Origin of the sequence: Pseudobutyrivibrio xylanivorans (assembly GCF_010906925.1) — a bacterium.
GTDB lineage: Bacteria > Bacillota > Clostridia > Lachnospirales > Lachnospiraceae > Pseudobutyrivibrio.
In genome coordinates this window covers 518,107-567,816 of record NZ_VTVE01000002.1, presented here as the reverse complement: position 1 = coordinate 567,816, position 49,710 = coordinate 518,107, and the positions used below count along the sequence as shown (strand labels likewise).

The 49,710-nt window shown below is 38.8% G+C and carries 38 protein-coding genes, 2 tRNA genes, 1 rRNA gene and 1 other RNA gene (1 of these 42 only partly in view); 4 read left to right on the top strand and 38 right to left on the bottom strand.

The genetic code is table 11. From position 1 onward, the window contains the following. The 10 genes from F0Q01_RS09470 to tadA form a co-directional block, all read right to left on the bottom strand. Window positions 1-127: ribosomal RNA gene (locus F0Q01_RS09470) — 16S ribosomal RNA — on the bottom strand; the annotation flags it as partial. A 354-nt stretch (window positions 128-481) separates the two neighbouring features. Beyond that, window positions 482-1,006, bottom strand: coding sequence for a CvpA family protein (locus tag F0Q01_RS09465; protein ID WP_330388736.1), 525 nt, complete (start codon window positions 1,004-1,006; stop codon window positions 482-484). Between the two features lie 167 nt (window positions 1,007-1,173). Then, window positions 1,174-2,388: a DUF5711 family protein gene (locus tag F0Q01_RS09460; protein WP_090153356.1), complete on the bottom strand. Its 1,215-nt coding sequence runs from the start codon at window positions 2,386-2,388 to the stop codon at window positions 1,174-1,176. A gap of 48 nt (window positions 2,389-2,436) precedes the next feature. Further along, complete coding sequence (gene glgB, locus F0Q01_RS09455; RefSeq protein ID WP_090488382.1) at window positions 2,437-4,335, bottom strand: 1,4-alpha-glucan branching protein GlgB; 1,899 nt, start codon at window positions 4,333-4,335, stop codon at window positions 2,437-2,439. A gap of 39 nt (window positions 4,336-4,374) precedes the next feature. Beyond that, complete coding sequence (locus tag F0Q01_RS09450) at window positions 4,375-7,323, bottom strand: hypothetical protein (RefSeq protein WP_090488380.1); 2,949 nt, start codon at window positions 7,321-7,323, stop codon at window positions 4,375-4,377. Between the two features lie 156 nt (window positions 7,324-7,479). Beyond that, window positions 7,480-8,793, bottom strand: a complete 1,314-nt coding sequence (locus F0Q01_RS09445; protein WP_090488378.1) for an AI-2E family transporter — start codon at window positions 8,791-8,793, stop codon at window positions 7,480-7,482. A gap of 15 nt (window positions 8,794-8,808) precedes the next feature. Further along, entirely contained in the window at window positions 8,809-11,094 is a 2,286-nt protein-coding gene (locus F0Q01_RS09440; RefSeq protein ID WP_090488376.1) for a hydratase, read from the bottom strand. Between the two features lie 16 nt (window positions 11,095-11,110). After that, a complete protein-coding gene (locus F0Q01_RS09435) occupies window positions 11,111-11,869 on the bottom strand; it encodes a hypothetical protein (protein WP_090488375.1) in 759 nt (252 codons plus the stop codon). Window positions 11,870-11,894: 25 nt separating this feature from the next. Further along, window positions 11,895-12,097, bottom strand: an RNA gene (ffs, locus tag F0Q01_RS09430) — signal recognition particle sRNA large type. Window positions 12,098-12,147: 50 nt separating this feature from the next. Then, the gene (gene tadA, locus F0Q01_RS09425) at window positions 12,148-12,618 is read right to left on the bottom strand and encodes a tRNA adenosine(34) deaminase TadA (RefSeq protein ID WP_090153383.1); all 471 of its coding nucleotides are present in this window, start codon (window positions 12,616-12,618) and stop codon (window positions 12,148-12,150) included. Window positions 12,619-12,728: 110 nt separating this feature from the next. Here tadA and F0Q01_RS09420 point away from each other — a divergent pair, with 110 nt between their 5' ends. From F0Q01_RS09420 to F0Q01_RS09410, 3 genes are read left to right on the top strand one after another with little or no spacing between them, the layout of a single operon-like run. Continuing rightward, a complete protein-coding gene (locus F0Q01_RS09420; protein WP_090488373.1) occupies window positions 12,729-13,424 on the top strand; it encodes an anaerobic ribonucleoside-triphosphate reductase activating protein in 696 nt (231 codons plus the stop codon). Between the two features lie 19 nt (window positions 13,425-13,443). Further along, window positions 13,444-13,992 carry a GNAT family N-acetyltransferase gene (locus tag F0Q01_RS09415; RefSeq protein ID WP_090488371.1) on the top strand — a complete coding sequence of 183 codons (549 nt, stop codon included), beginning with the start codon at window positions 13,444-13,446 and terminating at the stop codon, window positions 13,990-13,992. A 22-nt stretch (window positions 13,993-14,014) separates the two neighbouring features. Next, window positions 14,015-15,304, top strand: a complete 1,290-nt coding sequence (locus tag F0Q01_RS09410) for an alpha-amylase family glycosyl hydrolase (RefSeq protein ID WP_090488369.1) — start codon at window positions 14,015-14,017, stop codon at window positions 15,302-15,304. On the opposite strand, the gene F0Q01_RS09405 is transcribed toward F0Q01_RS09410, so the two are convergent. From F0Q01_RS09405 to F0Q01_RS09335, 15 genes are all read right to left on the bottom strand, one after another. Next, a complete protein-coding gene (locus F0Q01_RS09405) occupies window positions 15,296-17,476 on the bottom strand; it encodes a YhgE/Pip domain-containing protein (protein ID WP_090488367.1) in 2,181 nt (726 codons plus the stop codon). The genes F0Q01_RS09410 and F0Q01_RS09405 overlap by 9 nt on opposite strands. Then, the gene (locus F0Q01_RS09400; protein WP_090488365.1) at window positions 17,473-17,838 is read right to left on the bottom strand and encodes a hypothetical protein; all 366 of its coding nucleotides are present in this window, start codon (window positions 17,836-17,838) and stop codon (window positions 17,473-17,475) included. Before F0Q01_RS09400 ends, F0Q01_RS09405 begins: the two co-directional genes overlap by 4 nt. Window positions 17,839-17,865: 27 nt before the next feature. Continuing rightward, a complete protein-coding gene (locus F0Q01_RS09395) occupies window positions 17,866-20,286 on the bottom strand; it encodes a YhgE/Pip domain-containing protein (RefSeq protein ID WP_090488363.1) in 2,421 nt (806 codons plus the stop codon). Window positions 20,287-20,294: 8 nt separating this feature from the next. Continuing rightward, window positions 20,295-21,914 (bottom strand): GGDEF domain-containing protein, encoded by a 1,620-nt coding sequence (locus F0Q01_RS09390; protein ID WP_090153331.1) that lies wholly within the window; start codon window positions 21,912-21,914, stop codon window positions 20,295-20,297. A gap of 33 nt (window positions 21,915-21,947) precedes the next feature. Next, on the bottom strand, window positions 21,948-22,802 hold the full coding sequence (gene rsmA / locus F0Q01_RS09385; RefSeq protein ID WP_090488361.1) for a 16S rRNA (adenine(1518)-N(6)/adenine(1519)-N(6))-dimethyltransferase RsmA: 855 nt from the start codon (window positions 22,800-22,802) through the stop codon (window positions 21,948-21,950). A gap of 2 nt (window positions 22,803-22,804) precedes the next feature. Next, window positions 22,805-23,590 carry a TatD family hydrolase gene (locus F0Q01_RS09380; protein WP_090488359.1) on the bottom strand — a complete coding sequence of 262 codons (786 nt, stop codon included), beginning with the start codon at window positions 23,588-23,590 and terminating at the stop codon, window positions 22,805-22,807. A gap of 154 nt (window positions 23,591-23,744) precedes the next feature. Then, the gene (gene metG / locus F0Q01_RS09375; RefSeq protein WP_090488357.1) at window positions 23,745-25,718 is read right to left on the bottom strand and encodes a methionine--tRNA ligase; all 1,974 of its coding nucleotides are present in this window, start codon (window positions 25,716-25,718) and stop codon (window positions 23,745-23,747) included. Window positions 25,719-25,728: 10 nt separating this feature from the next. Further along, complete coding sequence (locus tag F0Q01_RS09370; protein WP_090153324.1) at window positions 25,729-26,085, bottom strand: zinc ribbon domain-containing protein; 357 nt, start codon at window positions 26,083-26,085, stop codon at window positions 25,729-25,731. 63 nt (window positions 26,086-26,148) lie between these two features. Continuing rightward, window positions 26,149-27,129 (bottom strand): calcium/sodium antiporter, encoded by a 981-nt coding sequence (locus F0Q01_RS09365; RefSeq protein ID WP_090488355.1) that lies wholly within the window; start codon window positions 27,127-27,129, stop codon window positions 26,149-26,151. A gap of 9 nt (window positions 27,130-27,138) precedes the next feature. After that, window positions 27,139-27,729, bottom strand: coding sequence for a manganese efflux pump MntP family protein (locus F0Q01_RS09360; RefSeq protein ID WP_090488353.1), 591 nt, complete (start codon window positions 27,727-27,729; stop codon window positions 27,139-27,141). Window positions 27,730-27,921: 192 nt separating this feature from the next. Continuing rightward, on the bottom strand, window positions 27,922-28,788 hold the full coding sequence (locus F0Q01_RS09355; protein ID WP_090488352.1) for a carbohydrate ABC transporter permease: 867 nt from the start codon (window positions 28,786-28,788) through the stop codon (window positions 27,922-27,924). Next, window positions 28,788-29,846 (bottom strand): carbohydrate ABC transporter permease, encoded by a 1,059-nt coding sequence (locus F0Q01_RS09350; RefSeq protein ID WP_090488351.1) that lies wholly within the window; start codon window positions 29,844-29,846, stop codon window positions 28,788-28,790. Before F0Q01_RS09350 ends, F0Q01_RS09355 begins: the two co-directional genes overlap by 1 nt. 71 nt (window positions 29,847-29,917) lie before the next feature. Further along, window positions 29,918-31,210: an ABC transporter substrate-binding protein gene (locus F0Q01_RS09345; protein WP_090488350.1), complete on the bottom strand. Its 1,293-nt coding sequence runs from the start codon at window positions 31,208-31,210 to the stop codon at window positions 29,918-29,920. A 54-nt stretch (window positions 31,211-31,264) separates the two neighbouring features. Continuing rightward, a complete protein-coding gene (locus F0Q01_RS09340) occupies window positions 31,265-32,932 on the bottom strand; it encodes a glycoside hydrolase family 13 protein (RefSeq protein ID WP_090488349.1) in 1,668 nt (555 codons plus the stop codon). 127 nt (window positions 32,933-33,059) lie between these two features. Further along, complete coding sequence (locus F0Q01_RS09335; protein ID WP_163927213.1) at window positions 33,060-34,067, bottom strand: LacI family DNA-binding transcriptional regulator; 1,008 nt, start codon at window positions 34,065-34,067, stop codon at window positions 33,060-33,062. 100 nt (window positions 34,068-34,167) lie between these two features. Between F0Q01_RS09335 and F0Q01_RS09330 the strand changes: the two genes are divergently transcribed. After that, window positions 34,168-35,829: an alpha-glucosidase gene (locus tag F0Q01_RS09330; protein ID WP_090488347.1), complete on the top strand. Its 1,662-nt coding sequence runs from the start codon at window positions 34,168-34,170 to the stop codon at window positions 35,827-35,829. Between the two features lie 9 nt (window positions 35,830-35,838). On the opposite strand, the gene F0Q01_RS09325 is transcribed toward F0Q01_RS09330, so the two are convergent. From F0Q01_RS09325 to gyrB, 13 genes are all read right to left on the bottom strand, one after another. Further along, window positions 35,839-36,387 carry a phosphatase PAP2 family protein gene (locus F0Q01_RS09325; protein ID WP_090488346.1) on the bottom strand — a complete coding sequence of 183 codons (549 nt, stop codon included), beginning with the start codon at window positions 36,385-36,387 and terminating at the stop codon, window positions 35,839-35,841. Between the two features lie 91 nt (window positions 36,388-36,478). Then, window positions 36,479-37,699 (bottom strand): tyrosine--tRNA ligase, encoded by a 1,221-nt coding sequence (gene tyrS / locus F0Q01_RS09320; protein WP_090153303.1) that lies wholly within the window; start codon window positions 37,697-37,699, stop codon window positions 36,479-36,481. A 163-nt stretch (window positions 37,700-37,862) separates the two neighbouring features. After that, window positions 37,863-37,933, bottom strand: a tRNA-Cys gene (locus F0Q01_RS09315). Window positions 37,934-37,950: 17 nt separating this feature from the next. Next, a tRNA-Ser gene (locus F0Q01_RS09310) sits at window positions 37,951-38,038 on the bottom strand. A gap of 122 nt (window positions 38,039-38,160) precedes the next feature. Next, window positions 38,161-39,900, bottom strand: coding sequence for a peptide ABC transporter substrate-binding protein (locus tag F0Q01_RS09305; RefSeq protein ID WP_090488345.1), 1,740 nt, complete (start codon window positions 39,898-39,900; stop codon window positions 38,161-38,163). A 56-nt stretch (window positions 39,901-39,956) separates the two neighbouring features. Next, window positions 39,957-40,937 (bottom strand): ABC transporter ATP-binding protein, encoded by a 981-nt coding sequence (locus F0Q01_RS09300; protein WP_090488344.1) that lies wholly within the window; start codon window positions 40,935-40,937, stop codon window positions 39,957-39,959. A 1-nt stretch (window position 40,938) separates the two neighbouring features. Further along, window positions 40,939-41,940: an ABC transporter ATP-binding protein gene (locus tag F0Q01_RS09295; RefSeq protein ID WP_090488343.1), complete on the bottom strand. Its 1,002-nt coding sequence runs from the start codon at window positions 41,938-41,940 to the stop codon at window positions 40,939-40,941. A gap of 13 nt (window positions 41,941-41,953) precedes the next feature. Then, window positions 41,954-43,021, bottom strand: coding sequence for an ABC transporter permease (locus tag F0Q01_RS09290; protein WP_176753724.1), 1,068 nt, complete (start codon window positions 43,019-43,021; stop codon window positions 41,954-41,956). A gap of 28 nt (window positions 43,022-43,049) precedes the next feature. Further along, window positions 43,050-43,961, bottom strand: coding sequence for an ABC transporter permease (locus tag F0Q01_RS09285; protein WP_090488341.1), 912 nt, complete (start codon window positions 43,959-43,961; stop codon window positions 43,050-43,052). A 64-nt stretch (window positions 43,962-44,025) separates the two neighbouring features. Then, window positions 44,026-44,577, bottom strand: coding sequence for a Fe-S-containing hydro-lyase (locus F0Q01_RS09280; protein ID WP_090488338.1), 552 nt, complete (start codon window positions 44,575-44,577; stop codon window positions 44,026-44,028). Next, the gene (locus F0Q01_RS09275) at window positions 44,577-45,419 is read right to left on the bottom strand and encodes a fumarate hydratase (protein ID WP_090153291.1); all 843 of its coding nucleotides are present in this window, start codon (window positions 45,417-45,419) and stop codon (window positions 44,577-44,579) included. The genes F0Q01_RS09280 and F0Q01_RS09275 overlap by 1 nt, the downstream gene beginning before the upstream one ends. A 124-nt stretch (window positions 45,420-45,543) precedes the next feature. Further along, the gene (gyrA, locus tag F0Q01_RS09270) at window positions 45,544-48,078 is read right to left on the bottom strand and encodes a DNA gyrase subunit A (RefSeq protein WP_090153289.1); all 2,535 of its coding nucleotides are present in this window, start codon (window positions 48,076-48,078) and stop codon (window positions 45,544-45,546) included. 53 nt (window positions 48,079-48,131) lie between these two features. Then, window positions 48,132-49,710, bottom strand: the 3' portion of a protein-coding gene (gyrB, locus tag F0Q01_RS09265; RefSeq protein ID WP_090153287.1) for a DNA topoisomerase (ATP-hydrolyzing) subunit B. It continues 350 nt past the right edge of the window; 1,579 of the gene's 1,929 nt are visible here — the last part of the coding sequence; its start codon lies off the right edge, out of view; it ends in the stop codon at window positions 48,132-48,134.

Below are 49,710 nucleotides of genomic sequence, written 5' to 3'. Positions count from 1 at the left end.
CACCCGTCCGCCACTCAGTCAATAATCCGTCACCCCGAAGGGATCGTAGAAAATTGCTTCGTTCGACTTGCATGTGTTAAGCACGCCGCCAGCGTTCATCCTGAGCCAGGATCAAACTCTCATGTTAAAAAGTTTAATTCCGAATCAGTATAAAACTGACTTGTTTACTAATAAAGGTTTTGTTTCGTCTTAGAAACTAAATGAATTTCAAGGATACATGTTTTATACAAAACTGTATTAATTCAAGGTTTGTTTCACTGTTCAGTTATCAATCTTCGCTTTGTTGTTGCCCTCAGCAGCAACTCGTTTATACTATCATGTCGCCAGCTGTTTGTCAACAACTTTTTTGATTTATTTTTCAAAATCTTTTTCTCAGAAAACTCAGTGTTTTCTAAGTGTGTACCGCTCTCAGCGGAACGAATAGTATAATATCATCTGCCAACCTTATAGTCAACACCTTTTTTCAAAAAAATTAATGTCTTTATATTCCGATAATTCTTTCAATTAGGTTATTTGTATAGATATAGTAAAGCATTTGATTTTCCTTGGCGTAAGTTATTATAAATTGGCCAAAAAAGGATGTTGGAAAACAATCAGCTAGATACATTGCAAACCATGTAACTAGCATACCTTCTACTGCTCCAGCAATAATTCCAAGAAGTCTATTCACATCCCTAATGCCAGGAACAAATCCAACAGCTCTTAATAATCTATCTACTATATAGATAATAATTATTCCAACAGCAATAAGAAGAATATTTGATATTCCATTAATAGCTGCATCAGATAGCTCTTTAGCTATTGCTTTTATGATATTGTCGATAGAGTTCTCTATACTAGTCTCTATATCATCTTTTACAAACTCTGGAACAATTGAAAGGACAGCATCTCTACCGGAACCCACTTCCTCTGCTTCAGAACTATCGTATTTGGTGTGCAAATGACCATCTATGGCATTCTCTACACGTGTCGGTATTTCTGTATGGAGCTTTATGTAATCTGCCACATATACTTTTCCATAGTTTACAAAGAGGAGAAGGAAGATCCAAGCAACTAGGCTATATATAATCCTTATCATGCCTCTTTGGGCACCTCGAACTATAAAAAAGACCATCAACATTATAAAAATTACAAGTAAAATATTAATATCCATTATTCTCCCTTTTCTTCGTGCTATTTAATACATATCTGCTCAGTTTTGTTTTCTTCTATTAAATAGTATCTTTTAGAAGTTGAGCCTGGAATGATATTATATACAACCTCATCAAATTTATAGTTGAACTTTGCTATGCCTTGAAGGTTATATATAGTAATTTCATTTTCATTTCTAATGAATATCTCATTATTATCCATTATCTGAACACTTTCATAGCTACCGTCAATTTCCTTTGACATCCATCTAAATCCATAAAGATTATAAACGTTTAATTTATTGACAACCTCACCGTCTTCTTTTGCAGTCTCACTTATATATCCGAAATGGGTATCATTATAGAAGATACTCTTCATTTCTCCATTTACAGATATCTCCTTTGCTACAGTAGCTCTGAGATTGTTATTGAACAAAATAATCTTAGAATCGGAAAAGGCTATAGCTTTATCATTTTTTACATAATCAACCTTAGGAATTATAGAGCCTAAATATGTATAAGAAGCAACAATATTATCCTGCTCTTCTTTTCCCTCCTTTGTAAAATCATAGAACACAAGCTCTGAAGAAAGCTCTCCTGAATTTACATTTACAATAGAAAGTAAAAGTCTTGTGGCATCCGAAGAAAGGGCCATTGACACTGGAAATCCCTTGTTCTCAGGATGGATTTCACCTGAGGCAAGGAGTGTGCCATCCTTACCATACAACTGAATATAACTAACGCTATTCTCCTGTAAAAGGAGAGCCACTGTACCTTGGCTTGCCACCTTGGCCTCAAGAACAGGTGTGGTTGTTGTGATTGACTTTACAAATCCTTTTGAGGAAAAGAGATCTACTTCACTTCCTTTTTTATCGTAGACTACAATGTAGTCCTGGCAAACATCCATATTTGGATTAACCATATCGTAAGTATAGTTCCAAATCAAAGAGCCGTCATAGGTAGTACAAGATACACCATCAGGACTGTATTTCAGTAAGTTACCTTTATAGTCACAGTATGTACTTTCTGCTGACTCATTTCTCTCATAGGTCTTTTCAACTTGATAGTCGCTGTATGTTGTGAATATTTTTATTACCATCAAGGAAATTGCTACTATGATAATAAGGAGAATTAGGAAAATCCATCTCTTCTTTGGAGGTTCATAATTTTCATCAATCTCACGGAGGGGCTTTTCCTCAACCTCGACTTCCTCTTCTTCAGTTTTCTCCGGTAATTTTATTATTTTAAACTCTTCCATTTATACTTCCTATATATAATAAATGGGCTGATTTCACAGCCCACTTAATTAATAAACAAATATTGCTACTTGATATGGTGCCACTTTAAAGGCTACTGAGTAATCCCTACCATCACATTCCTCCTTCTTTGGAGTGAGGGTTTCTGGTATCAGACTGCCTTCTCCACCATAAGCTTCAAGCTGGCTATCTAATAGAAGCTTAAGCTTTTTGCTGGTAGGAACTCCCACCTTGTAATCATCATATCTCATTGGAGTCATATTGATTACAAATAATATGCTATTTTTCCCATTTTTGGCCTTGCGGATAAAGCTAAATATGCTTCTATAGCTATCATTTGCATTAACCCATTCAAAACCAGCCCAAGACACATCCTGCTCATACATAGCTGGATATGATTTGTAAATATGAAGTAAATCCTTGAACATCCTAGATACATGTCTATGATTTGGATTGTCAAGAACGTACCAGTCTAATTCTCTAGCTTCGCTCCACTCTGTCCCCTGAGCAAAATCCTGTCCCATAAATAAGAGCTTTTTGCCAGGATGACCCATCATAAATGCATAACCTGCCATAAGATTTCTGTATTTATCAACTTCTAATCCTGGCATCTTAGCAAGCATAGAGCCCTTGAGATGAACAACTTCATCATGACTCAAAACAAGAATATATCGTTCTGCCTCGTTATAGCTCATGGCAAAAGTCATCTTGTTGTGATTGTCTTTTCTAAAATATGGGTCTAGCTTCATATAGTCTATAAAATCATGCATCCAACCCATGTTCCATTTGTATGAAAAATTAAGACCACCATCTTCTACATCGCCTGTAATCTTAGGCCATGCCGTAGATTCCTCGGCAATCATCACTGTTCCTGGATATCTGCCGCGAATAAGAGTGTTAATATGCTTGAAAAACTCAATGGCTTCAAGATTTTCATTGCCGCCATGTTCATTAGGAATCCACTGACCTGGCTTCTTGCCATAGTCGAGATATAGCATGGATGCAACTGCGTCAACTCTAAGTCCATCAATATGATAAACGTCTACCCACTGTAGTGCGCTACCGATAAGGAAATTCTTAACCTCAGCCTTGCCATAATTGAATATTTTGGTTCCCCAATCTGGATGCTCTCCCTTTCTTGGGTCTGGATATTCATATAGAGGACCTCCGTCGAAATCCGCAAGTCCATGAGCATCCTTCGGAAAATGAGCTGGTACCCAATCAAGAATAACTCCTATTCCATTCTTATGTAGATAGTTGACTAAATACATAAAATCATCTGGAGTGCCATATCTCGATGTAGGTGCATAGTAGCCTGTGACCTGATATCCCCAAGATCCATCGAAAGGATACTCTGAGATTCCCATAAGCTCAACATGGGTATATCCCATGTCTAAAACATATTCTGTCAGGCTGTGAGCAAATTCTTTGTAACTGTAAAATCCATCATTTTCTGGTCTTGGATGTCTCTTCCATGAACCAGGGTGAACTTCGTATATGGACATTGGCTTCTCCCAAAAGTTGGAATTAGCCTTTCTCTGTCTCATCCATGATGAATCAGTCCATTTAAATTTGGTATTGTCGTAAATGATAGATGCTGTACCTGGTCTAAGTTCAGCGTAGGTAGCATAAGGGTCTGCCTTATAGAGCTTTCTTCCATCTGATGTGGTGATAAGGTACTTGTAAAGCTGGCCTTCCTTTGCTTCAGGAATAAATGCCTCAAATATTCCCTGGCTCTCAGGCTCAACTCGCTGCATATAATTTCTACTCTCATCCCAGTTGTTAAACTCGCCTATGACCGCTACCGATGTAGCGTTTGGAGCCCATACGTCAAAGTAAAAGCCTGTCTGCTTACCTTGCTTAGCCTTATGAGCACCCATCTTCTTATAGATGTCATAGTGTGTTCCTTGCCCAAATAAATACCCGTCTAAATCAGTGAAGTAACTCATTCTAAAATCCCCTTATTTTCTCCCGCTAATTAAAATGTGTTATCTATCAAAATCCTTCTCTTTTAAGATTATGTTGCCATTCTTGTCGTATTTAGGCTTGTTGAAGAATCCGCCCCTAGTAGATTTGTCAATAGCCTCATCCATAATCTCTGCAACCTCCTTGATAGTAGTTGCATGATCATAACGACCGATAAGATTGATTCGATTGTATAGAGCTAAAACACCCATGTCATCAATGGTACAGCCAGCTTCCATTGCGTATGTTTTAGCAAATGAAACAAGTTCATCAATTGAAAATACTGGTATAACAACTTTCTCTGTGAATCGCTTAGCAAAGGAACCATCTCTCAGTAATGCTTTCTCGATTCCCTTTTTGTTATCCTCAATAATTATAATTGTGCCTGAGTTATCCTGCTCCATTAAAAGAGATAGAGTAACGGCTGTCTCCTTTGAGATGCCACCGGCTGCCTCAATAATAAGACATCCTCCCTGAATCTTTGAATAAAGCTTCTGTATATCCTTTTCGTTTAGCTTTTCGCCGGAAATCTTGCCGATGCCACCCTTTGGATATCCGGTCTTTTTCTCAAGAACCTTTATGATACTAGTGGCCATCTGTGTCTTTCCAGATCCTGGCTCACCGATAATAGCTATACTTCCACCCTTGGAACCGGCCTGAGCTAAATGAGCAGCTGCGCCAGTTATAGCCTGAGCTATGCTCTTTTTCATTCCTGTTATTGGTAAGAAATATGAGAATATTGCTAAATCTTCATCTTCAAGCTCGAAGCCTGATGCATTGGCAGCGGTGTTGGCAGTGTCTGCGACCTGAGCTGGTGAAACAACTGGTGCCACTGGAGCAATTGGCTCATCCAAAGTAACCTGTGTTACTTCTGGAAGAGGGTCTGCCATTACTGACTGTGGAAGAGGTATTGGCTCTGGAGCAAATACTGGCTCACTCTGAATAGGCTCAACACCTGTATCCTCTAATATATCCTGAGGAAGTTCTATTGGTGGAAGCTCGATATCTGAAATATTAATATCAGGTACGCTATCCTCTGGTATTTCTTCTTCCTCATCTTCATCAAAGAATTCCTGATCTTCCTGGCTAACTACGTCTAGGTCTATCTCTTCTGTGAGAGGCTCTTCCGGCTCGTCATATGCTTCTGTAAGAGGTTCATCAAATTCCTCTTCTATTTCATCTGGCATCTTTATTTCAGGAAGCTTAATCTCTGGTAAAATAATATCTTCATCAACTGGTTCTGGAACCTGAGCGCTAATCTGCTCATTTCCTAATGTAAGTCTATCAATCTCCTTCTGTAGGAAATCGTTAACATCAGCAATCATTTGGGAAGCTTCTTTTAGGTCCACTTCGTCTATCTCCTCGGTATCTTCTAGTGTAGGTGGCTGCCAACTAGCCTTATCTAATGCCTCTGCAGCATGTAATACTGAATCTGCCACTGCAGAAACCGCACCTGGTATCACCGCCGCACCAGCCGGATTAATCACAGGAATATCTAGAGAGCCCTCTTCTAATCCCTCGATGTTGAGCTTAGGGATAGTAAAGCTCTTAGGTTCTGCTTCATCTGGATCTTCTGCATTTTGGAAATCATCAAGCTCCTGGTCCTCATCCTGATTTAAAATTGGCCAAGGCTTAATTTCCGGAGTATCTTCAGAGTTCTCCTCAGGCTCCTCCTCGATGATATCATCTGTTATTTCCTCAGTAAGTTCTTCTGTAGAATCCTCAGATAATTTAAGATCTGTGTCTGTATTATCATCCTGTTCGGATAAGTATTCTTCTTTTAAAAGTTCTGCGGAAGTCATGCCGGCATCAAGTTTTGACATAACGCCCTCAAGACGATTAAGCACATTGTTTGCTTCTCTAAGGGCTCTGGCTCTAGCATTCTCTAGCTCCTTAGTCTTCGCATCTTCCATGGCCGCTTCTGCTGCACGCTTTGTCTTTTCCCACTCAGCAAGAACGTCCTCTATGGTCATCTGACCCTCTACCTGGGCCTCTTCATCCTCAGCCTCATCAGGAAGTAGAAGACTTATCTGGCCATCATTACCCTCTTTAAGATATTCATTGAAGGTATCATTTATAGAGAACTCATCCTCATCTTCTAGAGCATCTTCAAGCTCTCCCTTAACCTGTAAATAAGGAATCTCCTCAACAAGATTCTTAATGGCGCCAATATTCTCAGATACTTCGCCCGTATCTGTAGCCTTCATAATCTCGTCGATATTCTTCTTAATCTCGGCCTGAAGATTAATAGTATCAAATCTCTCCGGTCCCTCTGGCAATTCAATTGCTGGCATCTGAGGAAGCACTTCACTGGGATTGATATTGCTGTATGGATGAATCTCAGCCAATCCATCCTTTTTCTGCTGGAAGCTACGGTATTTGTCCTCCTGCGCCTTATCAAGTGGCTGGTAAAGCATCTTTAATTCAAGGGCGCGCTCAACTACAGGACCGTCTCCGAACCAAAGAATGATTTCGTCGCAAAGTCCTATGCATTTTTCCGCCTGATTGGTCTTGTGATAAAGATAAGCAAGCTCATAAGCCCATTCCTCAATGAAATCACTTTCCTTGAGCTGCTCAAGAATCTTGATTAAAGTGGCATTGTCTGCCCCTTTAGCAATACTAATATTGTATTTCAGGATATATTTTAGACTATCATGAGGTGCAATTTGAACAAACTCATTGTAGTATTCCTGAGCCATCTCGATATCCTTAAGCTTGATGGAAATCATACACAGCTTATAGATAATCATTCGACCAATTGGAGAACGCTCATGTGCCAGGAATAGTAACTCCCTGGCTTCTTCGATTTTACCTGCTGCCTCATAGCACTCGCTACCAGCAATCAAATCGTTGATATTATGTACCTTTCTCCAATTTACTGACTCAGCTACAGACATGGCGTCAGCGAATTTATTTTGTGAGATGAGACCTTTCATCTCGTCAATCCTATTTTTGTACTCTAATTTTTCCACAGTATTATTCTCCAAAAACACATACTTATGGGTTTTAGAATGCAAAATTTGATATGCATTCCTCGCATCCTATAGTTATTAAAATACTAACATACCTTAAAGTTAAAATCAAAAAAACCGAGGCCAAAAAACCTCGGTTTAATAATTATTTAATAATTATTTATTTTTCTTTATAAGCCTTGAAAACAATGACTTTTTCTTGCTTTTTGTTTTTTCACTTTCGTGCTCAATTAATTCATTGGTCTCTAGGTCAATATGGTCAAGCAAAAGATAGTCTTCTGTGTTAGTTGACAATTGTCTTCTTGCCACCAAGTAACTAGCAAATCTTCCACCAATGTAGTAGATTACCGCTACAATTGGAACAGCCACAACCATTCCCCAGACACCGTAGAATCCAGCGCCTGTAACAACAGCAAATACAACCCAGAATGAAGATACTCCAGTGGAATCGCCTAAAATCTTTGGTCCAATTAAGTTACCATCAATCTGCTGTAATACAAGAACGAATATCAGGAAGTAAATTCCTTTCATTGGCTCTGTAAGGAAAATAATTGCAACAGTTGGAACCGCTCCAATATATGGGCCAAATACTGGTACAAAATTGGTCACACCAACAATTGTAGATACTAATACAGGATATGGCATATCCATGATTAAGCATCCGAAATAGCAAATAAAGCCAATAATCACAGAATCAAGTATCTTTCCGATAATGAATCCATAGAAAATCTCTGCTGACTTTCTTGAAATCTCAAGGATTATGTTGGAATACTTTGGAGCAAAAATACCACATATAAGCTTCTTAGCCTGAGCCTTAAATGTCTCTTTTGAAATAAGGACATATACAGACACAAACATACCTATGATGATACCTACCACAAATCTACCTACGGAAATAACACTTGAAGTGATTGTAGATACCATGAAACTCTTATCCCAATCTACGTACTGGTTTAAAAGCTTAAGTCCCTGGTCTACAATATCTCCAATATTATTGTCCTTAGCTTTCATAAGGACATCCTTATAATTGCCTTTTGTAATCTGATTACACCAGTCAAGGACCGCTGCTATCTGATCTTCTATATTGTTAGCAAGATAAATTATTGTGCTAATCAGGTTAGGAACAATAGCTCTAATGATAAATACTGCTATTCCACAAAGTACGATTAAGGACAAAACAGTGGAAAGTGTACGATTAGCCTTTTGAGCTGTAGCCTTAGTCTTAATAATTTTATTAAAGATTTTCTCGAATCTCTTCTCAAAAAATACCATAAATGGATTCATGAGAAAGGCCATGACAAAACCTATAAATATCGGCTGAAATACTGTAGATACATGATCCCATGCTGCTGCAACACTTCTAGAATTTCGCAGCATGAAATAAAAAGCTACCACCACGCAAGCAGCTATCACATTGCCTATCAGTTTCTTTCTTCTATATTTGTCCTGTTCGTAATTATCCCCTGACATACAATGCCTCCTAAATTACCTTCTGTTGTAGTTGATTAAGCATCCCTTGAGAATAATCTCACGCTCATCATCTGTAAGCTCTCCGAGAGTCATCTCAAATTCCTTTAATCCCTCATCCTTAACAACGTAAGCCTTGATTGTATCTGCCTTATTAATAACAGCATCCTTGATTCCAGGGATGAAGAGATAATCTAAGTTCTTGAATGGAAGCTCTCCTTCTGGAATAACAAATGGAAGCATACCCCAGTTAATAAGGTTAGAGCGATATCTCTTTGTAGCATATTCATTAGCAATATTTGCCCAACCGCCAAGTACCTTCTGACAAGATGCTGCCTGCTCTCTAGCTGAACCATCACCTGGCTTAACTGCAAAGATAGTTGAACCTACACCGAAATTGTCATGATTAACATCTGGGTAAGTTTCCTTTACCTTGTGAACAATTGCCTTAAGCTCTGGAACTGCCTCACCAGCACACTCTCCAGCCTCTAATGCCTTCTGAGCCTTCTGGATATTCTTAGCACGTCCAACATACTCTGGATCCTTACGTGAAAGAGTAAACTCAGCAAGGCCAAGTGGATTTGAACGATATGATGATGTCTCACCTGATGGAATAAGCTCATCAGTTGTTGTAACTGGGTCATGAATCTCAGAAACAACCTGAAGGAATAAATTCTCTGGAAGAGCGCTCATCTTTGGCCAATCCTTAATGTTTGGACCAAAGTGAATCTCTGTCTCAGGCTCAGCTACGCCGTGTGAATCAAATACACGGTTAGCGTAAATTCTGCCATCAAAGTGATATTTTGGCTTTGTATAATCTACATCGATTTCTGTTGCTGCTGTAAGGTAACCCTTATTAGCTGCTGTAGCTGCAATAGAACGAGCATCCATAAGTGCAACTGATGCAATCTGACCATTCTGAAGCTTAGAACCCTCGCGGTTAGGGAAGTTTCTTGTAGAATGACGGATTGAGAAACCATTGTTAGATGGTGTGTCACCAGCACCAAAGCAAGGACCACAGAATGCAGTCTTAACAATAGCACCTGTCTCCATAAGAGTTGCAACAGCACCGTTTTTAACAAGCTCCATGTAAATAGGAGTAGAAGCTGGGTATACAGAGAGAGTAAACTCATCTGGTCCAATGCTTGCGCCACGAAGAATATCTGCTGCATCACAGATGTTCTCGTAACCACCACCAGCACAACCAGCGATGATACCCTGATCTACGTATAACTTACCATTTCTAACCTTATCCTTGAGAGAGAACTCTACCTGACCATCAAGAGAAACCTTTGCTCTCTTTTCGCAGTCATCAAGGATATCCATAAGATTTGCGTTTAATTCATCAATTGTGTATGTGTTGCTTGGGTGGAATGGCATAGCGATCATTGGCTTAATCTCATCAAGATTAATCTCAATCATGCCATCATAGTAAGCAACCTGGCCAGGATTAAGCTCCTTGTACTCTTCCTTACGACCATGAATCTCGTAAAACTCCTCAGTCTTCTTGTCTGTAGTCCAAATTGAGCTAAGGCAAGTAGTCTCTGTAGTCATAACATCCACGCCAATTCTAAAGTCCATTGAAAGGTTGGCAACACCAGGGCCTACGAACTCCATTAACTTATTCTTAACATAACCCTTATCGAATACTTCGCCGATGATAGCAAGGGCAACGTCCTGAGGACCAACACCCTTTCTAGGTGTACCTGTCATATATACAGCAATAACGCCTGGCATAGCGATATCGTATGTCTGATTAAGAAGTTGCTTAACAAGCTCTGGGCCACCTTCGCCCATTGCCATTGTACCAAGTGCACCATATCTAGTATGAGAATCTGAACCGAGAAGCATCTTACCGCCTCCAGCCATCATCTCACGTGCAAACTGGTGAATAACAGCCTGATGTGGTGGAACATAGATTCCGCCGTATTTCTTAGCACAAGTAAGACCAAACATGTGGTCATCCTCGTTGATAGTACCGCCTACTGCACAAAGAGAATTGTGGCAGTTTGTAAGGCAATATGGAATAGGGAACTTCTCAAGGCCTGAAGCTCTTGCTGTCTGGATAATTCCTACATAGGTAATATCATGGCTGACTAACTTATCAAACTTAATCTGTAAGTGATCCATGTTGCCTGATGTGTTGTGATCCGAAAGAATCGAATAGGCCATAGTCTGTCCATGTGCCTCGTCCTTTGTGACCTTGCGTCCAATAGCGTGCTCGATTGCAGCGGCTGCCTCATGACTATCCTCAATTATCTGGGTGCCATTAATTAGGTATACTCCGTTGTTGTAAAGCTTCATTCCTTTATTCTCCTTTTTACTTCTTTAATCCAAAAAGGCCACCAAAGCCCTTTTTACCATTTTTCTTGCTGTCTTCCTCTGACTCTTCCTGCTGCCATTTAAAATATTCAGCATCTAAATCCTCTGAGGAAATACCTGCCTCCTCTGTTTCTGCTGCAGGCTCATCTAAATCGTCATATTCTAGACCAGCTCTAGCAAAATAATCCTTATCGATACGAATCTCTGGAGCTGCATACTTAGGGGCAGAATCAAATCCTTCTTCGCCTCCCTCATTCTTTTCCTTGAGAAGACGCATATTCTCCTCATCGATAAGTCTCAAATACTTCTGTGTATCTATCAAATCATTGAGATGGCTCTTAAGCTCTAACTGATTAGTCTTAATTGCTCTGTTCTCTTCTTTTATCTTTTTAATGGCTTCCTCGTAAACCTTCGCAACAGATTCCTGGGACTCCTTAACAATGTTTTGAATGCTCTCTAGGGCATTGTCTGTATACATAAGGGATGCGGCATATATGTCCTCTGCCTTTCTGGTGGCATCAAATACAATGTCATCGCCTTGCTTTTGCATTTCACGATTAGCTTTGTCGCGGCTCTTAACAGTGAGTTCATGCTCTTCCATCATATCGTACATGCACTCATTAAGTTCTTTCAAAAGATCCATCATGGCATTCTTGTCCACAATGACATTTTTTGTGCTTCCCTCATATGGCTGTGCCTTTGAAAATAGCACATGCATTTCTCTTAAAACTCGTTCTGTTCTGTCCTGTGCTCCCATATTTTCACCTATACATATAAAAATACCGAGCTGCCGAACCAGATACCATTTGGTAGCCACCCTAAAGAAACTCCCTCCAGGTAACCCCTCGTCAGATGAACGGTCCTACTTAGTGCTGCTGCATTCCTGCCCTGACACGATTCGTAGGTGCCCATTACGAGGGACCCAAAGATCATAGCAACTCTAGGGTAGCCGCCAAGTGATATCTAATTCGAGCAAATCGCTCGGAGCCCTTATTTTATGATAACTAAGGGCTTTTTGTCAACAAAATCCTACCGTTACTTTAATTGACTCTTTCGCTGTCTTAGTTCTTCAAAAAAGCTAGTCATCATCATCTTGCATTCTTCGCCTAAAACACCTGACTCAACCTCACATTGATGATTAAACTGTTTCATCTGTAAGACATTTATAATAGAACCAGCACATCCAGCTTTTGGATTCATGGCTCCAATTACTACCTTGGGTATACGAGCCTGCACTATGGCACCAGCACACATCTGGCAAGGCTCAAGTGTAACATAAAGGGTGCAATCCTCAAGTCTCCAATCTCCTGTCTTCTTGCATGCCTTTGAAATGGCAGCAATCTCTGCATGAGCAAGTACGCTTTTATCGGTGTTTCTGCGGTTGTATCCACGGGCAATTATTTTACCATCCTGAACAATCACGCATCCTATTGGGACTTCATCAATGTCATAGGCTTTCTTAGCCTGCTTGAGCGCCTGTTTCATATAACGCTCTTCTTCTGACATCATGGATTTTCACCTCCTATTTTGCTATACTTTTACTTGGAAATTATGCTTAATTTCTTAAAATTTAGCTATTCTATGTTAACACTTTTACCAATAAAAGGGAATGACTTATGCTTATACTAGGCTTACAGAAAACAACGCTTTTAGATTATCCTGGAAAAATTGCTAGCACTATTTTCACAGGTGGTTGCAATTTTAGGTGTCCATATTGTCACAACAGAGACCTTGTTATGCCACCTTCGGATGTGCAGGCATATTCCACTGATGAAATATTTGAACACCTTAAGGCAAAGTCAAAAGTTTTGGACGGTGTTTGCATCACAGGCGGCGAGCCAACTCTACACAAGGATCTTCCTGATTTTATTAAGCAGATAAAGGATATGGGACTTTTGGTTAAACTTGATACCAATGGAACCAATCCTGATATGGTTAATTATCTTATTAATGCAGGCTTAATCGACTATGTTGCCATGGATATTAAGCATTCCAAAGAAAAATACAACACAATTGCCTGCATGAAAAATTTTGATATTTCTCCAATAGAGGACACAGTTTCTCTTTTAATTAGTGGTAAAATGGACTACGAATTTAGGACCACAATCATGCGAGAATGCCATGACATTTCTGACATGGAATCTATTGGTAGATGGCTTTCAGGGGCAAAAGCTTATTATTTGCAAAGCTATCGAGAATCAGAACAGGTTATTAATCCTATATTCAGTCCTCATTCAGTAGAGACTCTTTCCGAGTTTGTAAATATACTTCGCCCTTATATACCAAACACTAGTATTAGAGGCGTCGATTAATAATTTTTTGGGGGATAGTATGAAAATTGAGGTTACTACAGACAGGCTGGTTTTAAAAGTTCTTAACTATGATTCTGCTCAGAAGGTTTTAGACTTCTATTTGCGTAACGGTAGTGTTTTCGAGAAATATGAACCTGTGATGGGAGAGGACTTTTATACTCTTTCACACCAGCGTAAGTTACTGGATTTTGAATACAAAAATATCATTAAGGGCATAATGGTTCGCTACTGGATTTTTGAAAAAGATAATCCAAACAAAATCATTGGCACTGTAAGTTATCGAAATATTGTAAGACCTATTTATGAAAGCTGTACTATCGGCTACAAAATGGATCAGGAATTTTTAAATAGAGGCTATTGCACAGAGGCTATACGTGCCACCATTCCTGTAATTGCTAGGGATTATGGGGTGCATCGCTTTGAAGCCTTGATTTTACCTGACAATAAACCAAGTATTCATATGGTTGAAAAAATAGGTTTTAAATACGAGGGATTGCTTAGAGATAAAATCAATATTAATGGAAAGAGACTTGACCATTGTATGTACGCATATTTAGCTAATAATTAATTTAACGTAGGGGGGCTTGAGTATGAGAGATATAGGGTGGATTAAGGAATCAGTGTTTTACCATATTTATCCGCTTGGCGCTTTTGATTGCCCAAGGGATAATAGGGGAGAGGAGACTGCCGGTCACAGAATTCTTACTTTGATTGACTGGATTCCTCATTTAACAGATATGGGCGTTAATGCTTTATATCTTGGACCTATTATGGAGTCATCCACACACGGATATGATACAGTAGATTATTACAAGATTGATTCTAGACTTGGGGACAATAATGACTTTAAAAAGGTGGTAGAAGCTTGCCACAAAAATGGAATTAGAGTGGTTCTTGACGGCGTGTTTAATCACGTTGGCAGGGGCCATTTTGCTTTTTTAGATGTTCTTAAAAATAGAGAAAACTCACCTTATAGGGAGTGGATTGCCGGGCTTAATTTCGGTGGAAACAACTGGCACAATGATGGTCTTTCTTATGAGTGCTGGGCTAGGGCAGAAGAGTTGGTAAAGCTTAATCACTGGTGCGAAGCTGTAGATAAACACATCTTAGATGCCATTGGTATGTGGATAGATGAGTTTGATATTGATGGTCTCAGACTTGATGCAGCTGACTGTATAGAAAGAGGCTTCTTTAAGCGTCTGAAAAATTTTACAGAACAAAAGAAATCCAGTTTCTGGCTTATGGGCGAGATAATTCATGGTGATTACAACATCTATGTAAATGAGGAAATGCTTGATGCTGTAACTAATTACGAATGCTGGAAGGGCATCTATTCAAGCCACAATGACCACAATTATTTCGAGATTAACTATGCAATGAAGAGGCAGTGGGGACAAGGCGGTCTATACGCCGGAAAATATCTTTATAATTTCATCGACAACCATGATGTTAATCGTATTGCCACTCTTTTGACAGATGAGGCTAATATTTATCCTGCTTACTCACTGTTATTTACTATGCCAGGTATTCCATCTATTTATTATGGCAGTGAGTGGGGTATTAAAGGGGATAAAAAAAGCGGGGATGGAGACTATGCTCTCAGGCCCGCTATAGATATTAAAACTATGAAGAATCCAGACTTAATTGATCATATCAAAACTCTGATTGATTTGAGAAAAAATCTGGAACCGCTTAAAACCGGTCTCTATGAAGAGGTGCAGGTAAGAAATGAAACCCTTGTTTTTGCCCGCGTTTTAAATGATGATTTTGTAATCGTTGCTCTAAATAATACTGCAGATACAAAGCATCTATCCTTTGATTATCGAGGACAGCACTTTGATGTAGAGCTTCCTCCTCACGGTAGCAAACTTTTAAAGTAGAATTCCTGATTTTTCCTTGCTGTGCTCTATTTTTTCATTGAGTATTTTAAATGGATGATAGAGCACAACACCTATAAATACGGCTATCACTACGTAAACAATCAACGTCAACATACATCTTTGATATGTATTCTCATAAAATCCACCGATACACTCTCGGACTGCATTCATGGAATAGTTAAATGGCATAAATTTATAAAGCACCTGGAACACCTTTGGAAGTACTTCTATAGGGAATGTTCCGCCTGCACCTGCTACCTGAATAACCATCAGGATTACGGAAAGTGCCTCTCCGATGTTTCCAAATGAGTATGCAAATGAATAGAGCAGTAGTGAATATACAAAGGATGTCCATGCACACGCCAACCAAAACAGGAAGTAATGCTGGCATTGTATTCCTACAAATAAAAATGCGCCAAGAACTGTAATTATTGTCTGAATCTGACCTATAACAAATGTTGTAAAGAATCTTCCCACAAAGCACTGCCAATTCTTAACATTTTCCATGCCTCTTGTGTCCTTAACCGCTGTCTTAAGAATTGTGGACATGATTAATGCACCAACCCAAATTGAAAGAACAATATAAAATGGGGCGGTCATAGAACCATTATTTGCTACTGGATAAATGTACTCATCAGAGATATCAACTGGACTGCTGATGAAATCAGATAAAAGTTCTGGGTCCGACTGTACCAAAGTCATAAACTTTTGGTAGGCCTCATTATCGCTGACGCCCTTTATATCCGCTATGAGATTGGCTAGCTGTCGCTCCATTTCTACAGCTTCATCTCTTGATTTTACAAGTGTTTCCTTTGATTGATTAATCAAATCTGCATAATTCTCCAGATTATCAATAACCAAATCAATACTCTGTGCATTATAATTTAAAAGCTTTTCAAGCTCAGTTATTGTAGAGCTTGCTGAATTAATGGCAGTCTGCTCTAGAGGTGAAATCTTATTTAAATAATCATCTCGTACTGTTTTTGTGTCAGCTAAAACTGTAGCCACATCTTTTGTAAGCTTTTCCTTTGCCTCGTTAAACTCAGCCTCTGTTTTTGCAGAAGCGCTGACAAGATTGTTTAAATCAGTAGTAAGATTGGATACCTCTCCATCTATTTGCGCTATAGTAGCAAGATAGATTTGCTGAGCATCCGCTCCAGGAATAAAGTCCTTGGCATCGACAAGCATTTGATAAAGACCTTTTCCTTCTTCATCTTTCCATGCTTTTTGAATGGAATTGATTTCTGATTGCAACTGAGTTGTATCTATATTGCCAAATGATATGCTGTTTAAGGCATTATTAATAGTGTCTATAGATGCATCCACATTGCTAAACTTACTGTTTATGTCTCCAACTTTTTTATCTATTTCATCTTTTAGCTTCTGAATATCTGCCTGGGCTGTTGCTCCGGTATTTTGCGCATTCTCAGCCATCTGGCCTGCAAGAGAGGTAATGGAACCTGCGCTATCTGCCACTGCCTGGCCCGCTTCTGTAATGCTATCAGCAGCATCGGATAACGCTATATAAGAATCCAATATAGCAATCAGTCCATTTAAATCCGAATCTAACTGCTCAAGCTTTTCTATTCCCTGACCTGTAATATTTCCTTGCTCATCAAGGGTGGCAAAGTATTCGCTGGCGTTTAATAGCACCTCAGCCATAGTGCCCACAAATGCATGGTCTACTTCTCGCTCAATTGCAGTTTTGACCTTACCTGTTATCTTAGGGGCAATGGCATTTTTCTTGTCATTTTCATAGTAAGTAATTACAGGATTTTCTATTTCTCCTCCCAAGAAACTTATCATATCGGCGCTAAATTCCTCGTCAATTACAAGAGCAGCATAGTATTTTCCCGAATATACTCCACTTATAGCTTCCTGAGCTGTGTCAGTAAAAACCCAACCAATTGTTGTGTTTTCTTTTAAATTTGAAATGATTATTTCGCCAACATTTAACTCGTAATTTCCAATAACAATGCCCTGGTCTGAAGATGCTACAGCAACCTGAAGATTTTTTGTTGCATCAGGACCATACGGATCCCAGTTGGAGAGAATATTAAACCAGGCATATAGGCATGGAATTACCGTTAGGCCTATGATAACTACCATGGCCACAACATTTACCGATAATCTTTTTATGTCTGCGACTATTATCTTGATCACATTAATCATCGTTTTAGCTTCTCCCCCATAGATTTAATCTCATCGATACTCTGAAGGACCTCTTCACCAATAAGGGCTTGTGCCTCTGCCTCTTCCTCCATAATTCCAAGTTCCTTTAGTTGCTCTTGAAGCTTGAAATCCATATATTCCACATAGAGAAGATAGAATGCTATTCCAAAAAGGGATGCAATCCAAAGCACAAGAAACACCAATTTTGAACGATTGCTAATAAAACTAATAGCAAGAAATACAAGTGGCAATAAGATATTTACCTTAAGACCCACCCTTATTTTTCTTTGATTTTTAAGATGTGTCTCCTGTTGCAGTTCTAAGAATTTTTCATATACTATTTGTTCTTTGTTTTTACTCATTTCTTTTCCCTTTTTATAACTCCACCCTCACATCATCTCAGTGTCTTCCATTCTCTCTTCCATGTAATGATTTAGAGATTCAAATGGAACCCTTATTAATAAACCAATTACAAGGGACACTGCTATAAATATACCTAGGCATCCTAAGTATTTAAGGTAATCTAATTCGTACATTCCACATAAACACTCACGAATTGCGTTGATTGCGTATGGGAAAGGGAAGAAGATATATACTTTTTTGAAGAAGTCAGGTAACAACTCAATTGGATAAGTACCTGAACTTCCGGCAATCTGTATGACTACAATTACTACTGCAAGAGCCTTTCCTGCATCTCCCCAAGTAACTACAATGGAATAAATCAAAATGGTAAAGGTTGTTGCTATTACTGAGGCCGCCAGCATAAATAGTCCAGGATGAATACATTGTACATGAAGGAGGAAAAAGTCTCCCAGCACAATAATAACTGCTTGAATTTGTCCTAATACCCAGAAAAGGACATATCTTCCGAAATATAATTGTCTTGCAGACGCATCTGGGTATTTGTCTTTATCTGGCTTTATCTTGATGATGGCTGTTAGAATAAGTGCACCAACCCAAAATGCGAGGGTTGAATAGAATGGTGCAACAGCTGAACCATAATTCTCCACAGGATAAACTGCCTCTGTAACCACCTCTACTGGAGTAGAGAAGAACTTGCCATATACCTCTGGGTCACCGGAGAGGGCGTTTACAAGCACAGATATCTTTTCATTTGATGCAGCGTTTTTAACCTGATCTATTACATCTATTAATCTGCCATTTACGTAGACAATAGCCTCTCTTGTTTTATCAAGACTAGTATTTGCACAGTCAATGGTATTGTCGATTGCGCTGAAAACTACTACTAGATTTCCAAAAGTCTCTCCCACAGAATTAAGTAGGGCATTTGTGTTGTTAAGTGTTCCTGTCAAAGATGTAAGACCTTCTGATACTTTATCCCTCAACTGTGTTTTTATGAGATTTTCAAGACCATCGCTATTAGTCTTAATATTTGACACTATTTCCTTTAGCTTCTGTTCTCCAAGTAAAGCCAATTTTTCTGTATCTATACTATTAATTTTATCTAGCTTTTCTTGAATTTTCGATGTATCGATATCCTCATAATTTACGCTGTTAGTCAATTCAATTAGGTTGTTAATTTCGGAATTTAATGCATTTATCTTTCCGATGATATTCTGGATTTCTACCTTTTGTGCCTCTACATCTGAAAGCTGAACAATCTTTTGATAAGTGGCTTCATCAATGATACCTACTGAATATAAAAACTGTATCTGCTCTTGGGTGAGTCCTGTAATACCTAGTGCCTCTAGTGTTGCAGATATGCTTTCTAGATTATCTGATAATGTCTGCAAAGGACCTGCCGCTATAGTCAAAGCCGACTGGGCATTATTAAGCTTGCTTAAAATATCGCTTTTAGCCTGCTCAAATACTATATCTCCCAAGTTATTAGGTAAATTTGCGGTAATAAGCTCTATTTCTGCCATCTTCTGAAGGGCCATTTTTATATTGTCAGCAATTACTTTTGCATCATTAGATGCTGCTGCAATATCAAGATACTGATTAATCTCTGACGCCTTTGTGTTGATAAGATTGATAGCACTGTTAATATCATCTGCATAGCTGCTTAAAGTTACATTGGCATTTTGAGAAACAGAAGCGGAACTAGCTACTGCATTGGCTGCTGATTGAGCCTGTTGTTGAATATTATTTGCATCCGTCTTAGCCTGCTGAAGAGCTGCCTGTAGCTGAGCGTCATTATCAATAATCTCTGTAATTGTATTTTGATATCCATTTAAATCATTACTTAGAGACTCTAGCTTTTCGATGGTTTCATCCAAGCCGCCTTTTTCTTCTAAATCAGCTGAGACATCAGAAGCACTAGAAAAAACCCTGCTGACAACAACTTCTGTAAAAGCTACATTAATGTTGTTCTGCAAAGATTGAACTACAGTATCTGAAATTTTAGTTGCTACTGGATTTTTCTTTTGATTTTCATAGAAAAGAAGAGTAGGTCGATTAACCTCCTCCGTTAAGACATTATACATGTTGTAAGTGAACTGCTTATCAATTACAACTGCTGCATAGTACTTGCCGCTATACACACCGTTTATTGCCTCGTCTGAAGTCTCTACAAACTGCCAGTCTACGGCTGTATTCTCGTGAAGATTCTCGATGATAGTATCTCCTTGATTGTGGTACTCACCCTCATCATCAGTGAATCCTTCATCAAGGGATACTGCTGCAATTTTAAGAGCCCCTGTATTAGCATAAGGGTCCCAGTTAGAATAAATATTAAACCAAGCATATAGTGCAGGAAGAAAACAAATTCCTACCACTATAGTCAATGCAAAAAAGTTCTTTATCAGGCTAATAACATCATCAAAGAATATCTTTTTAACGGTTTTCATACTTTCCCCTACTTTTTAGTATTTCTCTCCGCAGCATCACAGATCTTATAATTGTTACGGCTCTCCTGCTTTACCTCGTAAAGCATCTCATCCGCCAACTGCAAATATGCGAATAGGGTAGTATCACTTTCAGGCGTTCCATAGCAGATGCCTTGAGAAATGGTTACCCTGTCATCGCTAAGGGAGAATCTGTGCTCCCAATTTGCCTTATAGATCATGTTTCTTAGATTATCAACCTTATTCTCCACTTCCTCTTTGGTAAAGCCCTCGTAGATTACCACGAATTCGTCTCCACCGTATCTAGCTGTGAATATTCGATCTTCTTTCGATAATTCTAGAAGAGTTGAAGCTATAAATTTAATACAATCATCACCTGCTTGATGACCATAATTGTCATTGTATTGTTTGAAGTAATCGATATCTAAAATCTCTACGGCTATTGATGAACGATTAATGATGGCTTTTTCAAAAGCTTCCTCACTGTACTCATTCAACTTCAACCTATTATACATCCCTGTAAGAGGGTCTGTCTCTGAACGTTTTTGTAGAAATGTATTCTCTTCCTCTACTTTTCGGTTGATTTGTGTAAGCTCCATATACGAATTGCGCATAACAATCATGTTGCTAACCATCAAACGATTCTCTCGCTCCATAAATTCAGAGAGCTCAAAATAGAGAACAGATGCAATTTTATATTCTTCAATCTGTCCTACCTTACGGTAGTATCTGATTTTTAGCGTTAAAAGCTTTCTCTCTAGATTTTTAATTGAGGTGTGTTTTGTTAAGTCATCTAAAACAGAGTATGCTTTAAAGAAATCATCATACTTTTCAATAGCCAAAAGCATCTGCAAATAATCGTAAAAATCATCAAATACATCCAAAATAGGCATGCTAGTGCTGGCATTCTCATTGACCATATTGATCCAGTAGTCTCTGGCATCTGCCTCTCCAATAGCCTGATGAACTCTAGCAAAAAAACAATAAATAACGATTTTGTCCAAATCCTGTAAATATGGCAACGACTCTGTCTTAAGCTTTTTCTCTATCTCTAGATATTTATCTTCTCTATCTAGCTTAAGATAAGCTCGACCCATTCCAAGCATGATAGCAGTGGCATTTTCGATATAATCATCCACTGAATAATTATCTAGAAGATGTCTATATGCAATTTCAGTGTGGGAAATAGCTTTTTGATATTCCTCTATGTTTAGATAAAGTGAGCCTAGATTCATATGAATCATCCACTCAATGTCAGGGAGAGAGTAGTCCTGACAAATGCTGATTGCTTTTATGAAATAATCAAGGGCAAATGGCGCATTGCCTCTATTAAGAGAAACAATGCCTAGCATGTTATTGGCCATAGCAACATAGCCCCATTCCCTAACATGCTCCATAGGACCCATACATGATAACATCTGAGAATAGAAATTAGAGGCGTCATTCAAGAGATAATAAGTCTCACCTTTTGAAAAAAAGGCGTAGCCTATCAAAGCATCATCTTTAATACTCTTGCCATATGCTAACAACTTATCACAGGCAGATAGTAATGCTGCTGGATCTTTACCTCTATTCTTTTGGATTTCACTTATGAGAAGTTGAACTTCTCTGTTGTAGTTTCGGACATCCATGTCTTCTGCTCTCCAAATGTATAGTTTGATAGCTTATAACTCTTTTAATACGTTCGTTAATTTAGCAAATTCCTCTAACGAAAGTGCCTCCCCTCTGATAGTTGGGCTAAAGCCCGCCTTTTCAATTGCCTCGGCAATCTGTTCCTTTGAATAATGAAGACCATTGCTGAGACCATTTTGTAGTGTCTTTCTTCGCTGGTTGAATGAAGCTCTAATTATTTGAAACAGTAGCTTCTCATCGCATTCAACTGGTGGATTATTGTGACACTTAAGTGTAATAACAGTGCTGGATACCTTTGGCTGTGGCATGAAGCAGCTTGGTGGTACCTCACATACAATCTCTGGCTTGCTGTAATACTGAACTGCAAGAGAAAGGGCTCCATATTCCTTGGAACCAGGACCTTCTTGCATCCTATCTGCCACTTCCTTTTGAATCATAATAGTAATGGATTCAAGTGGAACATGCCTTTCAAACAATCCCATTATGATTGGGGTAGTGATGTAGTAAGGCAAATTAGCAACTACCTTTATTGGCTTGCCGCCATTTTTCTCAAGGGCCAGCTTGTTAATATCTACTTTTAAAATATCCTGATTAATTACCGACCAATTCTTATATGTTGATAGAGTATCATCTAAAATCGGTATCAAGGTCTTATCAATTTCAACGGCAACAACTTCTCTAGCTTCCTCACAAAGACGCTGTGTCATTGTTCCAATTCCAGGGCCAATCTCTAATACAAAGTCATCTTTTGTAATTCCTGCTGCATCGATAATGCTATTTAGAACATTACCATCTATAAGAAAGTTCTGACCATATTTTTTTTGAAAGGAAAATCCGTGTGCTTCAAGGACTGCCTTTGTATATGTTGGATTACTTAAATAAGCCATTCTTAATTCCTTTTACATTTTGAATAAATTCTAAGAGCATTCTCGTAAGTGATTCTTTCCACTTCCTCTACACTTACCCCTTTTAACTGGGCAATTTTCTCTGCTACATATTTTAAATAAATGGATGAATTGCGGCTACCGCGATGTGGCTCCGGTGCCATATAAGGACAATCTGTCTCAAGGACTATATTTTCAAGAGGGATTGCTTCAACGGTCTCAACAAGCTTCTTGCCATTTTTAAATGTGACAACGCCGCCAACACCTATATACCATCCCATCTTTACATACTCTAATGCTAATTCTTTTGAATAAGAATAGCAATGGACAATACCTTTGACATCTTGTGTATTATAACTCTTAATTGTGTTAAAAGTGTCTTCTGCAGCCTCTCTAGAGTGAATAACTACAGGTAAATTTACCTCTTTTGCAAGATCCATCTGCTTATCAAACCAGATGTGCTGCTTTGCTCGACCCTCAGGGTCCTTGACCCAATAGTAGTCTAAGCCTATTTCTCCAATAGCTACAACCTTTGGATTTGAGGCATTTTCTCTAAGCCACTCCAACACCCCATCAGATGCCTCATCTATTTCCTCTGGATGAATACCTATTGCTGCATAGACATTGTCATAGGACTCAGCCAGCTTTAGGCTGTCCTTGCATCCCCTGAAACTAGCTCCCACATTAACAATATTTCCAATATTATTTTCTTTCAATAAATGCGAAAGAAGTTCGACTCTATCCCCGTCGAACTTCTCATCATCATAATGAGCATGTGTCTCAAAAATCATTCATAACCTCAATTTATCTCTCGCATGTTATGTTAACAATCCCAAATTTGCTTACAGTCACTACATGTGACTTCCAGCAAACTTGGAAGTTGTTAACTACATGCTATTTCTACTGTGCTTAGTCTGATTTTCTCACACTAACCACATTACTCTCTTAACAAATCTCTGCTCCGTTAGGCATGTTGCGCTCTGGTGTCATAAGTGAGAGATTGCCCTCAGCATCCTCTGCGCAAAGAAGCATTCCTTCTGAAAGAACGCCTGCAAGCTTAGCTGGCTTAAGGTTAACAAGAACCATTACCTTTTTGCCTACCATCTCCTCAGGAGAATAGTGCTTGCTAATGCCAGATACAATCTGCTTTGTTGTAGAACCAATCTTAACCTGTGAACAAAGAAGCTTCTTAGAGCCCTTAACTGCCTCGCAAGATACGATTTTACCTACCTGGAATTGTAACTTCATGAAATCATCAAATGTGATTTCTGGCTTGCCTTCGATATCGATGCCTTCCTCTTCATCAGCATCTGCCTCCTCAGGCTGTGCTGGGTGAAGCTCAGCAACCTTTGCCATAACTTCATCAAGATCAAGACGAGCAAAGAGAATCTCTGGTGCATCTGTAACCTTGTTTCCATTTACATAATGACCGAAAGTAGAAAGCTCATCGTAAGGAATCTCCTTAGCACCAATCTGAGCAAGTACTTTCTCTGATGTCTCAGGCATAAATGCCTTAAGAAGAGTAGCACCAATTGAGATACCCTCTACAAGGTTGTAAAGAACTGTTGCAAGTCTGTCCTGCTTTGCCTCGTCCTTTGCAAGTGCCCAAGGCATTGTCTCGTCAATATATTTGTTACATCTCTTGAAGAGATTGAATACTTCTGTAATAGCATCTGCAACACGAAGCTCAGCCATCTTTGACTCAACTGATGCAACAGTGCCAGTAACTACTGCCTTAAGATCTGCATCAACATCCTCGACTACACCCTTGTCCTCTACAACACCACCAAAATACTTGTTGCTCATAGAGATTGTACGGTTTACAAGGTTACCAAGTGTGTTTGCAAGATCAGAATTAACACGCTCAACCATAAGTGGCCATGAGATAGCACCATCATTTTCAAATGGCATCTCGTGAAGAACGAAATATCTAACAGCATCTACGCCAAAGAAATCAACTAATTCATCTGCATAGATAACATTTCCTTTTGACTTTGACATCTTGTCATCGCCACCATCAGCAGCCTTAGTAAGAAGCCATGGATGACCAAATACCTGCTTTGGAAGTGGAAGATCAAGTGCCATCAAGAAGATTGGCCAATAAATTGTATGGAAGCGGATGATATCCTTTCCGATAAGGTGAAGATCTGCTGGCCATAAAGCCTTGAATCTATCAGATGACTCACCGTCGCAGTCATAACCAATGCCAGTGATATAGTTTGTAAGGGCATCAAGCCATACGTAAACTACGTGCTTTGGATCAAAATCTACTGGGATTCCCCATGTAAATGATGTACGACTTACACATAAATCCTGAAGACCTGGAAGAAGGAAGTTGTTCATCATCTCGTTCTTTCTAGATACAGGCTGAATGAACTCAGGATGTGTATTGATGTAATCGATAAGCTTGTCTGCGTACTTGCTCATTTTGAAGAAGTAAGCCTCTTCCTTAGCTGGCTGTACCTCGCGACCGCAATCTGGGCACTTACCATCTACAAGCTGTGACTCAGTCCAGAAAGACTCACATGGTGTACAGTAAAGTCCCTCGTATGAACTCTTATAAATATCGCCCTTGTCGTAGAGCTTCTTGAAAATCTTTTTAACCTGTCTCTCATGATCCTCATCTGTTGTACGGATGAACTTATCATAAGATGTATTCATTAAATCCCAGATTGACTTAACCTGTCCTGAAACATTATCAACAAATTCCTTTGGTGTAATACCAGCTTCTGCTGCCTTGAGCTCGATTTTCTGACCATGCTCATCTGTACCTGTCTGGAAAAATACATCATATCCTTCCTGACGACGGAAACGTGCAATCGAATCAGCCAGTACGATTTCGTATGTGTTTCCGATATGTGGCTTACCAGATGTGTAAGCAATAGCTGTAGTAATGTAATAATTGCCTTTGTTACCCATTTTTAAACTCCTAATCTTCAAAATAATCGTCTATTTTTTCCCCACAAGCACTGCAGTACTTGGAGCCGCTTTTGACTAAAGCGCCACACTTAGGACAGGCTGTGCCTCCCTTAAGTGACATGATATCATCATTTAATTCTTTTATTCTAAGGATGACAGCAGTGATTTCTTTCACCTCATCCATGTTTTCATCCTTATGTTCTTCGTAATATTTTTTGCCTAGCTTTTCGTATAGCTTAAGAAGCTCAGCTTCCTTGACCTTTTTGTCATACTGAAGCTTAGTCATATCAGAAGCATTCTGAGCAAACTTACCAATATCGTTAGTAGTATGTGCAATTCTATCTGAAAGATCATCAAAAATACCCATTAGACTACCTCCCTTTTTCAAAATTCCCCTTTAAACCTTTTGATTTTAACACAAGTGCCGGTTTTATGCTACACCGCCGTCTCTTATGATGATATAAATTAAATAAGCAACATAAAGAGCCAACATCAAAATACCATGTGGGCGAGTAAGCTTTTTCTTTTTAGCACAAATAATCCATACAATCGCTGAAAATGCAATAAGAATAAATGCATCAATTGCATTTACTGTAAGGTAATTCATAGGAGAGATGGCAGCTGCTGTTCCAAGAATCAGTAAGACATTAAATACATTCGAACCAACAACATTTCCTATAGCCATATCAAGCTCATTTTTCCTAGCTGCAACAACAGATGTTACAAGTTCTGGAAGGGATGTGCCAAGGGCCACAATTGTAAGACCAACAAGTGTCTCTGACATGCCAAACTTAAGAGCAAGAGTAGAGCATGAGCTAACAACCCAGTCTCCACCAAACTTAATAGCTACAGCACCACCAATAATATAAACAATACATCTCCATACAGGAATGTCTACTATTTCTGCCTCTTCATCATTTTCTGCTGCTTCCTTGCGAGATTTCTTTGCTGCCTTAAGCATGCTGTACAAGAAATATGCAAAAGCAACTAAAAGAATTATGCCATCAATATGTCCTACTGAATGACCAATAAGTCCCATAGCTACAAGGGCTATCACACAGCCAACAGAAAATGGAAAATCCTTCTTTATTGTGTCATCTGCTACATCAAGAGCTGAGAACAATGCACAGCTACCAAGCACAACCATAAGATTGAAAATATTAGAACCAACAACATTTCCTATAGCTAACTGGTTGCTTCCGGCAATGGAAGCTGTAACAGATACAGAAAGCTCTGGAAGAGAAGTACCCATGGCTACGATTGTCATACCGATAACAAGAGCTGGCACATGAAGCTTTTTAGCAACTGCAGATGCTCCTTCTACAAAAAAGTCAGCACCCTTAATCAAAAATACAAAACCTACCAACAGAAGTATCAATGCCCCTGGTATTGTTGAAAAAAATGTAACCATAATATCCTCCTAAAATCCAAGTGTAATTCCCATTGTATGTTCAAGCAAAATTTTAACGCCAAGGAAAATCAAAATCCCTCCACCTACTAGCTGAGCTTTTGCCTTAAACTTACTTCCAAATATATTTCCAACATAAACGCCACCTGTTGATATTGCAAATGTTGTGGCACCTATGATTGCTATAGCTCTTATTATATTGAATCCGTCATAGAAAGAAAATGTAATTCCACAAGCAAGAGCATCTATGCTAGTTGCAATTGCAAGTAAAGTAAGCTCCTTTAAATCAAGTGGTGGATCCATTTCTGTAGCACAGTCTTTATCCTTCCATTCTCCAATAGCTTCCACTATCATTTTACCGCCAACATAGAGAAGCAAAATAAATGCAACCCAGTGGTCATAAGCAACAATCATCTTTGCAAATGTGTTCCCAAGAATAAACCCTAGTAACGGCATCAAGGCCTGAAAGCCTCCGAAGAATAAAGCAATCAAAAAACATTGCTTTTTGTTTACTTTTTTCATGGCAAGTCCCTTGCAAATAGCTACTGCAAAAGCATCCATAGATAATCCAACTCCGAACAAGAAAATATCAAATACTGTCATTTTGTCTCCTTATACATTTCCTTTCATACCAAAAAAGACCCACGTGCAACCAAAGGTTACACGTGAGTCTCACTATTTAATGATTGCCAGGTTATAAAAACCGAGTCTGTTGACAAGCAACGTATCAAAATACGCTAGCTACTCCCTCACGAGATGTATACAATATACTAAATTATCTCGCAATATGCAATACTAGGATTTAATTGCTCCATCAACAAGACCACCCATAATTTGCTTTTGTGCAAATAAGAACAGAATAATCATTGGGATGATTGCAAGAAATGCTGCTGTAAGTATCAAATCCCACTGTTTTACATAGGAGCCAATAAATGCCTGTACTGCCACAGGAAGTGTTTTTACCTTTCCATTGTGACCAAGCATCAGTGATGGAAGAAGATAATCGTTCCATATCCACATACCATTTAATATTGTCACCGTAACAATTGGTGGCTTAAGCAGTGGAAGAATGATTCTAAAATAAATTCCCTCTGGTGAACAACCATCGATGGAGGCAGCTTCTTCCAGCTCAAATGGAATTGTTTTAATAAATCCATTTAAGATAAAAACTGTCATTGCCCCGCCGAAACCAAGGTAAGCAAATACAATGCCAGGGAAGGATTGAAGCATTGTGATTTCAAGAAATTTTCCTACATCTCTAAATGTAGAAATTAGCGGAAGCATTACAACCTGGAATGGGATAATCATTGATGCAATAAAAACCATGTAAATAAGCGCAGACCATTTTGTTTTATTTCTACAGATTACCCAAGCTGCCATTCCACCAAACAGTGCAAGTAAAACAAGGGAAAACACTGTTACAATAGCGGATGTTGCAAAAGCTGACCAAAAGCTAAAATTGGTATTATTAATTACCGAGGTCAGGTTGTTTATTAACTTTTCAAATGACATATTTGCAAGGCTTACAGGATTGCTAACTATATCATTTACATTTCTAAATACATTTATAACTATAAGGAAAAATGGAAATATAACTAAGATTGCAATGATAATTACAACTATTCTTATTATCAGGTCCAATACTGTTAATTTTTTTACCATTACATCTCCACCTCCCTCTTATTTGATACTCTTACTTGAATTATTGAAACTATTGAAAGAATGATGAAGAATAGCACTGCCTTGGCCTGACCTAGGGCATAGCTATTTTTTGTAATGGCTGTATTGTAAATATTAAGAGCAAGCATCTGTGTTCCATTTGTCAGATATTGTCCCATGAAATTTACTGAGCCTGTTCCATTAGTAAGTGCCATGTTTACATCAAACTGCTTGAATGCAGATTGTAATGTAAGGAATGTACATATAGTTATTGTAGATGCAATCATTGGAAGCTTTATTTTAAAGAATGTCTGCACAGAAGTTGCTCCATCAATTGATGCTGCCTCGATTACATCTGATGGGACAGTAGTAAGTCCCGTAATATAAATCATCATTATGTATCCTGCATATTGCCATATATATACAATGACAATGGCTAAAAATGCTGTGTTATATTTTGAAAGCATTGAGCTATTGTATTCAAATAATTGAAGGGTCCAATTTAAAACAACATTGTTAAACACAAACTGCCAAATATAACCAAGAACAATGCCACCTATTAAATTTGGTATAAAATATGCGGCTCTAAAAAATCCCACGCCTTTTATTTTGCTGGTGCAAAGTACAGCAAGTGCAAGGCCAATAACATTTACAGCTATCATATTAATCACTACAAAAAGAACTGTTATGATAAGTGACCATAGGAAACTTATCTCTGTAAACATAGCCTTGTAATTATCAAGCCCTACGAATCTTGTTAACCTAATTCCATTCCAATCTGTTGTAGAGTAAAAAAGTCCTAATCCAAATGGAATGATTACTGTCACAACAAAGCAAAACAAAAGTGGAAATAAGAAAATGAAATTTATAATTCCTTTATGATACTTTTGCGTTGGATAAATATATAATCCCCCCAGAAAAGCTATAACTCCAACTATCAATAGCTCTCCTCTAAATGTATTGTCAGCTCCCATTATGTCCATTATTAGAGCTGAGATAATTCCAAAGCAGCCCGCCGCTAGTAAAACTAATGACAGAGGTTTTTTATTATCTTTATTCATGCCATTATCCCCCACGAAATTCAATATGAGATGGAAAGCCGTTTTCATGCTTTCCATCTCATAGGTTTTATTTACTGAGCATATGCGTTTTCAGTTACCTGCTTGAATGTTTCAATAAATTCATCCTTACTGAGTGTACCTGATGCAAAATCAGCAAATACCTGACCTGTATAGTTCTGTGAATATCCATCTGTCATTTCAAGCCAGTGCCAAGCTGATGTTTTACCTGCTAAAGTATAGCTACTGATTGTGCCTGCAAATGGGTCGTTAGCAACAAATTTGCATGACTTGTATGGGCTGATAAATCCAGCTTCCATTACAAGAACTTCCTGTGCTTCTTCGCCTGCCATCCACTGTAAGAATGCCTCAGCCTCAGCTACATTACCATCCTTGTAAACTGCCCACCATGAAGGTGAATTTGTAAGAATAGTGTCCATTCCTTCTTCAAATGCATAAGGAATCATTCCACATTCAAAATTGTGAGCTTCTGCATAAGCATCTGCATCATCACCAGTCATTGTTGCGCCAATCCAAGAACCCTGTGTTACGAATGCATATTTTCCTGAAGCAAAATTGAGAATCTGCTGGTCATAAGTACCTGATACTAAAAGTGACTGATCAGAATATTCATTGAAAAGCTCTACCATGTCTGCGAAAGCAGCAAATCTTTCATCATCAATCTTTCCACCGTCACTTAACATATCGATATATGTTCTGTCTTCTCTATCAAGTCCAGAATCAAGATATGTTCCAAAAAGATGATTTCCTGTAGACCAATAGAGATTTACAGGCTCTGCGAAGTAACCAATTACTGCTGTAAGTCCAAGTTCATCCTTCTTTGAGTCGATTGTTTCAAATGCCTGTCTCATTGACTCTGGACCTGTAATAGATGCTGGATCTACCCCTGCTTTAGCTAATATATCTGCATTATAGGCAAGACCAACTGCTTCTGTTGTGTAAGGGAAACCAACTACGCCCTCATCACTTGTAAATGCTGCATCAGTGTCTTGTACCCATTCCTGGTCAGACATATCCTGAAGTAATCCATCCCAGTTATCAAAATCTGCTGCACCGCCACATACAAAAATATCTGGCATGTTGTCTGACTGGTAATAAGCTTTTAATTCACCCTGGATATCGATTCCTCCTCCCATAGATTCGATTTCCACATGTACACCAGTCTCTTTTTCATACATCTCGGCAAGCTTCTTTAACTGAGAATCTACCTCGATTTTTCCGTTGACTAATCGGATTGTTTTTCCTGTGTCACCTCCTGCAGTACCGCCTTCAGTTGCCCCTCCGCAACCTACTAAGCTGGCCCCCATTAGTCCAACTAATAACAGTGATAATAATCTCTCTTTCATACCAATACCTCTCCTTCATTTTTTATTTTTAGAGCTTTTGCTCATTGGTACCTATTATTCAATCTCCCATACTCCTGCAAACCACTGACGAAGAAACATCTCATCTGATAGTTCACTTGACTCGTAATTGCTAATCAGACAGGCCTTTTCTTTTACATCAAGTGGAAGAGTGTAATCAATTATTCTGTCACTTAGATTACAAATAACTAGAAGCTTTCTATCCCCATAGCTTCTGGTATATGAAAATACATTTTCGTCATCCTTGTCTAAAAGCTCGTAGTCGCCGTAGACAATTACTTCCGACCAATCACTCTTTCTTCGAAGCCCGATTAGTTTCTGGTAAAAATAAAACACTGAGTATTCATCAGCCAACTCGTCTTTGGCATTGATAAAAGTGTAGTTTGGATTAACCTTTATCCAAGGTGTTCCTGTTGTAAATCCTGCTTCATGACTTTTATCCCATTGCATTGGAGTTCTTGCATTGTCACGACCCTTTGCTCTAACACCTTTCATCAGCTCTTCAGCTGTCATGTATCCGCCGCCTACTAATTCTTTGTATGCATTTAGAATTTCGATATCCCTACAATCGTCTATTGTCCTAAATGGATAGTTTGTCATTCCAAGTTCTTCTCCTTGATAGATATAAGGTGTACCTTTCATCATGTGAAGAACTGTTGCTATACATTTAGCTGATAAAGAAGAATCATCTCCTAGGCGAGATACAATTCTAGGCTGATCGTGATTATCCCAATAAAGTGAATTCCAAGCCTTTCCTTCTAGCTCATACTGCCATTTGCTCAAATTTTCTTTAAGCTCAGGTAAGTTAAATCTCTTTGTAGTCCACTTGCCGCCATTTTCATAATCTAAGCTAGTATGCTCAAACTGGAAAACCATGTTAAGCTCTGAACCATCTATATTTGCATATTTTTTTGCTTCATCTATTGTGACTCCCGCGCATTCGCCAACTGTAATCAGGTCATATTTTGAAAGCACTCGCTTTCTCATTTCCTGCAAATAATCATGTACCTTTGGACCATTTGTAGTATTTGACAAGTCTCCATAAAGAGCACCTTTTGACTGGTTTCCATCTGGAAGACCTGGCACCTTTGATATCATGGAAATTACATCCATTCTGAATCCATCGATACCTTTTTTGCACCACCAGTCCATCATGCTAAATACTTCATCCCTGACTTTTTCATTGTCCCAATTCAAATCAGGTTGCTTTTTTGAAAAGCAGTGAAGATAGTACATATTTGTTTTTTCATCATATTCCCAAGCAGAACCGGAGAAACATGAACCCCAATTGTTTGGCTCCTTACCATTTTTTGGTTCTCTCCAGATGTAGTAATCTCTTTTAGGATTATCCTTTGAAGATCTGCTTTCCACAAACCATTTATGTTCATCAGAAGTATGATTAACTACCAAGTCCATTACGATTTTTATTCCATGTTCGTGAGCCTCTTTTAAGACAGCGTCAAAATCTTCCATGGTTCCAAAATCATCCATAATATCCTGATAATCTGATATATCATAACCATTATCATCATTAGGTGACTTGTAAATTGGGCTGAGCCAAATCACATTTATTCCTAGCTTCTGTAAATAATCAAGCTTACTTCTAATACCATTTAAATCACCAACACCATCACCATTAGAATCACAAAATGATCTAGGGTAAATTTGGTATATAACACTTTCTTTCCACCAAGCCTTTTCCATTTAGTCCTCCTTTAGTTATACGAATAACCTTGTAACTAAAAATTAACCCAAGCATTTGCTTGGGTCAAAGGTTATGCACATAACTATTACTATGTGCCATATTTACTTTTTGAATTTTATTAATTATTTACAACGACTTGCATGACTGCCTCACGATGAGTTCAACTGGCAGTTTTATGTTATGTTCCACTGGCTTATTCTTAATCATTCTCATCATGCTATCTACAGCCATCTCTGCTTTCATCTGCACATCCTGCCTGATTGTAGTAAGCTCTGGACTGGATATTTTTGAAAAGAAAATATCATCATAACCTGCTACAGAAATATCATCTGGAACCTTTTTTCCATGCTCATTCAAATACTTGATTAATCTAAGAGCATAGAAGTCGGAGTTGCAAAATACTGCAGTCTTTTCCATTAGCTTTGGATAAAATCTATCTAGTCCCTCTTGTAATTCTTCGGTTTTTATATTGATGATAAAATGTGAGTCTTCGTCTATGTTAATTCCATTATCCAAAAACGCTTGCCTAAAACCTCGCCATCTATGGCGTGTCTCCTCCTCGTCATTATCATCTAGCATTGCTACATTTCTGTGATTGATGGATACAAAATACTGTCCGATTTTATATCCTCCCAGATAATCATCTATAAATACCTGAACCATCTTATCGTATTCATGGATGAAGGCTGCATCTATAGTGACAATTGGCTTAACGAATTCTCGGCTGATTGCAATCATATTCTCTTTTGTATAATTGCTTAGGATTAATCCATCTAAGTTCCAGCGCAGAGCATCTTTCACAACTTTCTCAGGGGACTGGTCTAGTATGATTAGGATGTATTTATCCCTTTTTCTAAACTCCTTCTCCAAGTAGGAAAAGAGAATACTAAAATAAGGGTCCCCCATAATATCCTTTTTTTCACTGGTATTCATAACAGCTACACCTATCAATCCTGAGCATCTGCTTACAAGATTAATAGCAGATTGATTTGTTATGTACCCCGTTTCTGCTATCTCTGCCTCGATTCGCTCCCGTACTTCCTTAGAGACTTTTTCATGCTTACCATGTATCACGTAAGAAACTGTCGCTGTACTAACCCCACAAGTCTTAGCAATATCTTTTATTCTTACCATAACATTCTCCTCCTTGTTTTTAGTTATACGCATAACTTATTTACCTGTCAATATTTTTATGTTAGCTTTTACTTAGATTTACTGATAGGAGAAAGGTGATATGGAAAAAAAGTGGTGGCATAACAAAGTTGCTTATCAAATCTACCCAAAGAGTTTCTACGATACTAATGGGGATGGTATAGGAGATATAAATGGAGTCATTGAAAAGCTTGATTATTTCAAGGAGCTTGGTATTGACATTCTTTGGCTTTCACCAATTTATTGCTCTCCCTTAGCTGATCAGGGATATGATATTTCGGATTACTATAATATCGATCCTCGATTTGGAACTCTAGAAGATTTAGATAGATTAATCGCAGAGGGCAAAAAGAGAAACATTGGAATTGTAATGGACCTTGTTGTAAACCATTGTTCCGATGAGCATGAGTGGTTTAAAAAGGCATGCGCTGATCCTGATGGTGAATATGGAAAATATTTTTACATTGAAAATCACAAAGACGGAGAGCCATTACCTTGTAACTGGCGCAGTTATTTTGGTGGCAGCGTGTGGGATAAATTACCAGGTCATGATGATAAAATCTATCTTCACGTATTTCACAAAAAGCAGCCTGATTTAAATTGGGAAAATCCAAAGCTTCGTCGAGAAATCTATAAAATGATTAACTGGTGGCTTGATAGGGGAATAGCTGGTTTTAGAATAGATGCCATTATAAATATAAAAAAGAAACTGCCATTTTCAGATTATCCTGCTGACAGGGATGATGGTATGACATCTATGAATAATATGCTGGCAGAGGCTTCTGGAATCGGTGAATTCCTAGATGAGATGGCTACTGAAACATTTAGAAAATATCAGGCTTTCTCTGTGGGAGAGGTGTTCAATGAAAAGGACGAGGAGCTTCCTCTTTTCATTGGTAACGATGGATATTTTTCTACTATGTTTGATTTTTCAGCTGAGCTGATAGAAGAGGAGATGACACCTGATTTATACAAGAACGCCATCTTCAAAGCTCATGAGAGAGTAGAGGGCATTGGTTTTCTTTCAAATATAATTGAAAATCATGATGAGCCACGAGGGGTTTCTAGATTTATTCCAAAAGATGCTTTATCTGATGCTACCAAAAAAATGTTGGCTGCAATCTATTTCCTTCTTCCTGGTATTCCTTTTATCTATCAGGGTCAGGAGATAGGTATGGAAAATCTTGATTCAGTAAATGATTTAAATGAATTGGATGACTGCGCTAATGCTGACATCTATGAAAATGCTATCCATGAGGGACTGTCAAAAGAACAAGCACTTCAACTACTTGCTGAGAAATCTAGAGATAATGCAAGAACTCCATTTCAATGGTCAGATGGTGCTAATGCTGGATTTACAACAGGCAAACCATGGTTAATGATTAACCCTAAATATACAGATATTAACTATGCTTCTCAAAAGGATGACCCTAATTCTGTATGGAATTTTTATAAAAACCTTATCGCTCTTAGGAAAAACCCAGAATATGAATCAACATTTGTTTATGGCAAATTTATTCCTTTCTTGAAAAGACAACATAACCTCATTGCCTATAACAGAGTTGGAGATAAGCATATTATGGTTTTGGCTAATTTTCAGAAGGATGCCCAGACTATCAGTCTTCCTTCTAAAATTAAAAAGGTCTTGCTTACAAATGTAAGCAAAACCCCTGATAACTTTTCATCTACAAGCACAGAAATTGTGCTCTCTCCTTATGAATTGTTAGTTGTTGAAATGGTTTAGATACGGGCATCATTTAGACCATTTCTTATAAATTGAATTCACTATGAAAAAGCTTGCGATTCCTCCACAGATTCCTATTATGGAGCCAGCTAGCACATCTGTAGGCCAATGTACAAAAACATACAAGCGGCTTACAGCAATCAGTGTTGCTAGCACAAGGGATGGAATTCCAAGCTTTTTATCTCTAGTAAAGATAGCAGTTGCAACCGCATAGCTTGCATTGGAATGACCTGATGGGAAAGAGTAGTCATGTGGTATGCTAACTAGCATCTCAATTTCTTCTATCCAGCAAGGTCTACTTCTCATAATCCCTGGCTTTAAAATTATGTTACAAATAAATGCTGTAAGGACCAGCGCTATAGCTGCCTGTACTCCTGTTTTCCTCTTAGCAGGAATTATTAGAAGTATAATTGTAAGTCCTATCCAAAATAATCCTGCATTTCCAAGCACTGTAATCTTAGGAAATATAAAATCTAAAAAATCATTTCTTATACTCTGAAACCAGTGAAGTAAATCCATTTCCCATTGGTAATAAAAGACCTGTCCTACGTTGTCCATATAATCTTTCCTCCTGAGAGGCAATTATAATACATATTTTTTGTAGTCTCAATAAAAAAGAGCTTAGATTTCTCTAAGCTCTAAATATCTGTTAGCACTCAATTTTGCAGAATGACTTCTTGCCCTTCTTAAGCATAAACTCTTCGGCAAAAGCTGACTTCTCATAAGATGTGAATGGATCTGAAACCTTTTCTCCGTTTACAGAAACACCGCCCTGCTGTACATTACGACGTGCCTCAGCACGGCTAGCAGAAAGACCTGCAGATACGAGAATCTGAAGAATGTCTACCTTACCATCTCTGAAGTCCTCATCAGCAAGCTTGTGACATGGTACATTCTCTGAGTTAGCTCCACCTGCGAAAAGTGCCTTTGAAGCCTCGCGAGCCTTATCAGCTTCCTCTGTACCGTGAACCATCTGTGTAAGCTCATAAGCAAGGATATCCTTAGCCTCGTTGAGCTGTGCTCCCTCCCAGCTATCCATCTTCTGGATTTCCTCGATAGGAAGGAATGTAAGCATACGGATGCACTTAAGAACATCTGCATCACCAACATTTCTCCAGTACTGGTAGAACTCAAATGGTGAAGTCTTGTTAGGATCAAGCCATACTGCATTACCAGCTGTCTTACCCATTTTCTTACCCTGTGAATCAGTGAGGAGAGTAATAGTCATAGCATGAGCATCCTTACCAAGCTTACGTCTGATAAGCTCTGTACCACCAAGCATGTTTGACCACTGGTCATCACCACCAAACTCAAGGTTGCAGTTGTATTTCTGGAACATGTAATAGAAGTCATAAGACTGCATAATCATGTAGTTAAACTCAAGGAATGAAAGACCCTTCTCCATACGCTGCTTGTAGCACTCAGCACGAAGCATGTTGTTAACTGAGAAGCATGCGCCTACCTCTCTAAGAAGGTCTACATAGTTAAGATTGAGCAACCAATCTGCATTATTAACCATAAGTGCCTTATCATCAGAGAAATCGATGAATCTCTCCATCTGACGCTTGAAGCACTCAGCATTGTGATCGATGTCCTCACGTGTGAGCATCTTTCTCATATCTGTACGGCCTGATGGGTCACCAATCATAGTAGTACCACCACCAATAAGAGCTATTGGCTTATTGCCTGCCATCTGAAGTCTCTTCATAAGAGTAAGAGCCATAAAATGTCCAGCTGTAAGGCTGTCTGCAGTACAATCGAAGCCGATATAGAAAGTTGCCTTGCCCTCATTTATTAATTTTTTGATTTCTTCCTCATTTGTTGTCTGAGCAATGAGGCCTCGAGCTACCAGCTCATCATAAATTGTCATTGCATTTCCTCCTTACAATTCTTCTATACTCATAAATATTATTCAGCATACATTCACAAAATCGCCGTTTCACTGCTTTCCTTTTGTTCATGTATCTCGGTAAATAAAAAATAATAACAAAATCCCTCGCCCCCATTTTCTAGGGTCGAGGGATTTAAATTAGAGGTGCCAACCAGATTTGAACTGGTGATAGAGGTGTTGCAGACCTTTGCCTTACCACTTGGCTATGGCACCATATTATAAAAAGTAAACGGAGAAGGAGGGATTTGAACCCTCGCGCCGGTTGCCCGACCTACACCCTTAGCAGGGGCGCCTCTTCGGCCTCTTGAGTACTTCTCCAAAGTTGTAGGTAAATTACTTTAATTTGTTTCGACGCAAGTGTTATTCTACTAGAGTATAGGGCTCTTGTCAACAAAAAAATAGGGAAATCTTAGCGATTTCCCCAAGTTTTTTAATAGTTATTAATTTGCTGTTTTCTTAGCGTACATGAAGTAAATATTCATGTTAGTTGTAGCATATACACCCTCTACATTAGACTTCTGAAGATAGATGTGGTTGTAGTAGTATACAGGTACAACTGCGTATGTGCTCATAAGCATATCCTCTGCCTTGTGCATGAGCTCAGCACGCTTAGCATAATCTGTCTCTACATAAATCTCCTGGATAAGCTCATCATACTCTGTCCAATCTGGAGCCTGTGGTGTTGGGTTCTTACCAAGCTGCATATCGTTGTTTCCGCCGTATGATACCCACATCTCAAGCATGTTGATTGGATCGTTGAAATCTGCAATCCATCCCTCACGAGCGATATCAAACTTACCAGCTTTTCTATCCTCAAGGAATACGTTCCAGTCCTCAGTCTCAACCTTTACCTGAATACCAACCTTGCCCCAATCCTGCTGGATAAGTGCTGCAACACCTTCGTGTGTTGTAGATGGGTTTGTAAGGTATGTTACCTCAAGTGCTGGAGAGATGTCGTATGTGCCATCACCCTTATCTGTGAATGAATAGCCACAGTCCTCAAGAAGCTTAACAGCCTCTTCTACATTGCCTGCACCTGTTGTAGTAGCATCATAGTAGCCAGCATCAGCTGCTTCAAATACACCACCATTACCATCAGCCATTCCATCAGGAATGAATGTATCAGCAGGCGTCTTTTCTGTAGGCTCAACTGTATCTACAATCCACTGACGGTCAATAAGAAGTGAAAGAGCCTGACGCATCTTTGCTGCCTGCTCTGGTGTAAGACCATCAAAAATATCTGAATTTACATTAAATCCAACATAGTATGTTCCAAGTGAATCAAGTACGTGGAACTCTGGGTTACCCTTAAGTGACTCAATCTCGTCAGAAGGAATCTTCTGATCTACGAAATCAAGGTCGCCATTGTTGTATGCAGCGTAGATTGCTGTATCGTCATCTGAAAGCATGAACTCAAGCTTCTCAAGAGAAACATCGTCTGCTCTGTAGAAGTTAGGGTTCTTTGTATAAACCATTGATTCATTGTGCTTCCACTCTGAAAGTGTAAATGCACCATTACATACGAATCCAGGATTCTGTGCCCAAGCACCTGGTGCTGTGCCATCTGGATTTGCTGCCTCAACATCTGGCTGGTAAACTGGCAAGAATGTTGGGAATGCAAGAAGATCGTAGAAGTAAGCACATGGAGCGTTTAATTCTACTTCAAGTGTATAGTCATCTGTTGCTTCAACCTTAAGTGTTCCATCTTCATTTGTTGCGATAGGTGCAAACATGTAAGAGTAGTCAGCTGCTGTCTCAGGTGCTACTGCACGGTTCCAGCTGTATACGAAATCGTTAGCTGTAAGCTCTTCACCGTTTGACCACTTTGACTCGATGAGCTTGAATGTGTAATGAAGTCCATCCTCTGAAATCTCTGGCTCACCATCAGCAAGTGCTGGTACGCAGTTGTTGTTCTCATCGAGGGTATAAAGTCCTACGAATGAGTTAAGTGCAAGTGCTGCACCATCAGTTGATGAGTTAAGTGTTGGATCAAGATAATCTGGCTCTGATCCAAGAAGTACTTTAAGAGTTGTTGTGTCTGTGTTGATTTTTGTAGCTTCTACGGTTGTATTTCCATCACCATTATTTGATGATGAAGGCTTCTGACCTTTGTTACCGCATGCTACGATGCTTGTTGCCATTGAAGCAACAAGAAGAACTGCTAAGAGTTTCTTTTTCATGCTTCTTTCTCCTTTAATCTTAATTATTTATTCTAAACCCCTTCTTGGTTTAAAATCTATTTATTCCAGCATGCTACAAAATGTCTGTCTCCTCTATCAGTAAGTGGTGGCATCTCACATGCACACTGCTCAGTAGCATACTTACATCTTGTTCTAAATGGACATCCACTTGGCATCTTTAGAGGACTTGGAACATCACCCTCAAGAATGATTCTCTTACTATTTCTAGCTGTCTCAGGATCTGGAATAGGTACAGCTGAAAGAAGAGAAAGTGTATATGGATGTACTGGATTATTATTTAAATCATCTGCATCTGCGATCTCCATTATGTGACCTAAGTACATAACAGCAATTCTATCTGAAATATGATGTACAACTAAAAGGTCATGGGCGATAAATAAGTAAGCAACTCCAAGCTTTTCTTGGATTTCCTCAAACATATTTACAACCTGTGCCTGAATTGAAACATCAAGTGCTGATACAGGCTCATCACATACGATGAACTTTGGATCTACAGCAAGTGCTCGTGCAATACCGATACGCTGTCTCTGTCCACCAGAAAACTCATGTGCATAACGCATTGCATGCTCAGCATTAAGTCCTACAGTCTCCATAAGTGACAATATTTTGTCACGACGCTCGCCCTTTGAAGAGTAGAGCTTATGTACATCGAGAGGCTCACCGATAATGTCCTCAACTGTCATTCTAGGATCAAGAGATGAATATGGATCCTGGAATACCATCTGCATCTGCTTACGATATGGATGCATATCTACGTCAATTTTCTTTTCACTGTCGAAAAGAACTTCTCCATCAAATACGATACGTCCGGCTGTTGGCTGATAAAGACGAAGGAGAGTACGACCAACTGTTGTCTTACCACATCCTGACTCACCAACAAGTCCTAATGTCTCACCTGGCTTAATTGCAAATGAAATGTCATCTACAGCCTTAAGTGGTACCTTTCTAAATCCTTCCTTTACTGGAAAGTACTGCTTTAAATGTTCTACCTCAAGGAGGTATTTTTCTTCACTCATTCTATGCCTCCTTACTATTTTCAAACGCTTCTTTTACATTCATCCAGCAGCTTGCAAGATGAGTGTCGCCAACACGGATTTCCTCTGGTACCTCTGTAAGACAAATCTTCATAGCCTCATCGCAGCGAGGGCAGAAAGCACAACCTGCAGGCATGTTAAGAAGATTGATAGGAGTACCACCGATTGGCACAAGCTTTTTATTCATATTTTCTTTACGTGGAATTGAACGAAGCAATCCCTTTGTATATTCGTGAGCTGGGGCATAGAAGATATCGTCTGCTGTACCTCTCTCACAAACTCGGCCACCATACATAACCATAATCTCATCACACATAGATGCGATAACACCAAGGTCATGGGTAACCATAATAATTGCCATTCCAAGCTCCTTCTGAAGCTTCTGCATAAGCTCAAGAATCTGTGCTTGAATTGTAACGTCAAGCGCTGTTGTTGGCTCATCAGCAATAAGAATATCTGGCTCACAAGCAAGGGCCATGGCAATCATGTCACGCTGTCTCATACCGCCTGAATGCTCATGTGGATACTGATGAATTCTTTTCTCTGGGTCATTAACACCAACTAACTTTAAAAGCTCAATTGCTCTTTCTCTTGCCTGGGCCCTATTTTTATTTGTGTGAAGCATGATTGCTTCTTCAAGCTGATACCCAACTGTAAATACTGGGTTTAAGCTTGTCATAGGATCCTGGAAGATGATAGAGCATTTGCTTCCTCTAAACTTCTGCATCTCTTTTTCAGAGTATTTTGTAATATCCTCACCCTTGTAAAGCACTTCACCTGAAGTGATACGTCCTGTCTGAGCAAGGATCTGCATAATCGAATAAGCTGTAACTGATTTACCTGAACCTGACTCACCTACGATTCCAAGAGTCTTACCTGGCTCAAGCTTAAAATTAATACCGTTTACTGCCTTGACCTCACCTGAATCTGTAAAAAAGCTTGTATGGAGGTCATTTACTTCTAAAACATATTTTGAATCTGCCATAATTTCCTCCTAATTAATCAAGCTTTGTATCGAATGCATCTCTAAGACCATCACCTAAAAGGTTGAGTGCAAGTACGATTAAGCAAATAATAACTGCTGGAATTACAAGTCTTGCTGGATAAGACTGCATACCGGCTCTTGCATCATTGGCAAGTGAACCAAGTGATGAAAGTGGAATAGAAACACCTAGTCCTAAGAATGACAAGTAGCTCTCTGTGAAGATAGCACTTGGAATCTGAAGGGCAGTAGTAATAATAATTACTGATAAGCAGTTTGGTAAAATATGTTTTGTTAAAATCTTGCGATTTGGTGTGCCAATACATTTAGCTGCAAGAACATACTCATTATTTTTAATAGTAAGAATCTGACCTCTGATAAGACGAGCCATGCTTACCCAATAAAGAAGACCAAATACAATAAACATAGAAATCATATTTGTTCCAAGTCTTGAAAATACTGTTCCTGCAAGTTTGCCTGCCAATACTTCCTTAAGTACAACCGACAAAAGAATAATAATTAGCATGTCAGGCAATGAATAAATAATATCTACGATCCTCATCATTACAAGGTCGATTTTGCCACCAAAATAACCTGCAACTGAACCATAAATGATACCAATGAGTACTACCATAAGTGCTGCAACAACACCTACTGCGAGTGAAACTCTTGTACCATAAATAACACGAATAAAGTAATCTCTACCGAGACCATCTGTACCAAAAATATGAGGGAATAAATCTTCACCTGTCTCTTCCATGTATGCAAGTTCCTTGTCGGAATAGCACATGAAATCAAGGTTTGTCATTGTCTTATCACGCTGTCCATTGACTGTTATGACCTCGTCATAGCTATATGGAACAAAGTGTGGTGCGATAAGAATTGCTAATATGATAGCAACAAGTACAACAATACTTCCCATTGCAAGTGGGTTCTTGCGAAGACGTCTCATACCATCCTTAAAGAAAGTAGTAGACTCACCCATAACGTCCTGCTGACGCTTTTCATCATCTGTAGCTTTCTCAAAATTGCTAGCGTTGAATTTTGATACATCAACTTGAGCAGAGAGGAAGCTTCTTTTCATTTCTTTATTATCCAAAATATTCTTCCTCCTAATCCAGTTTAATTCTAGGGTCAACAAGCTTGTATACAATATCAGTAAGCAAGTTTGCTACAACCATAAGCATAGCAAGGAAAATTGTAACTGCCATAATAGTTGGGTAATCTCTTGTTGAAATGGATGTTACAAATGTTGAGCCCAGACCACCTATTGTAAAAATGTTTTCTACAACCATAGAACCTGTAAGTATATAAGCTACCATTGGTCCTACATAGGTGATAACTGGAATAAGAGCATTTCTAAGTGCATGTACAAAGATAACTTTTGTTCTTGAAACACCTTTAGCTCTAGCTGTTCTGATGTAATCCTGATTTAAAGCATCAAGCATACTAGTCTTTGTAAGACGAGTAATATATGCCATTGGATACACTGCAAGTGCAATTACAGGAAGAGTGTAGTTAGGATTCTCAGATGAAAATACTGGGAACAAACCTAACTTCAAACAAAATACAAGTAATAAAAGTGTAGCAAGAACAAAGGAAGGCATAGCCGTTCCTAAAGTTGTAAAGAAAATTATAAGTCTGTCTGGTAATTTATTTCTGTTAAGTGCTGCAATAGCACCAAGAATAATACCAAAAATAATAGCAATTACTGCAGCTCTAAGACCTAAACCAGCTGAAACTGAGAATTTCTCAATCATATCATTCCAGATAGGACGACCTGATTTTGTTGAAATACCCCAATCTCCGTGAAGAAGGTTCTTCATATAGAGTCTGTATTGTTCTCCAAGTGGTTTATCCAAGTTATATCTAGCCTCTAACTGCTGGATAACCGCTGGATCTGTGGCCTTTTCCTTGTTAAAAGGGCCACCTGGAATAGCGTTCATAGCAAAAAATGTGATTAATGTAATTATCCATAGAGACACTATTGCCAGTAAAATTCGTTTTGAAATATACTTCGCCAAATCATTTATACTCCTTTTCTAATTTCTTTCTTTTATATTAAAAATCCCTTATTGATTAAAGAATTTATAATCTAGCGAACTCTTTGATTGCTGTCTCGTATAAGTTGTCCCCCTCAGAATCAACTACAACGATAACAGGAAAATCTTCCACATATAGCTTGCGGATTGCTTCTGCTCCAAGGTCGTCATAACAGATAACCTCAGATGATTTAATACATTTTGATAGGAGGGCACCGGCTCCTCCAACTGCTGCAAAATACACAGCCTTATTTCTAACAACAGCATCAATTACTTCTTTTGTTCTTTTGCCTTTACCAATCATGGCCTTAAGTCCAAGATCTAAAAGGCGTGGTGCGTATTTGTCCATACGACTTGCTGTTGTAGGTCCAGCCGAACCTATTGGTCTACCTTCTCTTGCTGGAGAAGGTCCCATGTAATAAATTGTTTCATTTTCTATTGGTATTGGTAGTTCTTCTCCCTTGTTAAGTGCCTCGTCCATTCGTTTATGGGCGGCATCTCTAGCAACATATATGTAACCTGTGATGTAACAATAGTCGCCTGCTGAAAGTTTTGATGTAACTTCTGATGTGATTGGTGTTGTTATTCTGTGTTCCATTACATTACCCTCGTTGTATGTCTATTAACGTGACAGCAAATATTAATTGCAACTGGAAGACCAGCTATATGAGTAGCATAGGTATTAATATTAACTGCTAGGGCAGTAGTAGTACCTCCAAGTCCACCTGGTCCAATGCCTAATTTATTGATCTTTTCAAGCATCTCATCCTCTAAATCCTTAACCCAAGGAATAGTTGGACGGTCTGAAAATTCTCTTGTAAGAGCTTTCTTAGCCATAAGTGCTGACTTTTCAAATGTACCTCCAATGCCAACACCAACAACCATTGGTGGACAAGCATTTGGTCCAGCATCCTTGACTGCTGTAAGGATTGCATCCTTCACACCCTCTATTCCGTCTGCCGGCTTTAGCATAAAGACACGGCTCATATTCTCAGAGCCAAATCCCTTTGGAGCTATTGTTATCTTAAGCTCATCTCCAGGCACAATATCGTAATGTATTACAGCTGGAGTATTGTCCTTTGTGTTAACTCTCTCTATTGGGTCACCTACAACTGACTTTCTAAGATAGCCATCTGTGTAACCTCTTCTTACGCCATCATTAATAGCATCTGTAAGAGAGCCACCCTCAATGTGGACATCCTGTCCAACTTCAACAAAGAAAACTGCCATACCTGTATCCTGGCAAATTGGAATCATTTCCTTGTCAGCAATATCTAAGTTTTCTTGAAGCTGGTTTAAAATTTTCTTTCCTAGCTCAGATTTCTCACTATTAGTAGCATTCTTAAGTGCAGAATTCATATCTTCTGAGAGATAATAATTTGCCTCGATGCACATCTCTTTTACGTTATCACTAATTGTAGTAGTATTTATTATCTTCATCACAATATCCTGTTATTACTTTAAATTATCACTGCTTTACATGACTAAAGCAAAATTTTTCAAAATAAAAAGGCTGCTATTTAAAGTAAATAACAGCCCCATTGCTATTAAAAGTTACCTGAATCTATGATTCGGTTGTTGAACCTTCATTTAATTCTTCAACCTCTTCTGACAGAATTGTATCACTTTTTCTAACTTTTGCAATACTAATTAGTTTAGTATTTTCTTTTAAGTCGATTAATTTAACTCCAGATGTAATTCTGCTAAGAAGTGTTGTACCTGCAACTTCTATTCTAATAATTGTTCCAGCAGTATTGATAAGCATTACCTCATCATCCTTCTCCACTGCCTTTGCACCAATCAGATTTCCTGTCTTTTCTGTAATCTTGTAACACTTAACACCCTTACCACCACGGTGGATTGTGTTGAACTCAGTCATAAGCGTACATTTACCAAGACCGTTTTCTGATACTGTCATCAAACTCTCACCCTGTGAGATAAGCTGCATGCCGATAATCTCATCATCAGCTGAAAGATTCATACCGATTACACCCATTGTAGCACGACCAGTTGCACGAACCTCAGTCTCTGAGAATCGAATTGCCTGACCATACTTTGTAACCATGATTACATCTTCATCCCCATCAGTTAACTTAACTTCAATAAGAGTATCATCGTCACGAAGTGTTATTGCTGTAAGACCATTCTTTCTGATATTTTCATATTCAGTAATCTTTGTCTTTTTAACAAATCCATCGGCTGTAGCCATGAAGAGGTATTTATCCTCATGATAATCCTCAACTGGTATCATAGCTGTGATTTTCTCATCTGGCTGAAGCTGAAGAATATTAACAATTGCAATTCCTCGGCTTGTTCGGCTAGACTCTGGAATCTCATATGCCTTTATTCGATATACTCGACCTTTATTTGTAAAGAAGAGGAGATAATCGTGTGACGACATCATGAGCATCTCTGTAACATAATCGTCATCGATTGTGTCCATACCCTTGATTCCCTTGCCACCTCTATGTTGAGCCTTAAAGTTGTCTTCATTCATACGCTTGATATATCCAAGCTTTGTAAATGTAACAACTGTGTTAGTTACAGGAATCATATCCTCCATGCTGATATCAAATTCATCAAATCCGATGCTAGTACGTCTATCATCGCCGTACTTATCAGCAATCTCTGTAATCTCAGTTTTGATAACTGCAAGAAGAACTTTTTCATCTGCAAGGATTGCCTTTAACTTACCGATAAGAATCTGTAAGTCATTGTACTCCTGCTGAATCTTGTCACGCTCCAAACCTGTGAGAGCACGAAGTCTCATGTCTACAATGGCCTGAGCCTGTGCATCTGAAAGACCAAAGCGTTCCATCAATGTAGCTTTTGCTGTAGCAACATCTGCAGAACTTCTGATAATCTGGATTACTTCATCGATATTATCAAGAGCGATGAGTAATCCTTCTAAAATATGAGCTCGCTCCTCAGCCTTGTTAAGCTCGTATTTTGTACGACGAGTAACAACATCCTTCTGATGATTGAGATAGTGTACAAGCATCTGCTTAAGATTAAGAATCTTTGGCTGATTATCAACAAGTGCAAGCATGATAACACCAAATGTATCCTGAAGCTGAGTGTGCTTGTAAAGCTGATTTAGAATGATGTTAGGATTAACATCACGTCTAAGCTCGATACAAATTCTCATACCTTCACGTGATGACTCATCTCTAAGATCTGTAATTCCATCGATTCGCTTATCCTTGTGAAGCTCGGCGATTTTTTCAATAAGTCGAGCCTTGTTTACCATGTAAGGAAGTTCTGTTACAACGATACGATTCTTACCGTTGTCCATTGGCTCGATTTCTGAAACGGCACGGACTCTGATCTTAGCACGACCTGTGCGGTATGCCTCTTCAATACCAGCCTTTCCAAGAATAACACCACCAGTTGGGAAATCTGGTCCCTTAACAATCTCAAGGATCTCATCGATTTCTGTATCTCTATCTTCTTCAATCTGATTGTCGATAATTTTATTAACAGCACCAATAACTTCTCTAAGATTATGAGGTGGAATATTGGTTGCCATACCTACGGCGATACCAGTTGTACCATTAACAAGTAGGTTAGGATAACGAGCTGGAAGAACTGTAGGCTCTTTTTCAGTCTCATCAAAGTTTGGCATAAAGTCAACGCCATCCATGTCAATATCTTTACCAGTGGTGAACTTGTCATCCTTGTAATTGATACCAAACATAGTCATGGAAATCTTTGAAAGGCGGGCCTCAGTATATCGCATGGCAGCTGCACCATCACCGTCCACAGAACCAAAGTTACCATGTCCGTCTACTAGTGGATAACGAGTGTTCCATTCCTGAGCCATGTTGACAAGTGCTCCGTAAATTGAGCTGTCACCATGTGGGTGATATTTACCCATTGTATCACCTACAATACGAGCACATTTTCTGTGTGGCTTGTCAGGACCATTGTTAAGCTCAATCATTGAGAAGAGAACTCTTCGCTGAACTGGCTTAAGACCATCTCTTACATCTGGTAGCGCACGAGAGGCAATTACACTCATGGCATAATCGATGTAGGATGTTTCCATTGTTTGTTTTAGGTCAACTTCATGAATATTATCAAAAATTTTGTCGTCCATAATAATCCTTTATCTTTGCTACTCGGGCGAAGCCCGAAATTTTTTTACAAATTTTAGATATCTAAGTTTTGTACGTACTTTGCATTAGCTTCGATGAATTCTCTACGTGGCTCTACCTTGTCACCCATGAGAGTAGAGAATGTAACATTGATTTCTGAAGCATCTTCATCATCAATAACTACACGCTTAAGAATTCTCTTTTCAGGATCCATTGTTGTCTCCCAAAGCTGCTCAGCATCCATCTCACCAAGTCCTTTGTATCGCTGAATCTTGTTAGAACTATCACGACCCACTTCAGTAAGAATCTGATTTAATTCCTCATCGGAATATGCATACCAAACTTTTTTGTTTTTCTCCAATTTGTAAAGTGGAGGAGTAGCTAGATATACATAGCCTTGCTTAATAAGCTCCGGCATAAATCTGTAAAGGAATGTAAGCATAAGTGTTGCAATGTGAGCACCATCAACATCGGCATCAGTCATGATAATAATCTTGTGATAACGAAGCTTTGAAATATCAAAGTCCTCATGAATTCCTGTACCGAAAGCTGTGATCATTGCCTTAATCTCGGCATTACCGTAGATTCTATCTTCGCGGGCTTTTTCTACATTAAGAATCTTTCCACGAAGTGGTAAAATTGCCTGAGTTGCACGGCTTCTTGCAGTCTTTGCAGAACCACCAGCGGAATCACCCTCTACGATAAAGATTTCGCAATTCTTTGGATCTTTATCTGAGCAATCCGCAAGCTTTCCTGGAAGAGACATTCCTTCTAATGCTGTTTTTCTACGAGTAAGATCGCGAGCTTTCCTAGCTGCTTCTCTTGCTCGCTGCGCAAGTAGCGATTTTTCGCAAATATTTTTAGCAATAGTAGGATTCTGCTCTAAAAACCACGTAAGCTGCTCTGATACGATAGCATCTACCGCTCCACGAGCCTCTGAGTTGCCAAGTTTTTGCTTAGTCTGACCTTCAAATTGAGGTTCTTCAATCTTGATAGAAATAATTGCTGTAAGACCCTCACGAATATCATCACCATCAAGCTGTGGATCAGAATCCTTTAGAATCTTGTAATCTCTAGCATATTTATTAAATACCTTTGTAAGAGCACCTCTAAAACCAGTAAGATGAGTACCACCTTCTGGGGTAACAATATTATTTACATAACTGTAGGCCTGATCCTGATATCCATCATTATGTTGCATTGCAACTTCAACATAGATATTGTCCTTTGTTCCTTCACAGTAAATAACTTCATCATAAAGTGCTTCGTTACCTCTGTTGATATATTGAACGAATTCCTTGATACCGCCTTCGTAATGGAAGCTTTCTTCTCTAGGTTCTTCTCCTCTTGTATCTGTAAGAGTAATTCTAAGACCCTTTGTAAGGAAGGCTGTCTCACGAAGTCTTACTTTTAATGTTTTAAAATCAAAAACAGTGGTCTCAAATATTGTGTCATCTGGTAAGAATGTAACTTTTGTACCTGTTTCAGATGCATCGCAAGTTCCAATCTCTTTAAGAGGATACATTGTCTTGCCACGTTCATAGCGCTGTTTGAAGATTTTGCCTTCTCGCTTAATCTCTACTTCAACCCAGTTGGAAAGTGCATTAACAACTGATGCACCTACACCATGAAGA

What these genes read in the sequence shown, in the direction of transcription:
- F0Q01_RS09460 (WP_090153356.1), bottom strand. Translation starts at nt 2,388, where the DNA reads ATGGAAGAGTTTAAAATAATAAAATTACCGGAGAAAACTGAAGAAGAG.
- glgB (WP_090488382.1), bottom strand. Translation starts at nt 4,335, where the DNA reads ATGAGTTACTTCACTGATTTAGACGGGTATTTATTTGGGCAAGGAACA.
- F0Q01_RS09445 (WP_090488378.1), bottom strand. Translation starts at nt 8,793, where the DNA reads ATGTCAGGGGATAATTACGAACAGGACAAATATAGAAGAAAGAAACTG.
- F0Q01_RS09440 (WP_090488376.1), bottom strand. Translation starts at nt 11,094, where the DNA reads ATGAAGCTTTACAACAACGGAGTATACCTAATTAATGGCACCCAGATA.
- F0Q01_RS09435 (WP_090488375.1), bottom strand. Translation starts at nt 11,869, where the DNA reads ATGGGAGCACAGGACAGAACAGAACGAGTTTTAAGAGAAATGCATGTG.
- tadA (WP_090153383.1), bottom strand. Translation starts at nt 12,618, where the DNA reads ATGTCAGAAGAAGAGCGTTATATGAAACAGGCGCTCAAGCAGGCTAAG.
- F0Q01_RS09420 (WP_090488373.1), top strand. Translation starts at nt 12,729, where the DNA reads ATGCTTATACTAGGCTTACAGAAAACAACGCTTTTAGATTATCCTGGA.
- F0Q01_RS09415 (WP_090488371.1), top strand. Translation starts at nt 13,444, where the DNA reads ATGAAAATTGAGGTTACTACAGACAGGCTGGTTTTAAAAGTTCTTAAC.
- F0Q01_RS09410 (WP_090488369.1), top strand. Translation starts at nt 14,015, where the DNA reads ATGAGAGATATAGGGTGGATTAAGGAATCAGTGTTTTACCATATTTAT.
- F0Q01_RS09405 (WP_090488367.1), bottom strand. Translation starts at nt 17,476, where the DNA reads ATGATTAATGTGATCAAGATAATAGTCGCAGACATAAAAAGATTATCG.
- F0Q01_RS09400 (WP_090488365.1), bottom strand. Translation starts at nt 17,838, where the DNA reads ATGAGTAAAAACAAAGAACAAATAGTATATGAAAAATTCTTAGAACTG.
- F0Q01_RS09395 (WP_090488363.1), bottom strand. Translation starts at nt 20,286, where the DNA reads ATGAAAACCGTTAAAAAGATATTCTTTGATGATGTTATTAGCCTGATA.
- F0Q01_RS09390 (WP_090153331.1), bottom strand. Translation starts at nt 21,914, where the DNA reads ATGGATGTCCGAAACTACAACAGAGAAGTTCAACTTCTCATAAGTGAA.
- rsmA (WP_090488361.1), bottom strand. Translation starts at nt 22,802, where the DNA reads ATGGCTTATTTAAGTAATCCAACATATACAAAGGCAGTCCTTGAAGCA.
- F0Q01_RS09380 (WP_090488359.1), bottom strand. Translation starts at nt 23,590, where the DNA reads ATGATTTTTGAGACACATGCTCATTATGATGATGAGAAGTTCGACGGG.
- metG (WP_090488357.1), bottom strand. Translation starts at nt 25,718, where the DNA reads ATGGGTAACAAAGGCAATTATTACATTACTACAGCTATTGCTTACACA.
- F0Q01_RS09370 (WP_090153324.1), bottom strand. Translation starts at nt 26,085, where the DNA reads ATGGGTATTTTTGATGATCTTTCAGATAGAATTGCACATACTACTAAC.
- F0Q01_RS09365 (WP_090488355.1), bottom strand. Translation starts at nt 27,129, where the DNA reads ATGGTTACATTTTTTTCAACAATACCAGGGGCATTGATACTTCTGTTG.
- F0Q01_RS09360 (WP_090488353.1), bottom strand. Translation starts at nt 27,729, where the DNA reads ATGACAGTATTTGATATTTTCTTGTTCGGAGTTGGATTATCTATGGAT.
- F0Q01_RS09355 (WP_090488352.1), bottom strand. Translation starts at nt 28,788, where the DNA reads ATGGTAAAAAAATTAACAGTATTGGACCTGATAATAAGAATAGTTGTA.
- F0Q01_RS09350 (WP_090488351.1), bottom strand. Translation starts at nt 29,846, where the DNA reads ATGAATAAAGATAATAAAAAACCTCTGTCATTAGTTTTACTAGCGGCG.
- F0Q01_RS09345 (WP_090488350.1), bottom strand. Translation starts at nt 31,210, where the DNA reads ATGAAAGAGAGATTATTATCACTGTTATTAGTTGGACTAATGGGGGCC.
- F0Q01_RS09340 (WP_090488349.1), bottom strand. Translation starts at nt 32,932, where the DNA reads ATGGAAAAGGCTTGGTGGAAAGAAAGTGTTATATACCAAATTTACCCT.
- F0Q01_RS09335 (WP_163927213.1), bottom strand. Translation starts at nt 34,067, where the DNA reads ATGGTAAGAATAAAAGATATTGCTAAGACTTGTGGGGTTAGTACAGCG.
- F0Q01_RS09330 (WP_090488347.1), top strand. Translation starts at nt 34,168, where the DNA reads ATGGAAAAAAAGTGGTGGCATAACAAAGTTGCTTATCAAATCTACCCA.
- F0Q01_RS09325 (WP_090488346.1), bottom strand. Translation starts at nt 36,387, where the DNA reads ATGGACAACGTAGGACAGGTCTTTTATTACCAATGGGAAATGGATTTA.
- tyrS (WP_090153303.1), bottom strand. Translation starts at nt 37,699, where the DNA reads ATGACAATTTATGATGAGCTGGTAGCTCGAGGCCTCATTGCTCAGACA.
- F0Q01_RS09305 (WP_090488345.1), bottom strand. Translation starts at nt 39,900, where the DNA reads ATGAAAAAGAAACTCTTAGCAGTTCTTCTTGTTGCTTCAATGGCAACA.
- F0Q01_RS09300 (WP_090488344.1), bottom strand. Translation starts at nt 40,937, where the DNA reads ATGAGTGAAGAAAAATACCTCCTTGAGGTAGAACATTTAAAGCAGTAC.
- F0Q01_RS09295 (WP_090488343.1), bottom strand. Translation starts at nt 41,940, where the DNA reads ATGGCAGATTCAAAATATGTTTTAGAAGTAAATGACCTCCATACAAGC.
- F0Q01_RS09290 (WP_176753724.1), bottom strand. Translation starts at nt 43,021, where the DNA reads ATGAAAAGAAGCTTCCTCTCTGCTCAAGTTGATGTATCAAAATTCAAC.
- F0Q01_RS09280 (WP_090488338.1), bottom strand. Translation starts at nt 44,577, where the DNA reads ATGGAACACAGAATAACAACACCAATCACATCAGAAGTTACATCAAAA.
- F0Q01_RS09275 (WP_090153291.1), bottom strand. Translation starts at nt 45,419, where the DNA reads ATGAAGATAATAAATACTACTACAATTAGTGATAACGTAAAAGAGATG.
- gyrA (WP_090153289.1), bottom strand. Translation starts at nt 48,078, where the DNA reads ATGGACGACAAAATTTTTGATAATATTCATGAAGTTGACCTAAAACAA.